Genomic DNA, 57671 nt, shown 5'->3' with positions numbered 1-57671 from the left:
ATTGATGTTCTAACGGTTGTGAGTAGAAACAAAGGTTTTTTTGACAAACTATTCTCACCAGGATTCACAAAAAAAATAGCTTCTAAGAATAAAGTTCCATTATTTGTTTTTCATGAGAAGTAAATAAAAAAGCGAGGAATTTAATTCCTCGCTTTTTTATTTTGACAATTTTATAAATTGATGAAAACACCTAAAGATCCTCTAGAGCCAGCTTCAATATATGCACCAATATTATCGCTGAATAAATATCTAAAACCTAAATGAGCTCCTAAACCAATACCGTCATTAAATCCAATATCAATACCTGGATATAAATCCATATTAGAAGGCATATTTAAAGTTTCACCTAGATGGAAATTAGCACGACCAAAGATGTAAAAGTCATCATGATTTTCTTTTCCACCAAAGTAGAATTCTCCACCACCACCAACGGAGATGATATCTGAAATTCCATAGTCATAAATTGCTGATAAACCTGTTCCATATCCCCACGGAACAAGCCCTACTGATACTTTTTGATCTCCACTTCCTGTATAAGCTTGTGCATTTGCAAAGTTTAATGAAAGTAAAGCAAGTACGGCTGTAAATAATAATTTCTTCATAGTTATAGTATAACGTTTAATTTCTGCCACAATTATTGTGCCCAAGCTTAAAATTGTGTTAAAATTTGATTTAAAAATTTTCGATTAACTTTGTTGCGTGGGAAAAATAGCGATAATAGGAGGTGGTGCAGCAGGATATTTTCTTGCTGCTAACTTAGGAAAAGAGCTTGGAAAGGAGACTGTAATTTTTGAACAAGCGCAAATGCCTTTACAAAAAGTTCGTATTTCTGGAGGTGGAAGATGTAATGTAACGCATGCTTGTTTTGATCCTTTGGATTTAGTAGAATTTTATCCTAGAGGGAAAAAAGAGTTATTAAGTGTGTTTTATCAATTTCAACCAGGCGATACAATGGCTTGGTTTGATGAGCGTAATGTCGAGTTGAAAATAGAGGACGATAATCGTATTTTTCCTGTATCTAATAGTTCAATGTCAATTATTGAATGTCTTCTAAAAGAAACTGAAAAGAATAAAGTTAAAGTCAATTTTTCCGATGGTGTAAAATCAATTACAAAAGTTGAGAATGGATTTGAACTTGAAACATCTTCTGGAATCCATCACTTTGAAAATATTGTTGTCACAACAGGTAGTACACCTAAATTCTGGAAAATCATCAAAAATTTAGGACATAAAATAATCTCTCCAGTTCCATCTTTATTTACATTTAATTGTAAGGATAAGCGTATAGAAGGCTTGATGGGGATTTCTTTCGACCAAGTTGATGTTAAAATAAAATCAGAAAAATTAGAATCAGAAGGGCCATTGCTTATCACCCATTGGGGATTTAGTGGACCTGGAATTTTGCGTTTATCTGCTTGGGGTGCTTTAGCTTTAAATGAAAGAGGTTACAAGTTCGATGTTGAAATAAATTTTATTCAACAATCAAAAGAATTTGTAATTGATTTATTAAATGCGAAAAAATCTCAAGACGCAAAAAAATCTATTTATAAATATAATCCATTTGACTTTCCAAAAAGATTTTGGGTAAGTATACTTCAATATTGTAAGATTAATGAAAATTTAGTTTTCGCAGATCTTTCAAAAAAACAAATTGAACAAATAGCTAAAGAATTAACTGCTGCAGAATACTCGATTAATGGTAAAAGTACTTTTAAAGATGAGTTTGTAACTGCAGGTGGTGTTGATTTGAAGGAGGTAAATTTTCAGACAATGGAATCTAAACTTGTTCCGAACTTATTTTTTGCGGGAGAAGTTTTAAATATAGACGCCATTACAGGAGGTTTTAACTTTCAAGCTTGTTGGTCCGAAGCGTTTATTATATCAAATAAATTAAAAAATATTCATTAATTAGTGTTTTAAGTACTTTATAAGTAGTTATACTTAACTTATTCGTTTAAAGATACATAATAAATTTTATTATGTAAACATAACATTATGAATAAATTATTATATTTTTGTTAATATACATTTAACAAAAAAACTATCAAAAGAATAATATGAAGAAAATTTTCTTAACATTAGCCTTAGCTACGTTATCGTCTTCAGCTTTTGCTGGAGGATACCGTGTAGCATTACAAGGTGTACGACAAGCTGCACTAGGAGGTAATTCAACTACCATTGCTAGAGACGCAAGTGTGGCATTTTATAATCCAGCTGGTTTAGCATTTGTAGATGCAAAATTAAGTATCGCTGCTGGTGTTTTTGGGGTAAAATCTGAAGCAAAATGGCAAGATCCTCAAACTTTAAATCATGCAACTACAGATAATGGTTTATCAACTCCTATTTATTTAGCTGTAAGTTATAAACCAACGGATGATTTAGCAATCGGGTTAAGTGTTACAACTCCTTTTGGAAGTTCATTAACTTGGCCAAACGATTGGGAAAATCGTTCGAATATTACAGAAATTGAATTACAAGCGTTCAATATTCAACCAACTATTGCATACAAATTTACAGATTGGTTTAGTATCGGTGCAGGATTTATATATACTCACGGTTCTGCTACTTTAAATAAAATACAAACTGTGGCTGGAAACGATATAGGATTAGAGTTAGAAGATAAAGATGCACATGGATTAGGTTTTAACATAGGAACTATGTTCAGACCAACTGAAAAATGGAATGTTGCATTAGCTTATCGTTCAAATTCAGAAGCAAATGCTAATTACGGTGCTGTAAGATGGTCTAATGTGCCAACAGGTTTATCAACAAACCCTACTTTCCAAACAACTGAGTGGAAAACATCTTTACCATTACCATCAGAATTTGTTGTAGGTACTTCGTATAAATTATCTCCAAAATTCGAATTATTTGGTGAGGTTTCTTGGCAAAACTGGACAAAATATAAAGATTTAACAATTGTATTACAAAATCCAGAAACTGGATACGAACAAGAATCTGTATCAGTTAAAAATTGGAAGGACAATACAATTTATCGTATTGGAGCTGAATATACTTTCAACGAAATGATTCAAGGTCGTATTGGATATTATCACGATAAATCTCCAGTTCCTAGCCAATTTTGGTCATCAGAAACTCCAAGTACTGACAATAATGCATTTACTGCCGGTTTAGGATTTAATTTCAAAAATGGATTCATGTTAGATCTTTACGGAGGTTATGTAAAAGGAAAAGAACGCTATATTTATAATGTTGACCAAGATTTCCGCGGAGATGTTAAATTAACAGCTTTCAACTTTGGATTAGGTTTAGCATATAATATCAAATAAACTACAGGATTATGAAAAAATTAAACAAAATATTATTAGCTGCATTAGCTGTAACTTTATTTAGTTGTGATGATGATTTTGAAAATCCTGTTGAGGATTTTGTAGTAACATCAGGAACAGCTGATTTTTCTAAATACGTTGCATTAGGTAACTCCTTAACATCTGGTTACACAGATAATGCATTATTTATTTCAGGACAAACAAATTCTTACCCAAATATTTTAGCAGGTTTAATGAAACCAGCAGGGGGTGGAGAATTTAAAACTCCATTCATGCAAGATGAAATTGGTGGATTTACAAATTTACCAGGTTTTGCAGGGAAATTAGAATTACAAGTAATCGACGGGTCTTTAACACCACTTGCTACACAAGGATTAACAGCTTTAGATAACATTTCAGGTGCGGGACCTTACCAAAACATGGGAGTTCCAGGTGCAAAATCTTATCATTTAGTTGCTCCAGGATATGGTAATCCAGCAGGTTTAGCACAAGGTTTAGCTAATCCTTATTTTGCTCGTTTTGCTTCAACTGCAACAACATCTGTTATTGCTGATGCTGTAGCTCAAAATCCAACTTTCTTTTCTTTATGGATTGGAAATAATGATGTGTTAGGATATGCGATCGCTGGAGGAACAGGAGTTGATCAAACAGGAAATACGAATCCAGCAACTTACGGATCATCTGATATTTCAGACGCTAATGTTGTAAAAGGTGCAATTAACTCAGCTTTACAAGCATTAACAGCAAATGGAGCTAAAGGAGTAATTGCTAACATTCCATCGGTAACATCAGTTCCATATTTCACAACAGTGCCTCACGCACCACTTTCACCGGCAAATCCTTCTTTTGGTCCAATGATTCCAACATTGAACGCTACTTATGCAGGATTAAACCAAGTGTTTGATGCGTTAGGAGTACCGGAGCGTAAAATTACTTTCTCTCAATCAGCAGCAAGTGCAGTTGTAATTAAAGATAAAGATTTACCAAACTTACAACCTCAAATTACTGCTGCTTTAACGCCGGTAATTGGAGCAGCTCAAGCTACATTATTTGGTATTACATATGGTCAAGCACGTCAAGCGACAGCTAAAGATAAATTAGTATTACCATCATCTAATTACATCGGAAAAGTTGATACTGAAAGAGTTCAAGCTTTAATGCAAATGGGATTATCTCAAGAGCAAGCGGGACAATTATCTGTAGCTGGAGTTACTTATCCGTTAGAAGATAAATGGGTTTTATCTGAAAATGAAGTTTCTAAAGCTGAAGCTGCAGTTACAAAATACAATGCTGCAATTTTCGAATTATCAAGAACGTATGATTTAGCAATCGTTGATGTTTATTCTCAGATGGCTAAATTATCAACAGTTCAAGGTATTAAATACTACGGAAACACATATACAACTACATTTGTATCTGGTGGTGCATTTTCGTTAGATGGTATTCACTTAACAGGAACTGGATATGCAATTGTTGCTAACATGTTTGCTGATGCTATTAATACAAAATATGGATCTAACCTAAGACATGTATTTCCTGGAAATTACCCAGGTATTAAAATTCCTTAATCATAAGATTTGATATAAAAAAAGCTTCTCTGTTTCAGAGAAGCTTTTTTGTTATGATAGAGTTTGTTTAATCAAATTATTCAGGGCTGTTTGCTAAAAACTCTTCTGCTTTTTCAACTAAATTTTTAGAACCACAAAAGAATGGAACACGTTGGTGTAATTCTGTTGGATTAATATCTAAAATTCTTTGATGTCCGTCAGAAGCTTTACCACCAGCTTGTTCAGCTAAAAAAGCCATCGGATTACATTCATATAATAAACGTAATTTACCTTGTGGATTATTAGTTCCAGATGGATAAATATAAATTCCACCTTTTAACATATTTCGGTGAAAATCTGAACATAAAGATCCGATATATCTAGAAGTGTATGGTCGATTTCCTTCCTCTGCTTGACAATATTTAATGAAATTTTTAACTCCTTGTGGGAATTTAACGTAGTTCCCTTCATTAACAGAGTAAATTTTTCCATCTTCAGGAATACGTAAGTTAGGATGAGATAAATAAAATGTTCCAATTCCTGGGTTTAATGTAAATCCGTTTACTCCATTTCCAGTTGTGTAAACCAACATAGTCGAAGTACCGTAAACAACATATCCCGCGGCAACTTGTTTATTACCTGGTTGTAAAAAATCTTCTAAAGTTACAGGTGTTCCTGGTTCAGATACACGTCTATAAATAGAGAATATTGTACCAACAGAAACATTAACATCAATGTTTGAAGATCCGTCTAAAGGATCAATTAATACAACGTATTTACTATTTACTAAATTTCTATTGTTTTTAATTTCGATGTAATCTTCATTTTCTTCAGAAGCAATTCCACAAACTACTTCACGTTGTGATAGAGTTTCAATAAACGTTTCGTTTGCGAAAACATCTAACTTTTGTTGTTTTTCACCTTGAACGTTTTCATTACCATATTCACCCAATATGTTTACTAATCCTGCTTTGTTAACTTTATAATTAACAATTTTAGTTGCTAATTTGATAGAACTTAATAATCTAGAAAGTTCACCGGTAGAGTAGATAAAATCTTCTTGATTGTCAATAATGAACTCGCCAAGAGTTTGATGTGAATTTTGTGCCATAGTTTTGTTTTGCTCCACAAATATCGTAAATTTTAAACTTAATAATCAATTTCAAACGATTGAAATTGTTGAAAAATATTCATTTAACAATAAGTTAAAAAATACAAGTAGATTTTATCAATTTGGTGGTTTAAAGTTCTCGATTGCTTATATTTGCAGGCTAATTATTAGAAGTGATATAAAATGAAGGTTTTCAAATTCGGAGGTGCATCTGTTAAAGATGCTGATGGAATAAGAAATGTAGCAAATTTGTTACAGACGGTAGGGTATCAGAATACTTGTATGATTGTTTCTGCTATGGGAAAAACAACCAATGCATTAGAGGAAGTTGTCAAACGTTATTTTAATGAAGATGATTATACTCTAACTATCAATGAAATTGAAAAACAACATATAGAAATTGCGAAAGAAGTTTTTGAAGATGCTACTGATGTTTCGACAGAAATTAGTCAATTTTTTAATGATTTAACTTCATTTTTAAGAAGAAATAAATCTCCGAATAGAAGTTATGTTTACGATCAAGTTGTTTGTTGTGGTGAGTTAATCTCAACAAAAATATTATCGATGTATTTAAATTCTATCGGATTAACTAATGAATGGTTAGATGTAAGAGATTATATTAAAACAGATAGTACTTATCGTGAAGGTAAAGTGGATTGGAAATCAACAGAGAATAACATTGCAAAATTACCAACAGTTGGGTTTTATATTACGCAAGGTTTCTTAGGTTCAGATCCAAACTATTTTACAACAACTTTAGGTCGTGAAGGGTCAGATTATTCTGCAGCAATTTTTGCTTATTGTACAAATGCAGAAAGTATGACAATTTGGAAAGATGTACCAGGTGTTTTAAATGCAGATCCACGTTATTTTGAAGATACAGAATTGTTAAATCATATTTCTTATGAGGAAGCAATCGAATTAGCTTATTACGGAGCATCTGTAATTCACCCAAAAACATTACAACCATTACAACAAAAAGAAATTCCATTTTTTGTTAAATCTTTCATTAATCCATTAGAACCAGGAACAGCTGTAAGAAAAGGGCAACCTTTAAATCCTCAAGTTCCATGTTTTATCTTAAAGAATGAACAACATTTAATACGTTTATCATCTAAGGATTTCTCGTTTATCACAGAAGATAAATTAAGTGGATTATTTACCAAATTGTACCAATACCAAATTAAGGTTAATTTAATGCAGAACTCTGCAATTTCATTGTCTTTATGTTTAGAGGATAAGTACAATAATTTAGAGCAATTTATTCAAGATGTAGAAGAAGAGTTTAAAGTTCAGGTGGATGAAAATGTGTTATTATACACAATTCGTCACTTTGACGAAAATTCAGATTCTGTTATCAATAAGGATAAAGAATTATTACGTCAAACAGTTCGTGAGACGTTACAAATCGTTGTTAAAAATTAATGAGTTTAGTTACTACAAATGATATTTATAATGCTACAAGTTTATCTCGATTCGGTATCGTGGGTAAACCTGTTGCATGGTTTTTAAAAAAAGCTACAAGATTAGATAAGCTTAATAATATATACAACCGCGGAAAGCATTTAGAAACGGCTGAGTTTTTATCTTATTTAATTGACGATCTTAATGTGGATTATGAAATCCATGTTGAAGATTTGAAAAGAATTCCAAAGTCTGGACCATTTATTTTAATTTCAAATCATCCATTGGGTGCATTAGATGGAATTATTTTGATGCATATGATGAGTAAAATTCGTCCGGATTTTAGAATCATGGGTAACTTTTTATTGCACAAGATTGTTCCATTACAACAAATGGTTATTCCTGTAAATCCATTCGAATCTCGTCGCGAAGTTTATTCAAGTCTTAATGGGATGCGCGAGGTTTTAAGAACTTTACAAGATAATGGATGTATTGGTATTTTTCCGGCAGGAGAAGTATCGTACCGAAATGAGAACGGGCATATTATAGATAGAGAATGGCAAGATTCAGCTATAAAATTAATCAAGAAAGCTAAAGTTCCTGTAATTCCGATGTTCTTTAGAGCTAAGAATAGCGAAATATTTTACCAAATAGCTAAAATGCATCCAGATTTGCAAACCGCAATGTTGCCTGGTGAAATGGTGAAAAAAAGAACTCGTCCAATTCAGATTCGTGTTGGTAAACCTATTTTGTTAAAACAACAAAACGAATTTTCTGATGTTAATGAATTCAAAGCATTTTTAAGAAAGAAAACTTATATGCTTTCTTCTTATTATAACAAAAAGAAATCGTTTACAGAAGTTTTAAAAAATCCTTCACAATTACATTTGCCTAAAATTTCCTCAAAATCAAAAGTTAAAGATGTTGTACCTGAGACAGATACTCAATTTTTGATAGATGATTTAAATAAGTTAAAGAAAGACGTATCTTCTCTACTTTTCACAAGTAATAATTACGAATGTTATTTTTCTACAGCAGACAAAATTCCAAACGTAATGCGTGAAATTGGGAGATTAAGAGAAATAACTTTCAGAGAAATTGGTGAAGGAACAAACCTTGAGATTGATTTAGATAAATACGATAATCATTATCATCATTTATTTCTTTGGGATAAAGAAGCTAATAAAATTGTAGGTGCTTACCGCATGGCTTTGGGAGCTGAAGTTTATCAAAAATATGGAGTTAAAGGGTTTTATATTAATGAGTTATTTAACTTCGATCCAGAAATTCATCCACTTTTTAGTAAATGTATAGAGATGGGACGTGCTTTTGTTTCTTCAGAATATCAACAAAAGCCAATGCCGCTATTCTTGTTATGGAGAGGAATTATACATGTAACACTTAGAAATTCAGAGCAACAATTTATAATTGGTGGAGTAAGTATTAGTGATCAATTTTCAGATTTCTCAAAATCTTTAATGATTGAGTTTATGAAATCTCATTATTATGATTCTACGGTTGCACAATATGTTCGTCCGAAGAAAGAATATAAAGTAAAATTATCTGAAGAAGATAAGCAGTTTATTTTTGACGAAACGGAAGCAGATTTAAACAAGTTTGATAAATTAATTGATGAATTAGAACCAAACATGCTTAGATTACCAGTGTTAATCAAGAAATATGTAAAACAGAATGCGAAAGTGATTGCATTTAATGTAGATCCAAATTTTAATGATGCAATCGACGGTTTGATGTATATTCGAGTTTCTGATATTCCTGATTCTACTGTTAAACCTGTTTTAGAAGATATCCAAGCTGAATTAGATCGTAAAATACAATCTGGTAAATTTGATGAGAATCAATAAATAAAGATTTTAAATTGATAAATATAAAAAAAGGCGCCTAACCTAGTTAGACGCCTTTTGTATTTTAAGCTTCGCTAAAATTATTGAGCTGGAGCTTCTTCAACTGCTACTGCTGCTGAATCAACTACTGCTGCTGCTGAATCAACTACTGCTGCTGCTGAATCAACAACTACTGCTGCTGAATCAACTACTGCTGCTGCTGAATCAACTACTGCTTCAGTTTCTACTGTTTCAGCTTTCTCTCCACAAGATACTGCTCCTAATGATAAAGTTGCAACTGCAACTAATGCGAAAAATTTTTTCATTTTTTTAAATTTAATCGATTAAACGTTCTGTTAACTTGACAAACCAAAATTAGATTGAAATGTGATTTTTTTTTAGTAATGATGTTGTAATAGTTTTGTAAATTCAATATTATTTTACAAAAGACTTAAATTCAATGTGTTACGATTGTTTTATTCCGAAATTTTAAAATAAAAAAACAGCTCAGAAATGCTTTTGAGCTGTTATAATATTTATTATTTAGACTTTATTTACAAATAGAAGAATCTAATTTATAGTTTTCTATTTTATTTTGAATTAAATCTAATCTTAAATTATGAATACTTCCTACGTGAGAAGTTTTAAATTCTTTATGTGGATTGTAAGTTCCATTTTCTACGGATAAACCAACTTCGCGGTATGCATCACGAAACGGAGTACCATTCTTAATTGCGTCATTAATATTTTCAACAGTATAAATTGGATCATATTTATCTTGTTCCATATATCCGTCTTTAATTTCTAATTCTGGAATAGCAAAAGTTAAAATGTCCAAAATATTTTCAAATTGAAGCATTGGTTCAAATAATATCTCTTTTAAGATTTGATAATCTCTGTGGTATCCACTTGGAAGATTATTAATCGTTAACATAATATCATTTGGTAAAGCCTGAATTCTATTACAATGAGCACGCGTTAATTCGAAAACATCAGGATTCTTTTTATGTGGCATAATAGAAGATCCAGTTGTCATTTCGTTTGGTAATTTTACAAAAGCTAAATCTTGTGAGTTATATAAAACTAAATCGTAAGACATTTTAGATAATGTTCCACAAATCATAGCCAATGCTGTTGCAACTGATTTTTCTGTTTTACCGCGTAGCATTTGTGCACCAACAGAAGAAACTAAAATTTCAGAGAATCCCATTTCTTGCGTCGTTTGCAACCTGTCGATAGGGAAAGATGTACCGAAACCTGCACCAGATCCTAAAGGATTTTGATCTGCAATTTTGTAGGCAGCTTCGAAAAAATATAAATCGGTTAATAAACTTTCAGCGTAAGCAGAAAACCACATGCCGAAACTACTTGGCATTGCAGCTTGAAAATGTGTATAACCTGGTAAAAGTGAATTTTTATACTGATCTGCTTTTTGTAATAGGATATCAATTAAGTTTAAAATCTTTTTATTGATTTCCTTTAAGTATTCTTTTTCGAATAATTGGATAGCTACTAGAACCTGATCATTACGAGAACGAGCAACGTGAATTTTTTTACCGGCATCACCAGTTTTCTCGATTAAGTAAGCTTCTATTTTAGAATGAATATCCTCAAAGTTATCATCAATCTCAAATTTATTCTGCTCAATCAATTCTAAAATTTCATTTAATGCAATTTGTAATGCATCATTTTCTTGGTTTGTAATTAAACCAACTTTAGCCAACATGTTTGCTTGTGCTTTAGAAGCAATTGCATCATGATGTGCTAAATAACTGTCTAGAATTCTGTCTTTTCCGACAGTAAATTTTTCGATTTTATCATTAATGGTAAAACCTTTGTCCCAAAGTTTCATATGCTTAATAATAATTAAGGGCGCTAAATTATAAAAATAATATGTATAAACTTACATAAATATTGAATATATATAAAATTAAACTTATAATTATACAATATTCATGTATATTCTAAAAAAATCGTATAATTGCAAAATTTTTATTTGATTAAGACAAAGCGTTTTGAAGAAAATTAGCTTGTTAGGTCTTTGTTTGATTTGTCTAACTTAACAAAAAATAGGCCTAAAAATTATCAAGTAGATATTTAAAATGGATTTATTTTTCTTAGATAGATTATTTTAATTTAAAATATTAGCAATCTGAAATTTAATCTTTTTTTGTAATTGTTCTAAATTGTTAGAATATAATTAAAATCGATTAAACTTCTATGAAATATTTTTAATAGAAGAGTATTTTTGTAGCATAATAAATAAATATATATTAATTTTTATTGGTTGGGATGGAAAAAGTGGTTGGTTACTTTAGATGTTACAGCCTTTAATTTTCAAAAGATAGCAATTATGAGCCTTTATAAGGAATACATTAACGAAATTGAAGAAAGAAAAGGATTAGGGTTACACCCAAAGCCAATTGATGGAGCTGAATTATTAAGCGAAATTATTGAGCAAATTAAAGATACTAACAATGAATACCGTACGGATTCTGTTAATTTCTTTATCTATAACACATTACCAGGAACTACTCCTGCTGCTGGAGTTAAAGCTAAATTCTTAAAAGAAATTATTTTAGGTGAAGCTACTGTAGCAGAAATCACTCCAACTTTTGCATTTGAGTTATTATCTCATATGAAAGGTGGTCCATCTATCGAAGTTTTATTAGACTTAGCTTTAGGAAACGATGAAGCAATCGCTACTGAAGCTGCTAAAGTTTTAAAAACTCAAGTATTCTTATACGATGCTGATACAGCTCGTTTAGCAAATGCTTACAACGAAGGAAATGCTATTGCTAAAGATATTTTAGAAAGCTACGCTAAAGCTGAATTCTTTACAAAATTACCTGAAGTTCCAGAAGAAATTAAAGTTGTGACTTATATCGCTGCAGAAGGTGATATCTCTACAGATTTATTATCTCCAGGAAATCAAGCACACTCTCGTTCTGACCGTGAATTACACGGGCAATGTATGATGTCTCCAGAGCAACAAAAAGAAATTGTAGCTTTAAAAGAGGCTCATCCAGATGCATCAGTTATGTTAATTGCTGAAAAAGGTACGATGGGTGTTGGTTCTTCTCGTATGTCAGGTGTTAATAACGTGGCTTTATGGACAGGTAAACAAGCTTCTCCATACGTTCCTTTCGTAAATATCGCTCCAATTGTAGCTGGAACAAACGGAATTTCTCCAATTTTCTTAACAACTGTTGACGTTACTGGTGGTATCGGAATCGACTTACAAAACTGGGTGAAGAAAACTGACGCTGAAGGAAATGTAGTTCGTAACGAAGCTGGTGATATTGTTTTAGAAGAAGCATATTCTGTTGCTACTGGAACTGTATTGACAATCAATACAAAAACTAAAAAATTATACAACGATGACGTTGAATTAAAAGATATTTCTAAATCTTTCACTCCTCAAAAATTAGAGTTTATCAAAGCAGGTGGTTCTTACGCTATCGTTTTTGGTAAAAAAATTCAAACTTTTGCTGCTCAAACTTTAGGAATTGAAGCTCCAATTGTTTTTGCACCTGCAAAAGAAATTTCTATTGAAGGACAAGGTTTAACTGCGGTTGAAAAAATCTTCAATAACAACGCTGTTGGTGTTGCAGAAGGTAAAGTTTTACACGCAGGATCTGATGTACGTGTTAAAGTAAACATTGTAGGTTCTCAAGATACTACAGGTTTAATGACTGCTCAAGAATTAGAGGCGATGGCTGCTACAGTTATCTCTCCAGTTGTTGATGGTGCATACCAATCAGGATGTCACACTGCATCTGTTTGGGACAAAAAAGCGCAAGCGAACATCCCTAAATTAATGAAGTTTATGAACGACTTCGGGGTAATCACAGCTCGTGACCCTAAAGGAGTTTATCACTCAATGACAGACGTTATCCACAAAGTATTAAATGATATCACGATTGACGAGTGGGCAATCATTATCGGTGGTGACTCTCACACACGTATGTCTAAAGGTGTTGCTTTTGGTGCCGATTCAGGTACTGTTGCTTTAGCTTTAGCTACTGGAGAAGCTTCTATGCCAATTCCAGAATCTGTTAAAGTTACATTTAAAGGTGCGATGAAAGAACACATGGATTTCCGTGATGTTGTACACGCAACTCAACAACAAATGTTAAAGCAATTTGACGGAGAAAACGTATTCCAAGGTCGTATCATCGAAGTTCATATCGGAACTTTATTAGCGGATCAAGCGTTTACATTCACTGACTGGACTGCTGAAATGAAAGCGAAAGCTTCTATCTGTATTTCTCAAGATGAAACATTAATCCAATCGTTAGAAATTGCAAAATCTCGTATCCAAATCATGATTGATAAAGGAATGGAGAACAAAAACAATGTATTACAAGGATTAATCGATAAAGCGAATAAACGTATCGAAGAAATTAAATCTGGTGTTAAACCAGCTTTACAACCAGATGCTAACGCAAAATACTACGCAGAAGTTGTTATCGATTTAGATATCATCGACGAACCAATGATTGCGGATCCAGATGTAAACAATGCAGATGTTTCTAAGCGTTATACTCACGATGTTATCCGTGACTTATCTTACTACGGTGGTGATAAAACTGTAGATTTAGGATTCGTAGGATCTTGTATGGTTCACAAAGACGATTTAAAAATTGTTTCTCAAATGTTACGTAATGTTGAAGCTCAACAAGGTGAAGTTAAATTCAACGCACCGTTAGTAGTTGCTGCTCCAACTTACAACATCATCGACGAATTAAAAGCTGAAGGTGATTGGGAAATGTTACAAAAATATTCAGGTTTCGAATTTAGCGACTTATTACCTAAATCAGAAGCGCGTACACAATACGAAAACATCATGTACTTAGAGCGTCCTGGTTGTAACTTATGTATGGGTAACCAAGAAAAAGCTGAAAAAGGTGATACAGTAATGGCTACTTCAACTCGTTTATTCCAAGGGCGTGTTGTAGAGGATAGAGATGGTAAAAAAGGTGAATCTTTATTAGCATCAACTCCAGTAGTTGTTTTATCTGCAATTTTAGGACGTATTCCTTCTATTGAAGAGTATAAAGCAGCTGTAGCAGGAATTAACTTAACTAAGTTTACTCCAATTTCTACAAAATAATTAGTTGTATATAAATACAATTAAAAATATATCTAAAAAGGCTAACCAATCGGTTAGCCTTTTTTTTATTGAATAAATTACATTTAATTTCTTTACAATATGGTTTTAACAAATTTTAAGGTTCTGATAAAGAAATTATTGTGTAAATTGTTGTGAATTTATTTAAACTATAACAGATAATCTAAAACAAACACTTATGGCTTTTGATATCGATATGATTAAAGGAGTTTACGCTCGTATGCAAGAGCGTGTAGATGCTGCAAAAGCAATCGTAGGACGTCCTTTAACTTACTCAGAGAAAATTTTATACGCACACTTATTTGATGGTCAACCATCAGAAGCTTACAAAAGAGGTGAGTCTTATGTGGATTTTGCACCAGATCGTGTAGCAATGCAAGATGCAACAGCACAGATGGCATTATTACAATTTATGCAAGCAGGGAAATCAAAAACTGCTGTTCCATCTACTGTTCATTGTGACCACTTAATTCAAGCAAAAGTAGGCGCTAAAGCAGATTTAAACGAAGCAATTAATAAATCATCAGAAGTATTTAATTTCTTAGAATCTGTTTCAAATAAATACGGAATTGGATTCTGGAAACCAGGTGCGGGAATTATTCATCAAGTAGTATTAGAAAATTACGCATTTCCAGGTGGAATGATGATTGGAACCGATTCTCATACACCAAATGCCGGAGGACTAGGTATGGTTGCTATTGGTGTTGGTGGTGCTGATGCAGTTGATGTTATGGCTGGAATGGCTTGGGAATTAAAAATGCCAAAATTAATTGGGGTTAAATTAACAGGTAAACTTTCTGGTTGGGCTTCGCCAAAAGATGTTATTTTAGAAGTTGCAGGTTTATTAACTGTTAAAGGTGGTACCGGTGCTATTGTAGAATATTTTGGTGAAGGTGCCGAATCTTTATCTGCAACAGGAAAAGGTACTATTTGTAATATGGGTGCTGAAATCGGAGCGACAACTTCTATTTTTGCTTATGATGATGCCTCAGAGAGATACTTAAGAGCAACAGATCGTAATGATGTAGCGGATGCGGCAAACGAAATGAAATCTTACTTACGTTCAGATGATGAAGTTTATGCTAATCCAGCGAAATTTTATGATCAATTAATTGAGATTAACTTATCAGAATTAGAACCTCGCTTAAATGGTCCTTTTACGCCAGATTTAATGACTCCAGTTTCTAAAATGAAAGAAACTGCAGCTGCTAATGGTTGGCCGCTAGACGTGGAATGGGGATTAATAGGATCATGTACAAACTCTTCTTACGAAGATTTATCTCGTGCGGCTTCAATTGCTCAACAAGCTATAGAAAAAGGGTTAGGAACAAAAGCATCATTTGGTATCAATCCAGGATCGGAAGTTGTTCGTTACACAGCTGCGCGTGATGGTTTTATCAAAACTTTTGAAGATTTAAATGCTGTAATATTTACAAATGCTTGTGGACCATGTATTGGTCAATGGGATCGTGAAGGTGCTGATAAAGAAGAAAAAAATACAATTGTTCATTCATTTAACCGAAATTTCAAGAAGCGTGCGGATGGTAATCCAAATACATATGCATTTGTAACTTCTCCAGAAATGGTTGCTGCTATTGCGATTGCAGGTCGATTAGATTTTAATCCAATGACTGATAAATTGGTGAATGATAAAGGTGAAGAGGTAATGTTAGATGCGCCTGTTGGTGACGAGTTACCAGTCAAAGGATATGCTTATGAAGATAATGGATATCAAGCGCCTGTGGAAGATGGTTCTACTGTAGAAGTTGCTGTGAATCCAAATTCTGAACGATTACAATTATTGGAAGGATTCAAAGCTTGGAATGGTGAGAATATTACTGGTGCAAAATTGTTGATTAAAGCTTTCGGGAAATGTACGACTGATCATATTTCAATGGCTGGACCATGGTTACGTTTCCGTGGGCATTTAGATAACATTGCTAATAATACTTTAATTGGAGCTGTTAACGCATTTAATCAAGAGGTTAATTCGGTTAAAAATCAGTTAACTGGTGAATATGGACCAGTTCCAGCAACAGCACGTGCTTACAAAGCTGCTGGAGTTCCATCGATTATTGTTGGAGATGAAAATTATGGCGAAGGATCGTCTCGCGAGCATGCGGCAATGCAGCCACGTCATTTAGGTTCTGTAGCGGTATTAGTACGTTCATTTGCTCGTATCCACGAAACGAACTTAAAGAAACAAGGTATGTTAGCTTTAACGTTTGCTGATAAGTCGGATTACGATAAAATTCAAGAAGATGATACAATTAACTTTGTAGATTTAGTTGATTTTGCTCCAGGTAAACCTTTAACATTAGAATTTGTTCATGCTGATGGTACAAAGGATACAATTTTAGCTAATCATACTTATAATGAAGCGCAAATTGAATGGTTTAGAGCAGGTTCAGCTTTAAATTTAATCAAAAGACAAGAAGCTTAGTTGTAGGAATATATAAAAACAAAAGCCGATGCATAGCATCGGCTTTTGTTTTGCCTAAAGTTTAGAGCAAAAAAAAATCTCAACCAAAATGATTGAGATTTTAAGCAGTGGTGCCTCCAGGAATCGAACCAGGGACACAAGGATTTTCAGTCCTTTGCTCTACCAACTGAGCTAAGGCACCGCCTTAATTGTGATGCAAATATAGAACGAAAATTTTAACCTCCAAATCTTTTTAAAACTTTTTTTAAGTGATTTTATTTAAGTAACTGATATTGTGAAAAATAAATTTTTAAAATATTTATTTGTCTCGCAATTTTAGAGGGGAAAATAAATTTAATAGAGTTTTAACGATTCATTTTTGCTCTGATATTTTTCAGTTTAACAACAAATCATCATATTTGTGCTCTAGAATTCTATTATAAGTTCATATGAAATGGATTATTTGTAGTCTTGCTCTTGTTGGAGCAACGACAATACAAGCACAAACAGTATCTGTATCCCCATACTCTTCAATAGGTATCGGTGAGCAATTATTTAATAATAGTGCGGAACAAGGTGCTATGGGTGGAATATCTACTGTACCAACCAACCCTTACGGTCAAAATGCTAATTTTTCGAATCCAGCAGCCAATCAAAATATTCGAATGACGAACTTTAACGCAAGTGTTAGAGCTGAAAATAACGAATTCAAAACTGGACAAGATCAGAAATCAGCGGGTAGTTTTAAATTATCTAATATTTCGTTATCATTCCCAGTAAGTAAGAAAAGTAGTTTAGGTGTCGGATTTCAACCCTTTACAGGTTTAGGTTATAACATTGAAAATTCGTCTGAAAGAGGAGATGTTAAACAATTCTCTACCATGACTGGTAAAGGAGGAATAAACTCTATTCATGCATTTTATAATCATAATATTGCAGAAGGTTTATCTGTCGGATTACGAGCAAATTACTTATTCGGGGAATTATTAACAAACGAAAAAGTAACTGTAGAAGGAGCAAGTTTATTAACGGATTACGATACAAGAACTAATTACAGAGGAATTCAGTTCACTTTAGGAACAATGTACCAAAAGAGAATTGGAAAGACTAATAATTTGTACGTAGGTGCTTATTATACATTAGGAAGTAATCTAAATACAGATTTAAGAGAACTGGTTTCTACTTACACATATTTAGGGACTACTCAAGGTTCATTAGACACAATTTCATTAAACAGAAATTCGTCTTTAGATACTAAATTACCTCATACATTTGCAATCGGAACATCTTATACAAAAGATAATGCATGGTCTATTGCTGTAGAAGGAAAGTTTAATACATGGTCTGATTTTAATAAACCTACATTAAGTTCTCCATCATCAGTTGCAAATAATACTGAATATAAAAATAATGTTCATTTAGCAGTTGGAGGATACTGGATTCCAGATTTTAACAGTTACAAAAGTTACTTTAATCGTGTGATTTATCGTGCAGGAGCGTATTACGAATCAGCACCATACTCGATCTATGGAAACGATATTAATAGATACGGTGTAACGTTAGGTGCTGGATTCCCAATTGGGAAAACAAATGACGGATCAATGGTTAATGTTTCTTTAGAATACGGAAAAAGAGGAACAACAAGTAACGGTTTAATTCAAGAAAATTACCTAGGAATGAAACTAGGATTTGATTTAAACGACATTTGGTTTAGAAAACGTGTAATTGATTAATCATATCAATGATAAAAATAACAATGAATAAAAGTGTAAAAAATAGATTGTGGAATACTTTAAAATCATTTTTAGTAATTCTTCCTCTACTTTTTGCACTTATTTCTTGTGAAAGACAAACACCTGCTTTAACAAAAGGTAAAAAAACAAATTTCCCGAATAGAAGTCTTATAGATGCAAATATCATTTTTAAAGATTCTGGGAAAGTGACAATGAACTTGCGTTCACCTTTAATTGAAGAATATAGCTTGATAGATTCACCATATACAATTTTTAAGAAAGGTTTGGAGTTAGATTTCTATGAAAAAGGAAAAGAAAAACCAGGTTTTTTTAAAGCTGATTGGGGAAAATTAAGTGATGCAACAGGAATTTATGAAGGCCGTGGTAATGTAATAATTGTTACAGACGAAGGCGATTCAGTAAAATCGGAACAATTATTTTGGAATAAAAACAAGAAAATGATTTATTCCACAAAACAAGTCGAACTAATAGGTAAAGACGGGAGCAGAGTAACGGCTAAGAATGGAATTGAAGCTTCAGATGATTTAGAAACATATACTCTTTTCAATAACGAAGGATATATCTTAATGGGTGAGGATCAAAAATTTTAAAAAAATTTACAATAGACCTCATTCTTCTACTTTCTTCTATTTTATTATTCAATGTATTGTCGTATTTTCGCCCCTATTATCGTATATAAATTAACATAAGAATGGCAGTTTTAGGAGAAATTCGTAAAAAAACCTGGTTAATTTTCGTGGTAATCGGAATAGCAATGCTTGCTTTCGTAGCGGGTGATTTATTCGGAGAAAACTCAAAAATTAAACAGTTATTCACAGGAGATCCTAACCAAGTAGGAAGTATCAATGGTGAAAGTATTGGTATTAATGAATATTATTCTGCTCAAGAATCTGTACAAAACATGTTACAGCAACAAGGGCAAAATGTTTCAGCTAACCAATTAGCACAACAAACTTGGTCAAGTTTAGTGAGCCAAAAAGTATTAAAGCAACATGCAGAAAAATTAGGTTTAAAAGTATCTGATGATGAGTTTTGGAGCTATGTAGCACAAAATTTCGGGATGAAATCTCCAGCAGAAGCGCAACAACAAATTGCTCAGTTAGAGCAAGCAGCAGCTGCAGATCCTAACATGATGCAAAACTACAAAGGTTGGTTACAAACATCTGAACAGATTAAATTAGAAATTTTATCTCGTAAATACTTAAGCTACGTAATGGCTGGTACAGCAGTTACAGCTAAAGAAGCAGATTTACAACAAACATACAATGGTTCTAATGCAACGATTGATTATGCTTTTGTAGATTATAAAACATTAGCAAAAAAATTAAACGTTACGATTTCTGATGATGAAATTAATGCGTATACGTCTAAATTTCCAAAACGTTACGAAGCTAATGGATTAGTAAAAGTTGCTTATACATATTTCCCAGCAAAAGCATCTAGCCAAGATGATCAGGTTGCATTAGGAAATATCAAAAAGTATTTATCACAACAAATTAAACATGATGCAGTAAATAATGTGACGGATACAATTGAGGCATTTGGATCAGCGAAAAACGATTCAATCTATGTTTCTTTAAATTCAGATCAACCATTTATTTCTAACTATTTTTCTAGAGAAGATTTAGCAAAATCTAATTTAACGCCAGAAATTTTAGAATTCTTTAAAACTGCACAAGTTGGTCAAGTTGGTGGACCTTATAAAGTAGGAGATACTTATCAAATCTATAAATTCTCTAAATCTAAAGAGGTTAAAGATTCAGTAAATTCTAATACTGTTTACCAAATCGCAAACTTAGTAAAACGTATCGAACCATCTAAAGCGACTACGGATGCAGCATTTAAAAATGCTCGTACTTTCGCTCAAAATGTAGAAAATAAATCATTAAACGATTTTACAGCTGTTGCTAAAAAATCAAATTTTGTTAATGGAACTTCAGAATCAATTGAGCGTTTTGCACCATCAATTGCTCAAGAATTACCAGCAGACCAAACAGATAAAATTTTATCTTGGGCATTTGATAAGAAAACAGCAGAAGGTGCTACAAACTTATTTACTTCAGAAAATGGAGATTATATCGTCGTTCACTTAGTAAATCGTTTTGACAAAGGTTTAGCTGCTCCATCAGTAGTTAGAGAATTTGTAGAGCCAATTTTATTACAAGAGAAAATCTCTAAATTAGTTGATGAAAAAATTGGTACTGGAGGTATCGACGCATTCATTAAACAATTCGGAGGTGCAAAAGCAACAACAGCAGTTAACTTTGGAAACTCAAACATCCAAGGTGTAGGTTTAGAGCCTCGTGTTGTAGGAGCTGCATTTGGTGTTAAACCAAACACATCTTCTAAAGCAATTGCTGGTAATGCAGGTGTATTCTACATTACTCCAAAGTCTCAAAATGTTCCAACAGGACAAAAAGGAAACATGTTATTAGAAAACTTAAATCGTCAATTAAAAGGACAAGTTTCTCAAACATTATTACCTTCATTAATCCAAGCGGCTGATATTAAAGATAACCGCGACAGAATTATTAAATAATTGCTATTTCGATATAGATAAAAAAGCCCGAATCATTTGATTCGGGCTTTTTGTTTTATGCTAATTTGATTGAATTATAATTTAGGAATTGAAGCAATTAATTCTTGCGTGTATGTTGTAGATGGATTGGCATATACAATGTCGGCATCATCTAACTCTTTCATTTCGCCATGTTGCATTACAAGTAATTGATCTGACATATATTTTACGACAGCTAAATCATGAGAAATAAAAATGTATGTAAAACCATATTCCGATTTTAGGTCATTTAAAAGGTTTAAAACTTGTGCTTGCACAGAAACATCTAAAGCAGAAACGGATTCGTCACAGATGATGAATTTAGGCTGTAATGCTAAAGCACGTGCGATTCCTACACGTTGTCTTTGTCCACCAGAAAATTCGTGTGGATATTTGTTTAGATCTGCAGCTGATAAACCTACTTTCTCTAAAAGGGATTTTGAAGTTTCAAGTCGTTCTTTTTTATTCGATCCTATTTTATGTACTTCCATCGGTTCAGTGATAATTTGAGCAATGGTATGGCGCGGATTTAGACTAGAATATGGATCTTGAAAAATGATTTGAATATCACGTCTTAATTTTCTTACTTCCTCTTTCTTTAGTTTTGTAATATCTGTTCCGTTGAAGTAGATTTCACCAGCAGTTGGTTTTTCTAATAACAAAACTGTTCGTGATAAAGTAGTTTTACCAGAACCAGATTCACCCACTAAACCTAAAGTTTCGCCAGGATAAACCTTAAAGGAGATATCATCAACCGCTTTTACATTAGGAATTTCAGACTGACCAAATAATGAAGAAGGATAAAAATATTTCTTTAAATTTTTAACTTCTAAAATTGGAGTTTGATTATAAATTTTTTGATGAAATTTTTCTCTTTTATCAGCTGTATAAATTTCAGACTGATGATTAGCATCTTTCAAGAAATCTTTTACGGTTGGTAATCTTTTGTAGCGTTCTTCTAATCGAGGACGACACGCAATTAACCCTTTTGTATAATTTTCTTTCGGATGATTAAATATTTCGGTAACATTTCCTTGCTCTACAACATCACCTCTAAACATGACTAAAACTTCTTCACAAACATTAGCAATCACACCCAAATCATGAGAAATAAAAATCATGCTCATGTTTTCTTCTTGTTGTAATTCTTTCAAAAGATCCAAAGTAGCCTTTTGTACCGTTACATCTAAAGCAGTTGTTGGCTCATCTGCGATTAATAATTTTGGCTCGCACGCAATTGCCATAGCAATCATCACGCGTTGCTTTTGTCCACCAGATAATTCATGTGGATAAGCTTTATAAACACGTTCAGGATTCGGAAGTTTAACTTTCTCAAATAAACTTATAACCTTAGCTTTAGCGTCAGTTTTAGAAAGTTTTTGATGTAATAAGATAGATTCTTCCACTTGTTCACCACAACGTAAACTAGGATTTAATGAGGTCATAGGTTCTTGGAATATCATAGCGATATCGTTTCCACGAATTTTTCTGATTTCATCAGAGTCTAACTCAAGTAAATTGATGGTAGCACCGTTTTGATGAAACAGAATTTCACTACCGTGATGAATTTTGGCCATAGGAGATAATAATCCCATAATAGCCAAAGAAGTAATTGATTTTCCAGAACCAGATTCTCCGACAATTCCAAGAGTTTCTCCTTGATGTACTTTAAAATTTATATTATTTAAAACTTGTTTATCTCCAAAAGAAACAGATAAGTTTTTAACTTCAATTATCCAAGGTTGCGACTTTGTTGATGCGTTCATATTTAGCAAATATTGACAGCTGAAATTTACTGAAATTTATCGAATGTAGGAGATGAAGGAAAAAATGAATTTTGAATCTAAATTTTTTATAATTTTGTTGAGAATCAAAAATCTAATTTATTTTCAAGAAAAATTCTTAAATTAGAGCTAATGATTCCCAGCCTAAAAAATTTAACGCGCTGGTTTTTAATTTCAACCGATGGATACATACTCCCAGATTTCGACATTGTTTTTAGTTGCTAATCACAATGTCACAGATGAAATTTCAGTAGCAAAACTTTTGCTAACAGTTTTTCTTGTTTTCTTAAATGGTTTTTTCGTGGCAGCCGAATTTGCTATTGTGAAAGTAAGATCTTCTCAGATTGAAGTGAACCAGGATATTAATGCTGGTGTCTCTAATGTTGCCAAACTTATCGTAAACAACTTAGATTCCTATCTTGCTGCAACGCAGTTAGGTATTACTTTAGCCTCACTTGGATTAGGTTGGGTTGGAGAATCTTCATTAATGCCTGTAGTAATAAAATTATTTGAAGTTTTAGGATTAACAGGACCAGAATGGATGTCATTTGCACAAAATTTCTCATTCATTATTGCGTTCATAATCATTACAATTTTACACATTGTATTTGGAGAATTAGCGCCTAAATCATTAGCGATTCAATTCCCTACCAAAACAACATTTACCATTGCGTGGCCTTTACGAATTTTCTATTTCGTGTTCAGACCTGTGATTTGGTTAATGAATGGATTGGCGAATATGATTTTACGTGCAATTGGAATCAAACCAATTCATGGTGGTGATATTCATACAGAAGAAGAGCTTAAAATGATTATTACTGAAAGTTCAGAAGGTGGTGCAATTGAAGAATCAGAACGCGATTTAATTCAGAATGTATTCGAATTTGATGATCGTCGAGTTATTAATATTCAAACATTAAGAAAGAATATTTCAGCCATCAATGTTACAACTTCAGTAAAAGAAGCGATTGACTATGCGATAGAAGAAGGTTATTCTCGATATCCTGTTTACGAAGAATCGTTAGATAACATTATTGGTATTTTATATACAAAAGATTTAATGCGTCAGTTAATGGCAAACCCAAATGAAACGGATGTGAGAGGAATCTTACGTGAACCGATTTTTATTTCGGAAAGTGCAATGATTAAACACGTATTAAAACAATTCCAAAAGAAACGTGTACAAATGGCAATCGTTACGAATGAAGTAGGTGAGGTTGCAGGTATTGTTTCTATGGAAGATATTTTAGAGGAATTAGTTGGTGAAATTCAAGATGAATACGACAACGAAGATCCAATTGTAGAGCGTTTAGATAAAGGAGTTTATTTAGTAAATGCACATAATGCAATATCTGATATTAACCGTCTATTACCATACAAATTCGAAGAATCTGAGCATTATGATACGTTAGCTGGATTAATTTCAGAAGTGTGTTATGATCGTGAATTAGAAGAAGAAGATGTAATTGAATTGAACGAATATACTGGTGTCGTTAAAAAGATGTACCGCAATTCGGTAGAACAAGTTTTACTAACAATTCATGAAGGAATTGAAATTTTAGAAGATCCTACAGAAGATAATGTATAAATCAAAAGCCACTCAATCGAGTGGCTTTTTTATTTTATAAATCTTCTTTACGAACTAAAGGATTTTCATATCTCATTTTTCTAAAAACGTTAATTAATGTAACAACATCTTTTTCGCAATAATCCTTGATGCGTTCTACATTATTATCTTCGTAATATACTTTTGCTACTTGCGAACCATCAATGTCATCTTTTGGAGTTGGAATTTCGAAAATATTTGCCAACAAATCCAAAGATGTAAAATGTTTATAATCGCCAAATTTCCATAATTCCATTGTGTCCAAATGTGGAATTTCCCAAGGTTTTTTCCCGAACATTTGCAAAATCCTCGGAATTTCAATTTGGTTAATCATCATTCGTCTTGCGAGATATGGAAAATCGAATTCTTTCCCGTTATGTGCACATAATAAATGATCTGGTTTGAAAAAATTCTCGATTAACATCGAATTAAAATCCTTTAAAATTTTTTCTTCGTCATGACCATAAAAGCTTTTAATATGGATGTAATTTTCATTCACTACAATTCCACAAGAAATACAAACTATTTTACCAAATTCAGCCATGATTCCTGCACGATCATGATAAAATTCTTCAGGAGAAATTTCATCATTATTGCGCTGAAAAGCTGTTTTCTTTGCCCATAAATCTTTCGTACGATCAGATAATAAATTCCAATCATCTGTTTGCGGAACTGTTTCTATATCTAAGAAAAGTATTTTTTTATATGGAATAGTGTTTAGCATTATCTTATATTTTGATTAATACGCATAGCTTCATCTACCAAGCGGTAAACATCACCATCTTTTATAGCATTAGTTTGTGGTTGATCAAGGTGTTTTTTTCCAGTTCTAACCACGATTAAATTTTGCGAAGGAATTATAATTACACGTTGTCCTAAATGTCCTAACATGGCATAAAATGGAGTTTTATAAGATGGATCCATCCAAATAGAATGGCCATAAATAGGAACTTCATCTTTTTTGAATGCTTTCAGATTAGGTTGAACCATTTTTTGCACAAATGCTGAATCTAATATTTGTTTATTATTCCACTTTCCGTTATTTAAAAGTAATTGACCTAATTTTGCGAAATCACGACCTGTTGTATTAAAACAACAATATGTTTTTTCCATACCATTCGGATTATCTTTCGACCATTGCGCATCGAATTCCATCCCCATTGGTTGCCACAAAACTTCTTGTGCGTACTGTGAAATAGATTTATTTTTTAAAGCACGTTTTAAAACAATTCCTAATAATTGTGTATCACCAGAAAGATATTCAAAATGTCCTCCTGGATTTTTAATAAATTTTCGATTTAGAATTTGTTCTTCAATATTATCACCATAATATGCTTTCGCAGTAGGGTTTAATGGAAGATAATAATCTTCAGACCAATCGTATCCAGATGTCATTGCAGATAAATCGGCAATAGTACATTTTTTACCAAATTCATCGTTTTTAAATTCAGGTAGGAAATCAGTTATTTTTTGATCAAAACTTTTAATATAACCATCTTCAATCGCTTTCCCAATTAGCATTGTCGTAATAGATTTAGCTACCGAAAAAGAATTGGTAATACTAGATTCGTTATATCCTGTGTAATATTTTTCAGTTAATAATTGTCCATCTTTAATTATAATAAATGAAGCAGTTTCGTAATCAATTAATTCTTTTTCAAATGCAGGGTTTATTTGAATTTGATTATACGCCGAATGATTTTGCCAATACTGTGGAGTTCCTGCCAAGATGACATTATTGTCGAAGTCTTTATAATCGTTAATATTTGCTGTTTTTTCTCCTTTTAGATAGGTTAATTGCACACCTCGAATGATGTATGCATTACCCGTAAAATACAGAGCAAGAAGCAGTAAAGCAATAATAATTAAAATCCATTTTATAATCTTCCAGATTGTTTTCATACAAATTTATCTTGTCGAGTTACTAATTTAAACTATTAGTATTAAATTATGTTAATATTTTCTGACTTCGGTCTTATATTTGTAGAAATTGATTTAAATTTAATCAAATTAATAATCTAAAAAATATAAATATTATGGCATTTGAATTACCACAATTACCATATGCATTAGATGCATTAGAGCCTCATATTGACGCTAAAACAATGGAAATCCACCACGGGAAACACCATGCAGCATACACTACAAACTTAAATGCAGCTATCGAAGGAACTGATTTAGCTAACGCTACAATTGAAGAAATTTTAGCAAACGGAACGGGAACTCCAGCTGTACGTAACAATGGTGGAGGTTTTTACAACCACAACTTATTTTGGGAAACATTAGCTCCAAACGCAGGTGGTAACCCAACTGGTGAGTTAGCTGAAGCAATTGACGCTGCTTTCGGATCATTCGACGCATTTAAAGATGAATTTTCTAAAGCTGCTGCAACACGCTTTGGATCAGGATGGGCTTGGTTAGTTGTTGTTGATGGAAAATTAGTTGTTACTTCTACTCCAAATCAAGACAACCCATTAATGCCAGTTGCTGACGTTCAAGGTCAACCAATTTTAGGTTTAGATGTTTGGGAGCACGCTTACTACTTAAACTACCAAAACCGTCGTCCAGACTACATCAACGCTTTCTTTAACGTTGTAAACTGGGCTAAAGTTGCTGAGTTATACGCAGCTGCAAAATAATCTAATAAGATTTATTTAAATATCTCTTAAGACTTGCTTGTATAAGCAAGTCTTTTTTTATTTTTGATGTATGGGAATTATTATTTTAGAAAATATTAAAATCTATTCGAATCACGGGTGTTTAGACGAAGAAGCTCGTATTGGATCTGATTATTTAGTGGATTTAGAAGCTCGTGCAGATTTTTCTAAGGCTTGTGAGTCGGACGAATTAGTGGATGCATTAGATTATGTAACATTAAATAATATTGTAAAGGAAGAAGTTGGAATTCGTTCAAAATTATTAGAACATGTGTGTAAAAGAGTCTTAGATCGTATAGGTCAAGAACTTACAACTGTAACTTATGCGAAGATTAAACTTTCTAAGGTAAATCCTCCTATTGGTGGGCATGTAGAAAAAGTAAGTATTATTTTAGAAAAAGAATATTAGTCTTTGTATTTTTAAAAATATTGCTATATTTGCAAACCAAAATGATGGAAATGGTTCCTTGACCGAGAGGCTAGGTAGCGGTCTGCAAAACCGTCCACAGCGGTTCGAATCCGCTAGGAACCTCCAAATTTTAACCCTCTAATCGAAAGATTAGAGGGTTTTTTGTTTTAATTATTAATAGAATTTAATAATTTTTTTGAATAACTATCTTCTAAATAATTTAATAAAATATTTTCTCCAGAATCTTTACTGTTATTAATATAAAGAATATATACCATTTGAATTTTAAAAAAAGATGATTTTCATATTTTGATAATTTAATATTGAATTTAAATCAATTTATAGTTCTCTGAAATAAATTGTATATTAATGAAAATTAATCACTAATCATGGGCTTATTTAATAATAAGAAATATAAGAATGTTAAGTTAGATCAATTAAGATTCGAAATCGGTAGATGTTATTATAAAAATAGTTATGATTTATTTACGGGAGTTGCAGAATCATTTCATAGTAATGGAAAACTTTTTCAGCAAATAAATTTTGCAAATGGATTAAGACACGGATCTTATAAAGCTTTTCACGATAATGGTCAACTTGAAATTGAATTGAAATATGATAGAGGAGAACCAACTGAAAAATTTAAATCATATTATGAAGATGGTAAATTACGAGAAGAAGGTAGTTATTTGATAAGTAAAAGATCTATATATTATGAATTTGAAAAAAATTTAAGTTTATATTTTCATTCAAATGAAACTCCTACCGGATATTTATATGGTAACTTAAAAAGTTACTATAGAAATGGACAAATTAAATTAGATTTTGAATTTTCTTTTGGTCGTCGTCATGGTATTTGTAAGAAATTTCACGAAAATGGTCAACTTGCAGAAATTGGAGAATTTGATCATGATAATTTTATAGGTGATCATAAAAAATATTCAGAATCAGGTGTGTTATTAACTATAAAATGTTACGAAAATAATACGCTAGTATTTCATAGAGAATTTAATACAAATGGAAAAGTTAAAAGATCTATAAGTTATAAAAACAATTTTTTAGATGGGTATATAAATTTATATGATGATCATGGGAATTTAAAAAATGAAATAGAGTTTTATAATGGAGAACTAGTGCATTATTATAGTAATAATCAAAATCTTTAATACATTAAAAAGGTACTCTATTGAGCAGCTTTCTTTTTTGAGATGTGTTCTGCTATTTATACACACTTGCACGTTTTAAATTCTATTTATTTGGGATTTATAATATTCCACATTAATATTTTATCTTTGCTATAATTTGATGATTCAATTTGAAACAAATGGCAGAAGAAAAACAATATATAGAGAAGGAAGTGAATTATAAAGGACACACCAAGACTTTTAAAGTTGAGGTGATGCCTGTTCCTCCGTTCGATCCAAATTATATTACAGAGGAAGCTTACGAACGATTAAAAAAAGATTATATCGAAGAGGCGAAAAATCGTTTAGCTGACGAAAAAATCCTTTGGGTTTTTGGAATAGAACAAGAATTACAAAAATAAATTACAATAAAGTCGAGATTTTTTCTCGACTTTATTTTTTCTCGACATATTTAGGCGTTTGATTCTGTTATATTTGAGTAGAAATTTTAATTAACGCTTATGACAAATAAAAAAGTAGTTTACATCGATCTTGATGGTGTAATTGTAGATTTAATTGGTGAATTAAACCACGAATTATCAACCTCAACAAAAGTTTATGAAGATCCAACTGATTTAATTGATGATTCTGAAACCATCTTCCTTAATGCAAAGCCAATTCCTCATGCATTAGAATCTATCAACGAACTAGAAAAACATTACGATGTTTACATTCTTTCTACCGCGCCTTGGCACAATATCCACTCTTGGTCACAAAAACGCATTTGGGTAGAAAAATATCTTCCGTCGATGTACAAAAAATTAATTTTAACTCACCACAAAGAACAATTAATAGGTGATTATTTAATTGATGACCGAACAAAGAATGGTGCAGGTGAATTTAAAGGTGAACACATTCACATTTTTACCGATCAATTTCCGACTTGGCAAAGTGTAACTGATTATTTAATTCCTAAAAACTAATGTTAAAAACACTAAAATTATGATTGATATTACAACAAAAACCTATGCAATTAGAGAAATCTTATCAAGCAATGTTGATTGCGAATTTACCTCTGTCGTCGTTACGGTAGATAAAGAGAAAATTTTTGAAGAGGTAAAATCTCTTTTCCCAGCATATAAATTTACTGACGAGATTGATGATGATTTTGAAGAAATTGGTAATGTTAGCGCTTCAGGTCAATTGAATCTTTATTACGATCCTGAATATTATCTTACGCTGAAATTATTTTACAATAAGTTACAAGATATTTACGCTCTGAAATTAAAACAATAAAAAAACCGACTACTTATAGCAATCGGTTAATATATTATTGAGGTTGTTGCCCTTGGGCTTGAATCTCTTCGTATTTTTTTAATTCTTCTTCAGATAATCGATTTTTTAATTCATCAATCACATCATCTAAAATTTTCTGATACGCACCAGTTTGAGTATAGTAGTATTTATAACTGTCCTCGAAAATTTTGTGAGTAGTTTCATGTTGATCAAAAATATACATCGTATTTTTTGCAACATCTAAAACTTGATTTGGTGATTGACTCTGAATTGAATTCATCATTTGTTGACTTGTGTAAATATCAACCAAAATATCACGCATTTCAGATTTACTTAATAAATCATCTGGTTTCTGTGCGTAAGGTTTACTGCACGATACAATGCTAATAAGTATAATAAAAATGTAAGCTATCTTTTTCATAGTTTGCCAAACATGTTTCGTAATCTTAAAGATATAACTCCAAATACAGCTTCGCCTATAATGTCTGAACTAATTTTAGATTCTCCTAAAGTTCTGTCAGTAAAGATAATAGGAACTTCCTGAATTTTAAATTTCTTCACCCAAGATTTGTATTTCATTTCTATCTGAAAGCCATATCCTTTAAATTTAATATCATCTAAACCTAACGTTTCTAAAACTTCAGCTTTATAACCTACAAAACCAGCAGTAGCATCATGTACAGGAAGATTGGTAATGACACGTACATATTTGGAAGCAAAATAAGACAATAAAACTCGTTCCATTGGCCAGTTTACAACATTTACACCATTACTATAACGAGAACCAACAGCAACGTCAGCACCGTTTGCTAATGCATCGTATAAACGAGGTAAATCGTTAGGATTATGCGAGAAATCAGCATCCATTTCAAAAATGTACTTGTAATTATTTTTTAAAGCCCATTTAAAACCATGTACATACGCTCTTCCAAGTCCGTCTTTAGTAGTACGCACTTCCAAGTGTAAACGCCCGTTGCTTTCTGTAAATAATTCACGAACTAAATTACCAGTACCGTCTGGAGAACTGTCATCAACTATTAAAATATCAAAAGTATCATCCACTGCCAAAACTGCTTTGATTATGGCTTGTATATTTTCTTTTTCATTATATGTCGGGATGATGACTAATTTGTCTGACATAAATATCATTTTGAGGGCATAAAGATAGTTATTAGATTGATAGGGTTTTGTATTTTTGGAAAAGATTATGAAAGCGACAGAATTAATTAGTATTGCTAAAAACACACAAACTAACGATTATATCCTGATCATCTTAGTGATTTGTTTATTAATTGTTTGTGCATCAAAGTATTTATTTGCGAAAAACTTTAAAACTTTAAAGAATAAAACGGAGTATTTAAGTTTTACAGATGATAATACAACGTTGTTTAGTTTGATCATCAACATTATGATGATTGTGTTAATTAGCACGCTTTTAGTTGCTCATTTCGATGTTAAGATCCTAGATTACACACTCACATTACCACTAAGAATTGGGCTTTGCTTTGTACTAATTTCTGCTGTAATGCTGATAAAATTATTAATAGAGATGGCTTTTTTCCGAGTTTTCTATCAAGATAATTCGATTTCCTTCTTCATGAAGAGTTCTAGTTATGTGAATGCCAGAAATATATTAATACTGATAGTCAGCTGTTTTCTTTACTTTTATTCTGATTTAGATAGCAATATAATAATGATTTCGTGGTTTATATTATTATGTGTTAATCGTATATGGGAAATCTATTTTAGATATTCAAATCAAATATCAATTAATAAGTCTATTTGGTATTACAATATTTTGTACCTTTGCACCCTAGAAATTTTACCAATAATGGTTTTAGCAAAATTCCTAATTATTGGTAAGGGAATCTAATTATTACTATGAAAGTTAAATCGATATTAGTATCACAACCTAAGCCACAGGTGGAAAATTCTCCTTACTTTGAGATTGAGAAACGCCACAAAATTAAAATTGATTTCCGTCCTTTTATCCAAGTAGTTGGAGTTGACGGTAAAGATGTTAGACAACAAAAGATAGACTTTCAAAGAATTACTGCAGTTATCTTTACAAGTCGTAATGCTATTGATCATTTTTTTAGAGTTGCTGAAGAACTACGAATTCAAGTCCCAGACACAATGAAATATTTCTGTGAGTCGGAAGCTATTGCTTTTTACTTACAAAAGTATATTGTTTACAGAAAGCGTAAAATTTATATTGGAGAGAAATTATTCTCAGACTTAGTTCCTTTATTTAAGAAACATAAAGACGAGAAATTTTTACTTCCAGCAGCAGATGTTATCAAACCAGATGTTCCAAAATTATTAGATAGTTTAAATTTAGATTGGCAATTAGCTACTTTATTTAGAACAGTATCAAGTGATTTATCTGATTTAGAAGATGTTAAATATGATATTTTAGTTTTCTTTACTCCATCAGGAATTATTTCATTATTCGAAAATTTCCCAGATTTCGTACAAGAAAATACAAGAATCGCTGTTTTCGGTAAAAATACTGTAGCCGAGGCGGAAAAGATGGGATTACGTATTGATATTGAGGTTCCGACAAAAGAAACTCCGTCAATGACAATGGCGTTAGATAAATATGTAAAAGAAGTAAATAAATCTAAATAGTTATTTTCTTTTTCTTCCTATCTTTAAATAGTATAAATTTATAGCAAATAACCTATTTACAGATGGACAAAAAATGGCAAATAAAAGAGCAACCTACTGCGAAAGTTGTAGAAAGTATAAGGACCGCATTAAGCGTTTCCGAAACAACTGCTATTTTATTAGCTCAACGTGGAATTATTGATTTTGATAAGGCGAAATCATTTTTCAATCCATCTTTAGAAGATTTACATAACCCTTTTTTAATGAAAGATATGGATGTTGCCGTATCTAGAATTAAATGGGCTATAGATAACGAGGAGAATATCCTTATTTTTGGTGACTACGATGTAGATGGAACGACAGCGGTAACTTTGGTTTACGAATTTCTGTCCTCTATCTACTCGAATGTCACATACTACATACCAGATCGTAACAACGAAGGTTACGGAATTTCTTATCAAAGTATAGAGCACGCAGTTGCAAATAATATTTCTTTAGTAATAGCATTAGATTGTGGGATAAAAGCACATGATCAAATTGAGTATGCAAATACAAAAAATATAGATTATATCATTTGCGATCACCATTTACCAGATAAATCAATCCCAAATGCTTATGCGGTTTTAGACCCAAAGCGTAAAGGTTGTTTGTATCCTTATAAAGAACTTAGTGGTTGTGGTGTTGGTTTTAAATTGGTGCAAGCCTACATCAAACAATTTAATTTATCGGTAGATATTTTAAATCCTTTGTTAGATTTAGTTGCGGTAAGTATTGCAGCTGATATTGTTCCAATTACTGGTGAGAACAGAATATTAGCTTACGCAGGTTTAAAACGATTGAATCAGACTCCTCGTTTAGGGTTTGAACAGATGATTCCGACAAATATCAAAGGAAATGTAAACATCTCGAATGTTGTATTTTCTATTGCTCCAAAAATTAATGCAGCAGGTCGTATCAAACATGGATCCGAAGCTGTTCGTTTTATGTTGAGTAAAAATGAAGAGGATTGTAAAAAATATCTTGCAGATATTAACTCGTTAAATAACGAACGTAAAAAACTAGATATTGATACTACAGAGCAAGCCTTAGATCAATTAAAAGATATCGATCAATCCAAAACATTTTCTACTATTGTTTACCATCCAGAATGGAACAAAGGTGTAATTGGAATTGTCGCATCTCGTCTTGTTGATATGTTTTATAAACCTACATTGGTTTTTACGAAGAATAACGAAGGGGAATTGGTAGCGTCTGCTCGTTCAGTGCAAGAATATGATATGTATAATGCAATTGAAAGAAATTCAGATTTATTAACTCAATTTGGTGGTCATATGGCTGCTGCCGGATTAGCTTTAAAAGAAGAAAATTTCGAAGCGTTTAAGAAAGCATTTGAAGCAACTGTTCGTGAAGAAAGTCAGTCAAAACATTTTACACCAATTATTGAAATTGATAAGGAATTATCGTTTAATGATATTACAAAATCTTTCTTAGAAACGGTGATGCGTATGGCTCCTTTTGGACCAGAAAATATGAATCCTGTATTCTTATCAAAAAATTTAATCGCAACTGATTTTAGATTAGTTGGTAAAGAACATGCTCGTCTTTATGTGCATCAAAAAAATACGCGTTCTACTTTTCCAGCGATTGGTTTCAAATTAGGTAAATTCGGTAAAAAATTACAAGAAGGATGTACTTTTGATATGGTTTATACGATTGGCATGAACTATTGGCAAGGAAAAGGAACTTGGCAATTGAATATTAAGGACATTCGTTTTGATGATTAAAAAAAACTGCATTCAATTTCTTGAATACAGTTTATAATATTTTATTTCTCTTGATTTCCTTCAACAACTAAAACCATTTCGCCTTTTAAATTTCGTTTTTCGGCAATTTCAGCAAGTTCAATTAAAGTACCTCGTATAGTTTCTTCAAACTTTTTCGAAATTTCACGAGATAAGCTCGCTTTTCTTTCATTCCCGAATGTTTCAGCTAAATCTCTTAAAGTTCTTCCGATCTTGTGTGGAGATTCGTAGAAAATCATTGTTTTCTTTTCTTCAATCAAGCTATCTAATTTCGATTTTCTTCCTTTTTTAACTGGAATAAACCCAACAAAAGTAAACTCGTTATTCGGTAAACCAGAAACTACCAACGCAGGCACAAAAGCTGTAGCGCCAGGTAAACACTCGATTGCAATATTATTCGCAACACATTCTTTTGCTAATAAATAACCAGGATCTGAAATTCCAGGCGTTCCGGCATCAGTAATAATCGAAATAGTTTGTCCGTCTTTCAATTGTCTAATGATATCTTCAGTAGCTTGATGCTCGTTGTGCATATGATAACTACGCATTGGTGTTTCAATTTCGTAGTGTTTTAAAAGAATTCCACTGTTACGCGTATCTTCAGCTAAAACAACATCGGACTCTTTTAGAATTTCAACCGCTCTAAAAGTCATGTCCTTTAAATTTCCAATTGGCGTAGGTACTAAATACAATTTTCCACTCATGGGTCAAAGATACGTTGAGAATAGACAACTAGAAAAATCTATTTTAAGATATCTTCTAATTCAGAAAGATCGACGTTATCTAAAGCTTCTTCTAATTGCTCTTTTGTTAAATTTACTTTAGAATCAATTACTAAAACTTTGCGTAATCCATTTACACCAAGAATTAACTGATTGATTTGGTCTTTATCTTCTAAATAAGCGGCATTCAGATTGTTTTTCTTCACTTTCAATTTAACCATCTGCTCGTAATTTTCACCTTTTGTAGCAGCAGTTAAATTTTTCATTACACTATTTTGTTTTGCCTTTCCAGCATCTGTAATTATAAAAACTTTAGCAGAATTTATGTATTCTAAAATTTTTAAATCTGTATTTTTCTTCGCAAGATTAATCGCAAATTTAGGCAAAGGAATTATAGTTGATTGCTTGTCATATTTATCATAAAATTCATTCATGTTCTTTGGAGCAGAACAAGAAGAAATAGTGATTAAAAGCACAAATAGCGTAATAATTTTATTCATAATAACTGATTTTGTATTGATTTCTAAACAATTCTTATTCCAATTTTATAAATAAGATTGTATGAATTTTAGGACAGAATTTTTATCTAATTCCATTTCTGCGTAAAGTTCTTCAATCGTACCATGTGTTATGAAATCATCTGGATAACCGTTCATTTTAAAACTTCCTTTGTAATTGGATTGATTAAGAATTTTTAAAACAGCATCGCCAAAACCTCCATTTAGAATTCCATCTTCATAAGTTGCGATAACATTATATTTTAGAGTTAAAATCTTAATGATTTGCTCGTCTAATGGTTTAATAAAAGGAAAGTCAATTAAACATACTTGTTCCTCAAGATTGTGTTGTTGTATCAACTCTTTTATTTTAGTTGTAAACTGCCCTGTAGCAAGTATTGCGATTGTATTACCTTCAGTTATTTTATTTGCTTTACCAATCTTGATTTTTTCATATTCATTGGTAAATTCGCTTGTTTCGATGCTTTCTTTTGGAAAACGAATAGCAAAAGGTTGTTCAGTAAACTGAGCAGTATATAGAATGTTTTTGAAATCTTTTTCATTGCTTGGTGAAGCAATAATTATATTCGGAATCGAATTTAAATAACTAATATCAAAATAGCCGTGATGCGTTGCACCATCAGAACCAACAATTCCAGCACGATCAATACAAAAAACAACGGGTAGATTTTGTAACGCTACATCGTGTATTACTTGGTCATACGCGCGTTGTAAAAAAGTAGAATATATTGTACAATACGGAACAGTATTTTGTGTTGCCAAACCTGCAGCAAATGTAACAGCATGTTGTTCAGCTATACCTACATCAATTACGCGTTTAGGGAAATGTTCTTGGCATTTTACTAAATTACTTCCAGTAACCATAGCTGGTGTAATTGCAATAATTTTATCGTTTTGATTTAATAAATCAAACATGGTTTCACCAAAAACATCTTGATAGGATTTGCTCTTTTTTACAGAAGTTATTTCACCAGTCTTTTTATCAAATAAACCTGGCGCGTGCCATTTCACTTGATCTAATTCGGCTTTTTCGTATCCTTTACCTTTTATAGTTTTTACATGTAAAACTTTAGGACCTTTGGTTTTGTTCGCAATTTCAAATGCATTTAATAATGAATCAAAATCATGTCCGTCAACCGTTCCAAGAAAATTCAAACCAAAATCTTCAAAAATAGAATGTTCATTGTCAATTAATTGATTGAAATGATTTTTTAAACCACCAACTGAAGGATCTATTCCGATCGAGTTATTATTCAAAATCACTATTACATCCAAATCAGTAGAACCAAGATGATTTAAAGCTTCTAAACTCATTCCAGAAGTTATGGATGCGTCGCCAATAACTGCAATGTGTTTACGGTTAATTCCATTGATTTGATCGGCTGTAGCCATACCAAGAATCGCAGAGATAGAGGTAGATGAATGTCCAGTTCCGAAAACGTCAAATTCGCTTTCTTCACGAGCTGGAAAACCAGAAATACCATTCTTTTGTCGTAACGATTCAAAACGATCACGTCTACCCGTCAATATTTTGTGTGGATAACATTGGTGGCCAACATCCCAAATTAATAAATCATTCGGTGTGTCGAAGTGATAATGTAACGCAATAGTTAACTCAATTACACCTAAACTTGCGCCCAAATGGCCTGGTTTTACACTTAGGGTGTCTAAAATATATTCGCGTAAATCTTCTGCTAAATCAGGCAAATCTGCAAGATTCAGTTTCCTAAGTTCCTTAGGATGATTGATTTTATGGATGACTTTATTCATTATTATCTTACAAAATTACAATTTTCTGAAGAAAACGCCGTATCTTTGTCGGTTACAAAAAATAGATAGATTATGTTCCAAATAGGAAAGACTTTGGTCTCTGAAGAATTGCTTAATGAAGAGTTTGTATGTAACTTGAATAAATGTAAAGGAATTTGTTGTGTAGAAGGTGATGCTGGAGCTCCTCTGGACGAAGATGAGTTATCTATTTTAGATGATATTTACGAAGATGTTAAACCTTATTTAAGACCTGAAGGAATTGAGGTCATTGAAAATGAAGGGAAATATACAATGGATACTGATGGAGATTGGGTTACGCCATTAGTAAACAACAAAGAATGTGCATATTTAGTTTTCGAAGACAATGGATTTTCTAAGTGTGGTATAGAAAAAGCATACGAAGACGGTATCATCGACTACAAAAAACCAATTTCTTGTCACTTATATCCTGTTCGTGTTAAGGAATATTCAAGTTTTACTGCTGTTAACTATCATGTTTGGGATATTTGTTCAGATGCTTGTACATTAGGGAAAGAATTAAAAGTAAACGTTGCTACGTTCGCAAAAGATTCTTTAGTACGAAAATTTGGAGAAGATTGGTATAATGAGTTAATGCTAATTCAAACTGAACTAAACAAACAAAAAAAGTAAAAAAAATTATGGCAATATCTAGAGCTAGAAGATCGACAGATGCGATCGAAAGGTTATATATTTCAATGCGCCACTTATTTCACCGTGGTGTTTATAGAGTATCAGGAAATCCTGGTAAAATTTTAAGAAACTTATTATTCGAATTAGAGCCAGAAATTTACGGTTCTATGACGGATCCAAATAAAGTAGAATTAAGCGGATTAATGTACGTATTAGATCGTTTGCCAGAAGGAATTGTGGAAACTCCATTTATTTCTTTTACAGCAGACGAAGGATACGATCGTTCAATTTTTACACCAATTATTCCTGCGAAAAGACGTCGTTTTTGTTATCGTATCGATGATGATCAGATGAATATCGAAATTTCGAGAGGTCGTTCTGATATTTTTGACGTTTTAACGCATTTAACGTTCTTATACAACGAAGCAGATAAAATTAGAAATCATGCATTTGATAATCAAACCTTAACAAAAAGCAGATTATGGGAGATTATCGAAGAAATTGTTTTAACTAAAAAAGAATTATCTCGAAAAGAACGTGAAGTTGCAATCATGCACTTATCTAGCATCTTAGGACGCACGTTTGAAGAAACTCAAGCAACACACGAATACTTTGGTACAACTGATGATCCAGACAAATTTTTCTCTATCATTTATTGGATGGGAATGACAAGTCAGGCGGATCGTATCGGAGTTAAAAAACGTGAAATTACTTTCACATCAACTTTACGCGAATCTATCGGACATCACGTAATTGGGGAAAAATGGGCGAATGAAATCAAACGTCAATTATTCAAGAATGGATTACAAGATAAAAATATTCATATCATCAGTGCTAATATGCACTCGGTATCGAATATGTTGTATGCTTATGATGGATTAAAACGTAAGTATAAAGCTGATTCTGTTGAAATTTACGAAGATTTAAGTGCTGCAAACAATAAATTATTAAGAGCAGAGTTACTTGATTATGTAAAGAAGCAAGGTTTAATTTACATCAAAGATCAATCAGGAACTAACATCGATGTTCAGATTATTGATTTATCAAAAGTAGATCTTAAAAATACAGCTTTCTCTTACGCAAAAGCAAAAGACAACGAAGTAATTATCGTGATGGATTACGCTTTTGGTGAGCAGGCTTTTGAGGCGATGGATGAGTTATTAAAACCATATAAAAAACCAGAAGCAAACTTTAAAATGAATGTGAAATCTGTGTCTATCATGGGTAAAGCAGGAATTTTAGAAGGAGTTAAAGGTGATATTATGATTGCTACTTCTCACGTATTTGAAGGGACAACTGATAATTATTTCTTTGATAATGAATTAACAGCTGAAGATTTTAAAGATTCAGGTTTAGGAGTTTACGAAGGACCAATGATTTCAGTTTTAGGAACTTCTTTACAGAATAAAGATATTTTAGAATATTTTAAAAACTCATCTTTCCAAGCAGTGGGATTAGAAATGGAAGGAGCGCATTACCATAAAGCAATTCAGGTAGCTTCTAAGATTCGTCACCATATTGATAAAGATGTAAAAGTAATGTATGCTTACTATGCTTCTGATAATCCATTAGAAACTGGAAGTACATTAGCATCAGGTGGTTTAGGATTAACAGGAGTTAAACCAACTTACTTGATTACACAAAAGATTTTAGAGAAAATCATCAAATAATTGTATGAAAAATTTTTCCATTCTTGGGTATGGACACATTGGTAAAGTTCATGAACAAGCAATTAGAGAGACAGAAAACGCGAATTTAATTTCGATTATCGATTTTAATTTACCTTCTGATCTTGATGCAGTAACATATTCTACATTAGAAAGCTTCTTACAGGAAGATACCGAAACTGATGTAGTTGTAATTGCGACACCTAATGGTTTGCACCGCGAACATGCTATCCGTTGCCTAAAGGCTGGAAAAAATGTTTTCATCGAAAAACCAATTTCTTTAAACGTTGCTGATGCTGAAGAAATTTTAGCTGTTGCAAACGAAAAAGGTTTACGTGTTTTCTCATCAATGCAATTACGATTTTCGCCAGTAGTACAATACGTAAAAAAGCTAATGGAAAATAAAGCTTTAGGTAAAATACACATGGTGAATGTACATTGTTATTGGAATCGTAATAGAAATTATTACAAATTAAGAGAATGGCACGGAACGGAAGAGATGGATGGTGGAGTTCTTTTCACTCAATTTTCTCACTTTGTGGATATTATTAATTTTTGGTTTGATGAGGTTAAATGCTTGAATTCAAGAAGTTTTAATTTTTCACATGTTGATGTAACTGAATTTGATGATAGTGGATATGTTGATTTTATCGCAGACGAAGCTGTTGGTCATATAACTTATACAACATCTGTATTTAATAAAAATTTCGAATCAAATATTACAATCATTGCTGAGAAAGGAACGATTAAGATAGGTGATCAATACCTAAATCAAATGCTTTACAGCGATCTTAAAAATGTTTGTTGTTCAAATAAAGTTTCTACAGATCAAAAGAACTTTCATCCAGAAGCAATTTTTGAGGTTTCTGATGCATTAAGCCGTAAAAATGAAAGTATCTTAGATGGTGAGTTTGCGGTTGATTTAGTAAGGTTTATTTCATCAGCTACTCAGTTTGCAAACGAAAATAAATTACATCAAAATAACACTTATGAAATTTCACACTCGTAAATGGGTTAAACCGGAAGATTTAAATCCAAATCGTTCGCTTTTTGGAGGAAGATTATTAGCTTGGATTGACGAGGAAGCTGCACTTTACAGCGTTGTACAATTAGAAAATCCACATGTTGTAACCAAGTACATGTCCGAGATTAATTTTATGGCTTCTGCTAAACAAGGAGACATTGTAGAGATTGGAATAGACGTTGTTAAGTTTGGACGAACTTCTTTAATTTTACGTTGCGAAGTGCGTAATATGATGACCAGAGAAACAATTATTACAGTAGAAAATATTACAATGGTAAATTTGGACGAACATGGTCGACCAATTCCTCACGGAAAAACCAAAGTAGAATATGTAAAAGATCGTTTACAAAATAAAATATAAAATGAAAGCCACTCAATTGAGTGGCTTTTTTATTTAATTTTCACTATCAGTAAAAAGTGCTTTTAATTCGTGAGCTTCGCTTGGTTTCATGCGTTTAGCTAAAACTAAACTAAGTTGTTTTCTACGCAATGCGGCATCAAAACGTTCAATTTCTAATTCTGTTTCCGGAACTAAATCTGGTACTTCGACAGGTTTATTATTCTCATCTAATGCAACAAAAGTATAGATAGCATCATTTGTTTTCATGTAGCATTCTTGCTCGTAATTGTAAACAAATACATCTACATAAACTTCCATCGATGTTTTAAATGCACGCGTCACTTTCGATTCTAATTTTACTGTACTTCCAAGTGGAATTGGTTGACTAAATGAAACGTGATTTACACTTGCTGTTACAACTTGTAAGCTTCCTGAATGCATCTTTGCAGATATTGCAGAAATACGATCCATACGCGCTAAAAGTTCTCCACCAAACATATTATTTAATTGATTAGTTTCATTCGGTAGAACCAAATTTGTCATTACCGCTAATGATTCTTTTGCTGTTTTAGATTTTCCCATAAACCTTTATATTGTAGAACAAAGTTCAATATTCTATTTAAAATTTACTAATTAAAGTTCAATTTCATACTAAAAACGATAATTAGAATTGTATAATAACAAAAAGGGTTACAAATTAGTAACCCTTTTTTATATGATTGTAAAATCTATTAATTATGCTCTCTGATCCATGCATCAGGACGTTGCTTATGCAAGTTGTTTAAGTACTTAGAAGCTTGTTCCATATTATCGAAACTATCAAAAGTTACATAATAAAAACGACCTTTCACATACACGATATTCGCATTTTTATAACCTTCACTTTCTAAGAAACGTAACATTCTTGCAGCATCATCTGCTCTTCTTAAAGAAGCAGCGATTACTTGGAATTTTTTAGGATTAGATTCAATTCGGATAATATCTTCCGATTTTTTATCATTTCCTTTTACTGCAGTATTGTTGTTATCTTCTGTTTTAGTAGTTTTTGCAACATCTTTTGTTGTAGAGTTTGAAGATTTAGAATTTAATGAATTAGCATCAACTTTAGAGTTTCTGATAATTGCTTTAACTTCTTTTTCATCTTCATTTAATTGTTTTTCCTCTACAACTGTAATTTCAAAACGTGATAAAACATTCTGTCCAGTAGAATCGGTTTCAGCTGGTAAAGAAACAGAAGTTCCTGCCTGAACGTATTCTAAAGGATTAGATATTGTAGTAGGTAAATTATGAATAACATCTTCTAACTGATCAATTTTTTCAATTTTAGATGCAGAGTTTAATAAGTTGGGTGCTGCTTCTTGAATTGCTGGTAAAACAATACCACTCCATTGGTGATCTACAAATTTTTGTACCGGTTGAGGTGTATTAAAATAAAAATATCCACCAACGATAATCGGAATAATTGACGCAACGGCTAAAAACGATGACCAATTTCTTTTTGATGAGGGTAACACAGCAGCTACTTCAGGGTTGTTTAAGATTAAATTAGGTTTGATAGAACGTAAACCGTATGCATCTGCCAAGAAGTTTTCGGTAGTATGAGGTTTAAAATTTAAAACTCCATCAGCATCATTGTTTAACGTTCCTATATTTTCTAAAACAATTGTTTCTCCGTTGTTTAAACGATAATTCCAATCGTTTACATCTTCTTCAATTTGTGAAGAAGCATTTTCTATACTAATATTTTCTTCTAAAGCGTACTTTTTTTCAAGAAGTCCATCGCTTGTTGTTAAGGATGAATTAAAAGAAACTGCATTATGTGGAGGAATAATAGTTTGTTCCTCTTGGATAATAGTTGCACTTGTAGGGTGCGAAACAAACGCACCAAATTTCGGAACGATTACACAATCGTGCTGAAACATAAGCTGATTAATATAGTTCTCTAACCTCATAACAACGAATTTAACATTTTTTTTTGATTTAATAAGATAAATAATTAAAAATGTGTGTCTTGAATCTAAATAGTTAATTTAAAGAATGAATTCTGAGCAAAGATACATTTTAGCACTGTCATTTATCAAAGGAATTGGAGATAATCGAATATTTTTTCTCGTTAATTTCTTTGGTAGCGCTAAAGCTGTGTGGGAATCTTCTAAAAATGAATTACTTAATATAAGTGGATTTGGGCCTAAATTAGTAAAAGATATTGGGAATGAAAAGTTTTTAGATTTAGCTGATCTCGAAATTGAATTTTGTAAAATTAATAATATCAATATTTTAACCGTTTTTGATGAGCAATATCCTTCTTTGTTAAAACAATGTCCTGATGCGCCAATTGTATTATTTACAAAAGGAAATTTAACATTCGAAAAGTCAAAGAAAATTGCAATAGTTGGTACACGAAAAATGACTAATTACGGTAAACTGTTTATTGAGGAATTAATTGACGGGATTAAAGATTTTGATGTAACAATTGTAAGTGGTTTAGCGTACGGATGTGATATATATTCTCATATACAAGCTTTAAAATTTAACATACCAACATGGGCTGTTTTAGCTCATCATCTCAATAATATTTATCCTCCACAACACAAAAATGTGGCGATAGAAATGTTAGAAAATGGTGGTTGGATATCAGAACAATCTTCAATAAAAGGAGTTTCTCCCAAATATTTTCTGCAACGAAATAGGATTATAGCAGGTCTTTCAGATGTAACAATTATGGTAGAATCTGGTTCGCATGGCGGAAGTTTAGTCACTGCTAAATTTGCAAATGATTATAATCGTGATGTTTTTGCTTTACCCGGCAAATCAACTGATATGTTAAGTAAAGGTTGTAATTATATGATTAAATCACACCAAGCGTATTTGATAGAATCATCTAAAGACTTAGAATATCATCTTAATCTTAGCGATAATCCTAAAAAATCTAACCAGCTAGAAATGTTTATCGAATTGTCGGAAGAGGAACAAAAAATTGTTGATTTCTTAGTTCAAAATGGTAAAACCCACATCGATGCATTGTCAATAAGTTTAGATTTATTGACTTATGAATTGATGCCCGTTTTGTTAGATTTAGAGCTCAAGAATATTCTTCGACCATTGCCTGGTAAGTATTTTGAGCTTTCTCGATGAGAATTACAATTTTTCAATAAAAATATTGTTATAAATAACAGTATTTTTGTTGATTATGAAGAAGTACCTTTTACTAATATTATGTTTTCCATTATTTTCTCTATTCGGGCAAAATACAAATGGAAGATGGTCTGATTTATTCTCTTATTCAAATGTAAAATACATAGAAGAAGTTCAAGGTATTTTATATTGTGCAACCGAAAACGGAATTTTCCTTTTCGATCCTTCAAACCCAGAAAGAGAATGGGTTAAATATAACAAGACGAATGTATTAAGTAATGTTGGTATTTCTGCAATGAATTACGATGCAGCAACCAATACATTAATCATTGGTTACGATAATGGTTCGATTGATTTATTAATCGATGGCGAATCACAAATTGTTTTGGATATTCCTTGGAATAGTTTTTCTGGCGTTAAAAAAATCAATCACATTTTTATTCAAGGCGATGTAGCGATTATTTCGGGCGGATTCGGTATAGCTTCGTATAGTTTATCTGATCGCGAGTTTTTAGAAACTACATTTTTCTATAATAACGGAAATTACATTGCGGTAAACGAATCTGTAATTTTTAACGATCGTGTGTTCTCGGCTACAGATAACGGAATTTTCTCGTATCAACTTGTAAACGGAACAAACTTTCCTAATTTTTATGCTTGGCAACAAGTAGCAGGAACTCAATCCTTGGGTGGTGTAAAATACATGGAGTTATTTAATAATCAGATGTATTTTGCTTCAAATTCAATGTTGTATAAATTAAATTCAGATACACAATTTTCTCAAGTTCAAGCTTTTTCTAATATCAAAGATTTAAAATCGAATCAAAATATTTTAGCAATTGCTCAGTCTTCACAAGTAAGTTTTATGAATACAAATCAGAGTGTAGTTACACATTCAGAAGATTTTTATCAAACAACAGAAGGAGGTGTTCAGATGCAAAAAATGCCATTAAATACAGGAATTTTTTACAATAATAAATACTTCGGAGGAACTACAAATTTTGGTTTAATTGATTTTGATTTATCATACTTAGAAAACGCAGAAGGTTATAAGCCAGATGGTCCTTATAATAATTTATCTTACTCATTAGCGGTTAGCAAACAAAAAGTATGGATCGCTCCAGGTGGAATGAGTGATTTTAATGAACCAACGTTTAATGGAGATGGTTTTTATTATTTTGATAAATTTAAATGGAACCATTTTAAAAGTTCAGAATTATTAAACGCAAAAGATTTTATTAAAATATCAGTCAATCCAAAAGATGACAATAATTTTGTCGCAATTCCATTTGCCGAAGTTCCTCAATGGGGAAGTCAAACAAGAATCGGTATTTTCGAATTCAATCAAAATGGTGAAACTTTTGATTTTAATCACATCACATCACCTTTTGTTTGGTCATATCGTATGGGCGGTGGTTCTTTTGATAAAGACGGAGATTTATATGTAAGTAGTTCTTTTTTAGATGAACCTTCTGGTTGGGAAACTAACCATTATTATCAAAGAAAAGGTCAATCTTGGCGACGTGTAAGATCTAATAAAAATAGACCTTCTACAGCTTTATCGCCAGAAATATCATCTAATTATATTTGGTTCCCAAATGCCAGAACAGGTGGATTAACTGTTTTGGATAAGAATATGACTGAAGTTGTTACGCTTACAAAATCAAACGCTAATTTATATGAAGATGCAGTTTTAACAGTTGCAATTGATCAAAATAATAATGCTTGGATTGGAACTTTATTAGGTTTAACGGTTTTAAATAATGCGGATTCTTCTATTGAATCTGGCAATTACAGAACTGAACCTGTTGTTATTATACAAGATGGTATTCCTGAAGCTTTGTTAACTTCTACGCGTATCAATGATATAAAAGTAGATAAAGCAAACAGAAAATGGATTGCGACAAATGCAGCAGGTGTTTACTATGTATCGGATAATGGGGAACAAACAATTTATAATTTCACTTCAAAAAATTCAGCTTTACCATCTGATACAGTTTATGATATTGAAATTGATGATTCAAACGGAAAAGTTTATTTTGCAACAGAAAAAGGTGTTGTAGTTTTTAACGGTGATGTACAAGATGTAGGAGATAGTTTTAATCAAGTAATTGCATATCCAAATCCAGTTCGTCCTGGTTTTAAAGGAAATGTAATTATTAAAAATATTCCGAATAGAGCATCTGTGAAAATTACTGATATTACAGGAAATTTATTGTACGAAGCCAAAGCAAATGGTGGAATTGTAGAGTGGAATACAAAAAATAGTAAAGGAATTGATGTTGCATCTGGAGTTTATATTGTTTTGATGACAAATGCAGACGGAACACAAACAAAAACTATTAAAATCGCAGTAGTGAGATAATGAAAGTGATCGAAACAAAAGCAATTGTTTTATCAAGTTTAAAATATGGAGATACAAGCTTAATTGTTCGTTGTTATACCGAACAATTAGGCTTGAAATCTTTTATAGCCAAAGGTGTTTTTTCTAAAAAGAAACGCAATACAGCGCTATATTTTCCATTAAATGAAATTGATATTGCGTATTCTCCAAAATCGAACGAACAACAATTGGTATTTTTGAAATCTGCGCAAGCGGCTTATTACTATGAATCGTTGCATTTCCATCCGGTGAAATCAGCCATAGTTTTCTTCTTGGCTGAACTTTTAAATCTGATTTTAAAAGCGGAAGAACATAACAACGATTTGTATCAATTCATCAAACAAAGTTTGATTTTATTTGATGAAAAGAAAGAAGATTTTGCAGATTTCCATTTAGTTTTTTTAATGAATTTGACGCATTTTTTAGGATTTTATCCAAATGATGACAACGAAAAAGCAATTTATTTTGATTTAGAAAATGGCTTTTTTACCGAAAGTAATTCTTCAATCAATATGTTGAATTCGATCGAAACTGAATTATTTAAAAAACTTTTAAATACGCCTTTCGATTTAACAACGAAGAATCATTTCAATCAACAACAGCGTGGTTTATTGCTAGAAATTTTGGTGAAGTATTATCAAATACATACCAACAATTTTAAGAAACCGAATTCATTACAAGTTTTACACGAATTGTTTAGTTGATAAATTAATTAACACTATGATAAATGAAAAATTAAAGGATTTAGCGAAGAAATTTGAAGCTGAACTGTCACATCAAGATATAAAAGTTTCAGGTATTGTCGGAAGATATGTTCGGATTTCAATTTATAGGTTAAAAATTCCTTACAAAGGATATGAAATTCAGGTGAAATTTGAACTGGGTAACCATAATATTTGTGAAATTAAAACTGCTTTAAATCAAAAATATATTCCTGATTTTGAAATAACTTCAAGAAATCATTTTATAAATTTATTTTTAGGTAAGAAAAATATGTTGATTGTAAAATCAGATGATACTAATTATGAGGAATTTCTTTTACAGTCAACTTTAAATTCAGGATTAGAATCTATAGCAAAAGAAAACTCATTCGAGCCAAACATATATGCTATCAAAGAAAGAAATATTCAACATTTAAATGCTGAATATTCTTTACAACTCAAAGATAAAATTGGATCACTTGAAGCAACTATCAAGTTTTATAAATTAATAATTGATAATCTATAAAATCACATCAAAAATTTCTAACAAAACATTAAAACTTAGAATAAATAAAACTCCATATATTTGCTATACTTTAAAGAATACAACATGAAATTCAATACAAAAGCTATACACGGTGGTCAACACCATGATCCATCTACAGGAGCGGTTATGACTCCAATTTACCAAACATCAACATTTGCACAACGTTCTCCTGGAGACTACAAAGGATACGAATATTCTCGTGGAGCAAATCCTACGCGTTCAGCTTTAGAAAATGCTTTAGCATCAATCGAAGGTGGAGTTGCAGGTTTTGCATTTGGTTCTGGTTTAGCAGCAATCGATGGTGTTTTAAAATTATTCAAACCTGGTGATGAAATCATCGCAATGGATGATTTATACGGAGGATCTTACCGTTTATTTACACGTGTTTATGAGAAATTCGGATTAAAATTCCATTTCGTAGATATGACAGATGTGGATGCTACAGTAGCTTTAATTAACGATAATACAAAAATGGTTTGGATTGAAACACCAACAAATCCATTAATGAAGGTTGTTGATATTAAAGCAATCAACGATGCAGCGAAAGCAAAAAAAGCAGACGTTTTAGTTGCGGTTGATAACACATTTGCTTCTCCATATTTACAACGTCCGATCGAATTAGGAGCGGATATCGTGATGCACTCGGCTACTAAATATTTAGGAGGTCACTCGGATTTAGTTGCTGGAGCTATTATCGTTAATTCTGATCAATTAGCGACTGATGTTCACTTCAATTTATTTGCAACTGGTGGAATTTTAGGACCACAAGATTCGTACTTAGTTTTACGTGGAATCAAAACGTTAGCAGTTCGTATGGATCGTCACTGTTCTAATGGAATGAAGGTAGCTCGTTTCTTAGAAGCGCATCCAAAAGTTGCTCACACATATTACCCAGGTTTAGAGAATCATCCACAACACGAAATTGCGAAAAAGCAAATGAAAGATTTCGGTGGAATGGTAACATTTACGTTAACTTCTGGTAAAAAAGAAGATGCTTTCAAATTATTAGAAAACTTAAAAGTTTTCACGTTAGCTGAATCTTTAGGTGGAGTTGAGTCTTTAGCGAATCACCCAGCTACAATGACTCACGCGTCTATTCCAGCTGAAAAACGTGCTGAAATTGGTATTACAGATGACTTAATTCGTTTATCTGTTGGTATCGAAGACATCGACGATTTATTAGCAGATTTAGAACAAGTTTTAAATTTAATCTAATCGATTAATTACAATTTTTCTTCAATCCCGAATCATTTGATTTGGGATTTTTTTATGAAATTATAGTAATATTAATTTAAAGTTTGTTCAAAAATCTAAAAAACAATTAATTTTGATAGTATGGGAATTATAGAAAATATTGGTGGAATTATCATTCTGATTGTATTTGTTTTAATCTTTAGATTATTCATAAAACGTTATGATAAAATTTTTAAAAATTCAGAAAAAATAGAAGATTTAGAACGACAAAATAATCAGTTGTTAGAAGAAATTAGAGAAATTAAAGAACTGTTGAAAAATAAATATTAGATGAGGTTTCTAATTTTATTTTTACTTTCAATATTCACATTTGCACAAACCAATGATACCATTAACCTGAATGAATTTCAGTTGATGGATTATTCTAAATACAAGCAATTTAGACCAAAATATGAAAAGGTTATTCGATTAACGGATCATACAACGTATGGAATTAAAGTGTTTTCTACATTGCATTTGCCTGATGAAGATGAAATTGAAATTGTCGCAATTGAAATTCTATTCGAATCCAAAATCAAGAAGAAAAATTATTGCAACGAATACTATTATTTCAAACCAATTATTCTAGAAAATAAGAATTTTAATATGAGTTTGATTGATGATAAATGGTTTGAAGTGAATAAAGATTATGCAGGAAAATATATCTTTCCAGTTCATTTGAAAATAAATCTAAAACAAGTTCAAAACTTCTTGATTGGATATGAAACGCATTACGAAAATCCGTTTTGTCCAGAAGGAAATGGGTATTTCGATTTGATTGAAACTAAATCAACTTCCACTTTGTTTTATGGTGTAAACGAACAATTATTGGAACAAAATTCTTTAAAAAATCACGCGATTAATTATCGTTTGTATTATAGATAGATTCTTCAATTCAATTTGCTTTCGCTTATTTTTGAATAACTTATTAGATCATAAAATGGCCTATAAATCTATGACGTGAAGAAAATAAATTGAGTGTAGGAATAGAACGAATTAGTGAACGATAGTGAATCATTTAATTCATTCCCGAAATGAAATTTATTTTTAGTCAAATAGATTTAAAGCCTTGATTTTTTTGATTCGTTTTTTCATCAAGAAAAAAATGAATATTAAGCTTAAATAAATACATTTATGAAAATAAAATTGTATTGTTAAATGTCTGATTTTCCGATAAGTTGAGAGTGGTAAGCTATCAAATTAAATTACTTCCAAAGTAATTGTAACTCGACTTGATATTCTCCTTGATAAGGCTTTTTATCCGTAGGTTTTTCAGAAATAGAGAAATTATAATTTCCTTTCGCAGGTAAGTCGAAAATTAAGGTTTTACCAAAAGGTCCACCTTTAATTGAATCAACAGGTCCTTTGATATGATTGATTCGAATATTCGCTAACGTATCGGCCGCAGAAAGTTTAATCGCAACCTTTTTTGCAGTATCAGAATTGAATACAAAAGTATTCGTTTGACCAGCTTTTTTAGTTACTGTTTGTTTAGCTTTAGCATACGTAATTTTTAAAGTATCTCGTGTATTATCTTTGCTAAAAGGAACAATTTTATCTACATTCGAAATAGCTTTTTCAATCTTCTTTTGTTGCTGAACTTTAGCTACTTGTTTCGCAGGTTTTGTTTCAGTTTCATCTTGATCATCACGAATTTTTTCTTCAACTTTAATCTTTAACAAATTAGCATAGGCAGAATCCACACCTTTTTTAGCAGGGTAAATTTTGGGCGTAGCATTTTGTTCACAACTTGTTAGTGTAAAAGATGTAAAAAGCGATAAGACGATAAATTGAAAAATTTTCATGCGATAGATTGAATTGTAAATGTAGTTAATTACCTTTTTTTCTGGAAAAAAGATTTCATGATTTCGCCACATTCATCTTCTAATAATCCAGAAATTACTTCAGTTTTTGGATGTAGTTCACCAATCTTAGCTTTAAAACCACGTTTTGGATCAGAAGCGCCATAAACAACCTTAGAAATTTGGCTCCAATACAAAGCTCCACCGCACATGACGCAAGGTTCTAAAGTAACATAAAGTGTACAATTTTGTAAGTATTTCCCACCTAAATAATTAGCAGCAGATGTTATGGCTTGCATTTCGGCATGTGCCGTAACGTCAATCAATGTTTCAGTTAAATTATGCGCTTTAGCAATAATTTTATTGTTACTTACGATTACAGCTCCGACCGGAATTTCATCGCGTTCATAAGCATTTGCGGCTTCATTTAAAGCAATTCGCATAAAATATTCGTCTGAAAATAATTCTGCCATTTAGTTAAATTTTAAACAAAGGTAAAGAAATTCATATCATCAATAATTAGAAACTAATAAACACTTACATTTGTTTCTATAAACAGAAATAAATCTGTTTAAAGTCTTAAAATGAATCAAACAAAGTATATATTTTCTGCGGTTACAGCCTATTTTATTTGGGGATTTTTTAGTTTTGGATTAAAACCAATAGCGCATTATCCTTCGTTAGATATTTTGTTTTATCGTTTGTTTATCAGCGTATTCTTTTTGTTAATTATCAATATTGTATTTAGAAGAAATAAGATTGTATCGGATTGGAATTTATTTAAATCTTTAGCTAAAAAAGAACAGAAAAAATTATTGAGTTTAATAGTTGGTGGCTCAATTATTTTAATGGCAAATTGGTTAGTTTTTATAATCGTAATGAATCATGTGAGTGTTCAAGCAGCATCTCTATCATATTTAGTTTGTCCCATTATTACAACTGTTTTAGCATTTTTTATATTGAAAGATAAACTAACAAAGGTAAAATGGTTTGCAGTTGGTATCAGTATTTTAGCGTGTGGAATATTATCTATTGGGCATTTTACGGATTTAATGTATAGTCTTTTCGTTGCAATTGCATTTGCTTGTTACATATTAATTCAGAGAAGTTTAAACCGTTTTGATAGTTTTAATTTATTAATGATTCAGCTTTCGGTTGTTGCAGTTTTAATGCTGCCTATGGTTTTCCTATATGCAAGTCCAATTCCTACAGAAACAATATTCTATCAATGTATCATGGCGGTTGTAATTTTGTTCACAATTATCCCAATGTTCTTAAATAATTTCGCATTAAAAGGCATCAATTCATCAACGGTTGGAATTTTAATTTATCTAAATCCAATTATGAATTTTGTGTTAGCAATTGTTTATTACAAAGAGAAAGTTACCACGCTACAAATTTCTGGATATGCATTAATTTTAATTGCGATTTTAGTTTTTAATTCTCAAATAATATTTAAAAATAGAAGCATAAAAAAATCCGAAGGCTAGCCTTCGGATTTTTCATTTTTTTAAACTTATTTATTAATTATAAGCAATGAAATTTGGTCCAATTCCTGTTGAAAATTGTCCTAATAAATTGCCTGCTAAGCTGTAATATTTAACTTCTCCGTTTGATGCAAAATCTTTAGCATCTCCAATATAAATTGCTCCATTATGGATGTTGAATGCATAGATATAAGTAGCATCAAATGCGAATAAAGCATTTTGTGGTAACGTATTATCTTGTAATGCTAAACGATAAACTTGGTTGTTTAAAGTATAAAAGATTTGATTATTTTCTTCAACTAAAAAACGAGGATTTTGACCATCAGCAAAATTAATAGTTTGTGTAACAGAGTTTGTATTTAAGTTAATTTTAACCAATTTTCCAGCAGATGGAGTTCCACCCCAAGTAATTCCAGAACATAAAACATAAACAATTCCATTTTCTTCAACCATAGCAGAAGGTACATCACCAACTGTAATGTTTTCTAAAGTGTTTGTAGCTAAATTGTAGATAGAAACAGAATTTCCATTGCTCCAACCACCAGAGTGCGCTATAACAAGTTTATTATTTTCGATTAAAATTTGATCAGGACCTTCTTTTACGTCAATTTTTTTCTCAAAAGCTAAATCAGAACGTCTAAAAACTGAAATAAAATCGTCATCTGGATTAGTAGAATCTCCCCAGTTTGTAACATATATTTTATTGTCGTCTGCGGCGATATAACGCGGATTATTTAAGTTTGCTGTAATTGTACCTTTTGATTCGAAAGTTGTAGCATGAACAACTTCTATTTTATTAGATAAATTCACTACTATATATCCGTCGTTATCTTCGAAAAGAATACTAGTTGCAACATTACCTAAATTTAATGTTGGATTAACAGTTTTAAATAAATTCTGAGTTGCAGCTCCATTTTTAAAGAAAGTAACTTCAGCATTATTGCTACCCATTGCACCCTCATTTAGTACAAAAATTCCGTCTTTGTAAGATCCATTTTGTTCGATAGGGTTGTTATTATCATCATCTGATGAACATGATTGTAAAGTAAAACTCGTCGCAAGTAAAGCAAAAAGTAAAGTTTTGATATTTTTCATGTGTTTATAGTTTTATGTTTAATGAAATTAGATAATTGATTCCTGGCATCCATCGATTGGCAACACTTTGATATTGCTGATCGAATAGATTATTAATATTAAAATTTGCTCCAAAATTGGAGTTGATTTGATAGCCTAATCCTAAATTAGTAGTCCAATAACTAGGAATTGTTGCTTGATTATCGGTTTGGATAAAAACTTTGTCTACCCAACGATTTTGCATAAATACATTCCAAGATTTATAATTGTAATTAACATTAAAATTGAACTGATGTTTCGGAACGTAAATCAATGTTTTATCAGTTTCCTGATTAATCGATTCAGTGTATGAATATAGAGTTCTGAATGAAAGATTATTCCATTTATAATCAGCTATTATTTCTGATCCATAAGTTTTTACATGATTTTGATTCACTGGTCGCCAAAACGAACTTCCAGAAGTAGGAATCCATTGGATCATATCTTTTATATCATTGTAAAAAAGATTCGTTTGAATTTTTAGATTTTTAAAATTAAAATCATTTCCTAATTCAAATTGAAGAGCGTTTTCTGCTTTTAAATCGGGATTACCACCAGTTTCCCAAAATAAATCATTGAAAGTTGGAACACGATAATTCTTTGAAAAATTGAATCGAATTTCGTAGAAATCCATAGGTTTATAATTGGCTCCGAAAGCGTAGATTAAAGGAACATTGTAAACCGATGAAAAATCCTGACGAATACTAGCTTCGTATTGTATTTTATCGGAAATAATATGTTTATAAATTAATCCAAAACCTGTGGTATTTCGGTCAGATGCACTAAGATTTGTTCCGTTACCTTTGCTGTAAATATTTTCAGCAAAACCACTAATAGTTTGGTTTGGCTTCAATTTATAATTCAGATAATATTTTGCAATCCAGTTATTGACTTCTAAATCTTGTGTTGTAGACGAATTTATATTCGGATAATATTGATTTGATTCGTGTAAGTAAGAAATTTTTAAATCTGAATTCCAACGATTTTTATTCAAAATCCATTGTCCCATTACACGATAATCCTGATTTTCGTACATCGTAGGAGTTTCGTAAATATCAGTTAAACTGAATTCACGCTTACCAAAATTAAATTGTGTAAATAATCGGATTTCGTGGTCAGTTAATTTAGTACCAATATTAGCATCAATGGTATTAAAATAGTATTTACCGTTTCGATTTCTTTCTAAATAATTTTCAATTTCATAATCATTATCGGACTGAAATCTGGCGTAGCCAATATTTGTAGCAATATTGTTTTTAGCATAATGTAAACGATAATTCAGGTTGTAAGAATCAAAACTTCCATACCCTAAATCTATGTTTTGAGTTAGTTGATCGTTGTACTTTAAATGATCTAATAAATGCACTGCGCCACCAATACTACCTGTACCATAAGCAATACTTCCTCCGCCTGGTTTTACAAGAATTTCATCATAGGATTTTGAATTGATCGTATTAAAATCAGTTTGTCCGTTGATGGATGAATTAATATTAATCCCATTCCAAACAACTGCGGTTTGCGATGCTGTTGTTCCACGAAATGACGGTGAAGAAACCATTCCAACTCCATTTTCTTTAAAATAGATTGGTGATTCAAATTGCAGCAAATTACTCAACGAAGGTTGATTCTTTTTAAGAATACTATCATTAAGAATAATTTGCGATTGACTTTTATAATGATGATTTAAAAAAGGATCATTTATTAAAACTTCATCCAATTGTACAGCATCATTTTGTCCAAGCGCATAGCCAGAAATTAAGGCAACTAAAATGAATTGTTTTTTCATAATTATTTTACACCTTTTCTCCCGAAAGTGATTAAAATTTAAGGTTTATTTATGGCAGGTTTCCTGACTTGTTTTATTCTTTTTGGCCTTCCCATTTTTGTTAAAAAAACAGTGGCAAGAAGTGAAAAGAACTTTTATAAAACTTTACAGTTGCGGGGACAGTTTTGGATTTACACCAAATTCCCTTTTAACTCCTTTAGAGCACCATATGAGTCCAAAGGTAGATAAAATTTTGGATAATGAGCTATGATGTATTGAATTATGAATGAAATAAACAAGGTTTAAACATGAAAAATATCGTTGCTTTAGTCTATTTCAGATATAAATCAAATATTTCCTAACTTTTTTATTACATTTGCTTTAGGAAAAAATATAGTAACGAAATCAAAACACAATGGCTATAAAAACTTTTAGAGAAGTAATTGCCGAGGCAATGAGTGAGGAAATGCGTCGCGATGAATCTGTTTACTTAATGGGAGAGGAGGTTGCTGAATACAACGGTGCCTATAAAGCTTCTAAAGGTATGTTAGATGAATTCGGACCTAAACGTGTTATTGATACTCCAATTGCAGAATCTGGTTTTACAGGAATTGCAGTGGGTTCTACTTTAACAGGATGTCGTCCAATCGTAGAGTATATGACATTCAACTTTTCATTAGTTGCAATCGACCAAATCGTAAATAACGCAGCAAAAATATTACAAATGTCTGGTGGACAATGGAATTGCCCTATCGTATTCCGTGGACCAACAGCATCAGCAGGACAATTAGGTGCTACGCACTCTCAGGCTTTTGAAAATTGGTATGCAAATGTACCAGGTTTAAAAGTTGTTGTTCCTTCAAACCCATACGATGCAAAAGGATTATTAAAATCTGCAATTCGTGATAACGATCCAGTAATTTTTATGGAATCGGAGCAGATGTATGGTGATAAAATGGAAATTCCAGAAGAAGAATACTTAATTCCAATCGGTAAAGCAGATATCAAACGTGAAGGTAAAGATGTAACAATCGTATCTTTTGGTAAGATTATGAAACAAGCTTTAATGGCTGCTGAAGAGTTAGCTAAAGAAGGAATTGAAGCAGAAGTAATCGATATTCGTACAGTTCGTCCGATGGATTATGATACTATTATCGCTTCTGTTAAGAAAACAAATCGTTTAGTAATTTTAGAAGAAGCTTGGCCATTTGCTTCAGTTTCTACAGAAATTGCTTACATGGTACAACAAAAAGCATTTGATTATTTAGATGCTCCAGTAAAACGTATCACAACAAAAGATACTTCTGCGCCTTACGCACCAAACTTATTCCAAGAATGGTTCCCTCAAGCAAAAGAAGTTGTTTCAGCTGTTAAGGCAGTTATGTACAAATCTTAATAAAACATTATTTTTATCATAAATAATATTCAAGTCTAGCATAAATTTTGCTAGACTTTCTTATTTAAACTTTTTAACAAAAATGTCAAATAAAGGACTCTTTACCGCATTCTTAACAATACTCTCTATTGTAAGTTTTGCCCAAGTTAAGATTCAAGGGAAAGTCTTAGATGCAGTTTCAGGTAAACCAATTTCGTATGCAGATATACGATTACCAGAACTAAAAGTAGGAACAACAACTAATTCGGATGGTTCGTTTTATATCGAATCGGTTACCACGACTAATAAATTATCGATCACAAAATCAGGTTATGTAAATTATGATTATGAAATCGTAGATTTTATTGATTTTAGTTTTATTGCCGAATTAGATCCTAAAACAGAAGATCAATCGGATGATTTTATAGATGATTCTGGTGATGGAATTACGCTTCAAAGTGCAACTATAACTGGGAAGAAAAAGCAACGTCTTAAAAAGAAAGAAAATCCTGCATATGCGATTTTAAGAGAAGTTTGGGCAAGAAGAAAAACGAATGGATTAAAAATGGTGCCTCAATATTCGTATAACGAATATGAGAAACTTCAATTCGATATCAGTAACATTGATTCTTCTTTCATGAAGAAAAAAATCTTCAAAGGATTTGAGTTTGTTTTTGAGAAAATTGATACTTCTTCAATTAACGGAAAAACTTATTTACCAGCTTTCTTAAACGAATCTATTTATAAAGTTGAGGGAATTAATAATCCTAAATCCCAAGAAAGGAAAGAATTAAAAGCAAATAAAACTTCAGGTTTTGAGAATAATGAAGTAGTTGCTGCGACGGTAAAAAATTTGTTCAAAGACATTAATATTTATGATAATCGATTAAACTTTATAAACATAAAATTTGTTTCGCCAATTGCAACAGATGGTTTTGCAGTTTATGATTATGAGTTAAAAGACACCATTAATATTGACGGAATAGAAACTTACAGAATTAAGTATTTTCCTCGTCGTGAAGGTGAATTAACTTTCAAAGGAGATATGTACATCTCAAAAGATTCCTATGCAGTAAAATCTATTGAT

The 57671-nt window shown here is 31.7% G+C and carries 53 protein-coding genes, 2 tRNA genes, 1 riboswitch and 1 other annotated feature (2 of these 57 cut by a window edge); of the genes, 36 read left to right on the top strand and 19 right to left on the bottom strand.

What is annotated here, in order from left to right:
• Positions 1-123: the final stretch of a universal stress protein gene (locus J9309_RS04310; RefSeq protein WP_230477317.1), read on the top strand. 708 nt of this gene lie to the left of the window's left edge; 123 of the gene's 831 nt are visible here — the last part of the coding sequence; its start codon lies off the left edge, out of view; its stop codon occupies positions 121-123.
• Between the two features lie 47 nt (positions 124-170).
• Here J9309_RS04310 and J9309_RS04305 read toward each other — a convergent pair whose 3' ends face one another.
• Positions 171-602: a DUF6646 family protein gene (locus J9309_RS04305; RefSeq protein ID WP_230477316.1), complete on the bottom strand. Its 432-nt coding sequence runs from the start codon at positions 600-602 to the stop codon at positions 171-173.
• A 97-nt stretch (positions 603-699) separates the two neighbouring features.
• Between J9309_RS04305 and J9309_RS04300 the strand changes: the two genes are divergently transcribed.
• The 3 genes from J9309_RS04300 to J9309_RS04290 all read left to right on the top strand — a co-directional run bounded on the left by J9309_RS04300 (position 700) and on the right by J9309_RS04290 (position 4858).
• Positions 700-1908, top strand: a complete 1209-nt coding sequence (locus tag J9309_RS04300; protein WP_230477315.1) for a BaiN/RdsA family NAD(P)/FAD-dependent oxidoreductase — start codon at positions 700-702, stop codon at positions 1906-1908.
• A gap of 149 nt (positions 1909-2057) precedes the next feature.
• The gene (locus J9309_RS04295) at positions 2058-3290 is read left to right on the top strand and encodes an OmpP1/FadL family transporter (RefSeq protein WP_230477314.1); all 1233 of its coding nucleotides are present in this window, start codon (positions 2058-2060) and stop codon (positions 3288-3290) included.
• Between the two features lie 11 nt (positions 3291-3301).
• On the top strand, positions 3302-4858 hold the full coding sequence (locus J9309_RS04290) for an SGNH/GDSL hydrolase family protein (RefSeq protein ID WP_230477307.1): 1557 nt from the start codon (positions 3302-3304) through the stop codon (positions 4856-4858).
• Positions 4792-4917 (top strand) — a sequence feature (ribosomal protein L10 leader region). (Overlaps the previous gene by 67 nt.)
• 17 nt (positions 4918-4934) lie before the next feature.
• Here J9309_RS04290 and fbp read toward each other — a convergent pair.
• Entirely contained in the window at positions 4935-5948 is a 1014-nt protein-coding gene (fbp, locus tag J9309_RS04285; protein ID WP_230477300.1) for a class 1 fructose-bisphosphatase, read from the bottom strand.
• Between the two features lie 183 nt (positions 5949-6131).
• Here fbp and J9309_RS04280 point away from each other — a divergent pair, with 183 nt between their 5' ends.
• Positions 6132-7373 (top strand): aspartate kinase, encoded by a 1242-nt coding sequence (locus J9309_RS04280; RefSeq protein ID WP_230477298.1) that lies wholly within the window; start codon positions 6132-6134, stop codon positions 7371-7373.
• The gene (locus tag J9309_RS04275; RefSeq protein ID WP_230477297.1) at positions 7373-9217 is read left to right on the top strand and encodes a GNAT family N-acyltransferase; all 1845 of its coding nucleotides are present in this window, start codon (positions 7373-7375) and stop codon (positions 9215-9217) included. Before J9309_RS04280 ends, J9309_RS04275 begins: the two co-directional genes overlap by 1 nt.
• A gap of 80 nt (positions 9218-9297) precedes the next feature.
• Here the strand turns inward: J9309_RS04275 and J9309_RS04270 are convergent, their stop codons facing one another.
• Together J9309_RS04270 and argH are read right to left on the bottom strand one after the other, a co-directional pair.
• Entirely contained in the window at positions 9298-9522 is a 225-nt protein-coding gene (locus J9309_RS04270; protein WP_230477295.1) for a hypothetical protein, read from the bottom strand.
• A gap of 224 nt (positions 9523-9746) precedes the next feature.
• Complete coding sequence (gene argH / locus J9309_RS04265) at positions 9747-11048, bottom strand: argininosuccinate lyase (RefSeq protein WP_230477288.1); 1302 nt, start codon at positions 11046-11048, stop codon at positions 9747-9749.
• 501 nt (positions 11049-11549) lie between these two features.
• Between argH and J9309_RS04260 the strand changes: the two genes are divergently transcribed.
• Both J9309_RS04260 and J9309_RS04255 read left to right on the top strand, forming a co-directional pair.
• Positions 11550-14312, top strand: a complete 2763-nt coding sequence (locus J9309_RS04260; protein WP_230477286.1) for a bifunctional aconitate hydratase 2/2-methylisocitrate dehydratase — start codon at positions 11550-11552, stop codon at positions 14310-14312.
• 196 nt (positions 14313-14508) lie between these two features.
• On the top strand, positions 14509-16773 hold the full coding sequence (locus J9309_RS04255; RefSeq protein WP_230477284.1) for an aconitate hydratase: 2265 nt from the start codon (positions 14509-14511) through the stop codon (positions 16771-16773).
• 108 nt (positions 16774-16881) lie between these two features.
• On the opposite strand, the gene J9309_RS04250 is transcribed toward J9309_RS04255, so the two are convergent.
• A tRNA-Phe gene (locus J9309_RS04250) sits at positions 16882-16954 on the bottom strand.
• Positions 16955-17201: 247 nt separating this feature from the next.
• Here J9309_RS04250 and J9309_RS04245 point away from each other — a divergent pair.
• The 3 genes from J9309_RS04245 (at position 17202) to J9309_RS04235 (ending at position 21045) form a co-directional block, all read left to right on the top strand.
• Positions 17202-18485 carry an outer membrane protein transport protein gene (locus tag J9309_RS04245; RefSeq protein ID WP_230477283.1) on the top strand — a complete coding sequence of 428 codons (1284 nt, stop codon included), beginning with the start codon at positions 17202-17204 and terminating at the stop codon, positions 18483-18485.
• 23 nt (positions 18486-18508) lie between these two features.
• Entirely contained in the window at positions 18509-19096 is a 588-nt protein-coding gene (gene lptC, locus J9309_RS04240; protein ID WP_230477281.1) for an LPS export ABC transporter periplasmic protein LptC, read from the top strand.
• Between the two features lie 101 nt (positions 19097-19197).
• Positions 19198-21045: a SurA N-terminal domain-containing protein gene (locus tag J9309_RS04235; protein ID WP_230477279.1), complete on the top strand. Its 1848-nt coding sequence runs from the start codon at positions 19198-19200 to the stop codon at positions 21043-21045.
• Positions 21046-21119: 74 nt separating this feature from the next.
• Here J9309_RS04235 and J9309_RS04230 read toward each other — a convergent pair whose 3' ends face one another.
• Entirely contained in the window at positions 21120-22829 is a 1710-nt protein-coding gene (locus J9309_RS04230; RefSeq protein ID WP_230477277.1) for an ABC transporter ATP-binding protein, read from the bottom strand.
• 199 nt (positions 22830-23028) lie between these two features.
• Here J9309_RS04230 and J9309_RS04225 point away from each other — a divergent pair, with 199 nt between their 5' ends.
• The gene (locus tag J9309_RS04225; RefSeq protein ID WP_230477275.1) at positions 23029-24435 is read left to right on the top strand and encodes a hemolysin family protein; all 1407 of its coding nucleotides are present in this window, start codon (positions 23029-23031) and stop codon (positions 24433-24435) included.
• 34 nt (positions 24436-24469) lie between these two features.
• Here J9309_RS04225 and J9309_RS04220 read toward each other — a convergent pair whose 3' ends face one another.
• Together J9309_RS04220 and J9309_RS04215 are read right to left on the bottom strand one after the other, a co-directional pair.
• Positions 24470-25177 (bottom strand): 3'-5' exonuclease, encoded by a 708-nt coding sequence (locus J9309_RS04220; RefSeq protein WP_230477273.1) that lies wholly within the window; start codon positions 25175-25177, stop codon positions 24470-24472.
• Positions 25177-26355, bottom strand: a complete 1179-nt coding sequence (locus tag J9309_RS04215; protein ID WP_230477271.1) for a serine hydrolase domain-containing protein — start codon at positions 26353-26355, stop codon at positions 25177-25179. The genes J9309_RS04220 and J9309_RS04215 overlap by 1 nt, the downstream gene beginning before the upstream one ends.
• 134 nt (positions 26356-26489) lie before the next feature.
• Here J9309_RS04215 and J9309_RS04210 point away from each other — a divergent pair, with 134 nt between their 5' ends.
• From J9309_RS04210 to J9309_RS04180, 7 genes are all read left to right on the top strand, one after another.
• Positions 26490-27092, top strand: coding sequence for a superoxide dismutase (locus tag J9309_RS04210; RefSeq protein WP_121934405.1), 603 nt, complete (start codon positions 26490-26492; stop codon positions 27090-27092).
• Positions 27093-27162: 70 nt separating this feature from the next.
• Positions 27163-27519, top strand: a complete 357-nt coding sequence (folB, locus tag J9309_RS04205) for a dihydroneopterin aldolase (protein WP_230477269.1) — start codon at positions 27163-27165, stop codon at positions 27517-27519.
• Positions 27520-27571: 52 nt separating this feature from the next.
• Positions 27572-27645 (top strand) — tRNA-Cys (locus J9309_RS04200).
• Positions 27646-27908: 263 nt separating this feature from the next.
• Positions 27909-28685, top strand: a complete 777-nt coding sequence (locus J9309_RS04195; RefSeq protein ID WP_230477263.1) for a toxin-antitoxin system YwqK family antitoxin — start codon at positions 27909-27911, stop codon at positions 28683-28685.
• 158 nt (positions 28686-28843) lie between these two features.
• A complete protein-coding gene (locus tag J9309_RS04190) occupies positions 28844-29065 on the top strand; it encodes a hypothetical protein (RefSeq protein WP_230477256.1) in 222 nt (73 codons plus the stop codon).
• Between the two features lie 99 nt (positions 29066-29164).
• Entirely contained in the window at positions 29165-29626 is a 462-nt protein-coding gene (locus tag J9309_RS04185; RefSeq protein WP_230477255.1) for a 5' nucleotidase, NT5C type, read from the top strand.
• A 19-nt stretch (positions 29627-29645) separates the two neighbouring features.
• Positions 29646-29939, top strand: coding sequence for a hypothetical protein (locus J9309_RS04180; protein WP_230477253.1), 294 nt, complete (start codon positions 29646-29648; stop codon positions 29937-29939).
• Between the two features lie 34 nt (positions 29940-29973).
• Here J9309_RS04180 and J9309_RS04175 read toward each other — a convergent pair whose 3' ends face one another.
• Both J9309_RS04175 and J9309_RS04170 read right to left on the bottom strand, forming a co-directional pair.
• Positions 29974-30360 (bottom strand): DUF4296 domain-containing protein, encoded by a 387-nt coding sequence (locus J9309_RS04175; RefSeq protein ID WP_230477251.1) that lies wholly within the window; start codon positions 30358-30360, stop codon positions 29974-29976.
• On the bottom strand, positions 30357-31079 hold the full coding sequence (locus tag J9309_RS04170; protein ID WP_230477249.1) for a polyprenol monophosphomannose synthase: 723 nt from the start codon (positions 31077-31079) through the stop codon (positions 30357-30359). The genes J9309_RS04175 and J9309_RS04170 overlap by 4 nt, the downstream gene beginning before the upstream one ends.
• A gap of 67 nt (positions 31080-31146) precedes the next feature.
• Between J9309_RS04170 and J9309_RS13630 the strand changes: the two genes are divergently transcribed.
• From J9309_RS13630 to recJ, 3 genes are all read left to right on the top strand, one after another.
• Positions 31147-31812, top strand: coding sequence for a DUF4271 domain-containing protein (locus tag J9309_RS13630; RefSeq protein WP_394369290.1), 666 nt, complete (start codon positions 31147-31149; stop codon positions 31810-31812).
• Between the two features lie 8 nt (positions 31813-31820).
• Positions 31821-32570 carry a uroporphyrinogen-III synthase gene (locus J9309_RS04165; RefSeq protein ID WP_230477248.1) on the top strand — a complete coding sequence of 250 codons (750 nt, stop codon included), beginning with the start codon at positions 31821-31823 and terminating at the stop codon, positions 32568-32570.
• 62 nt (positions 32571-32632) lie between these two features.
• Complete coding sequence (recJ, locus tag J9309_RS04160) at positions 32633-34333, top strand: single-stranded-DNA-specific exonuclease RecJ (RefSeq protein ID WP_230477246.1); 1701 nt, start codon at positions 32633-32635, stop codon at positions 34331-34333.
• A 41-nt stretch (positions 34334-34374) separates the two neighbouring features.
• Here the strand turns inward: recJ and rsmI are convergent, their stop codons facing one another.
• The 3 genes from rsmI to J9309_RS04145 are packed head-to-tail and all read right to left on the bottom strand — an operon-like array spanning position 34375 to position 37361.
• Positions 34375-35055, bottom strand: coding sequence for a 16S rRNA (cytidine(1402)-2'-O)-methyltransferase (gene rsmI, locus J9309_RS04155; protein ID WP_230477245.1), 681 nt, complete (start codon positions 35053-35055; stop codon positions 34375-34377).
• Between the two features lie 38 nt (positions 35056-35093).
• Positions 35094-35573 (bottom strand): DUF4252 domain-containing protein, encoded by a 480-nt coding sequence (locus J9309_RS04150; protein WP_230477243.1) that lies wholly within the window; start codon positions 35571-35573, stop codon positions 35094-35096.
• Positions 35574-35618: 45 nt separating this feature from the next.
• A complete protein-coding gene (locus tag J9309_RS04145; protein ID WP_230477242.1) occupies positions 35619-37361 on the bottom strand; it encodes a 1-deoxy-D-xylulose-5-phosphate synthase in 1743 nt (580 codons plus the stop codon).
• Positions 37362-37433: 72 nt separating this feature from the next.
• Here J9309_RS04145 and J9309_RS04140 point away from each other — a divergent pair, with 72 nt between their 5' ends.
• From J9309_RS04140 to J9309_RS04125, 4 genes are read left to right on the top strand one after another with little or no spacing between them, the layout of a single operon-like run.
• Positions 37434-38012, top strand: a complete 579-nt coding sequence (locus J9309_RS04140) for a DUF3109 family protein (RefSeq protein WP_230477241.1) — start codon at positions 37434-37436, stop codon at positions 38010-38012.
• Positions 38013-38020: 8 nt separating this feature from the next.
• Positions 38021-39682 (top strand): DUF6909 family protein, encoded by a 1662-nt coding sequence (locus J9309_RS04135; RefSeq protein WP_230477240.1) that lies wholly within the window; start codon positions 38021-38023, stop codon positions 39680-39682.
• 4 nt (positions 39683-39686) lie between these two features.
• Entirely contained in the window at positions 39687-40688 is a 1002-nt protein-coding gene (locus J9309_RS04130; RefSeq protein ID WP_230477239.1) for a Gfo/Idh/MocA family protein, read from the top strand.
• The gene (locus tag J9309_RS04125) at positions 40669-41064 is read left to right on the top strand and encodes an acyl-CoA thioesterase (protein ID WP_230477238.1); all 396 of its coding nucleotides are present in this window, start codon (positions 40669-40671) and stop codon (positions 41062-41064) included. The genes J9309_RS04130 and J9309_RS04125 overlap by 20 nt, the downstream gene beginning before the upstream one ends.
• Positions 41065-41097: 33 nt before the next feature.
• Here J9309_RS04125 and J9309_RS04120 read toward each other — a convergent pair whose 3' ends face one another.
• Together J9309_RS04120 and J9309_RS04115 are read right to left on the bottom strand one after the other, a co-directional pair.
• Entirely contained in the window at positions 41098-41625 is a 528-nt protein-coding gene (locus tag J9309_RS04120) for an acyl-CoA thioesterase (protein ID WP_230477237.1), read from the bottom strand.
• A gap of 149 nt (positions 41626-41774) precedes the next feature.
• Positions 41775-42995 carry an HU domain-containing protein gene (locus tag J9309_RS04115; RefSeq protein ID WP_230477236.1) on the bottom strand — a complete coding sequence of 407 codons (1221 nt, stop codon included), beginning with the start codon at positions 42993-42995 and terminating at the stop codon, positions 41775-41777.
• 85 nt (positions 42996-43080) lie between these two features.
• Here J9309_RS04115 and dprA point away from each other — a divergent pair, with 85 nt between their 5' ends.
• The 7 genes from dprA to J9309_RS04080 all read left to right on the top strand — a co-directional run bounded on the left by dprA (position 43081) and on the right by J9309_RS04080 (position 49927).
• Positions 43081-44178 (top strand): DNA-processing protein DprA, encoded by a 1098-nt coding sequence (gene dprA, locus J9309_RS04110; RefSeq protein ID WP_230477235.1) that lies wholly within the window; start codon positions 43081-43083, stop codon positions 44176-44178.
• 55 nt (positions 44179-44233) lie between these two features.
• On the top strand, positions 44234-46543 hold the full coding sequence (gene porZ / locus J9309_RS04105) for a type IX secretion system anionic LPS delivery protein PorZ (RefSeq protein ID WP_230477234.1): 2310 nt from the start codon (positions 44234-44236) through the stop codon (positions 46541-46543).
• A complete protein-coding gene (gene recO / locus J9309_RS04100) occupies positions 46543-47265 on the top strand; it encodes a DNA repair protein RecO (protein ID WP_230477233.1) in 723 nt (240 codons plus the stop codon). Before porZ ends, recO begins: the two co-directional genes overlap by 1 nt.
• A gap of 16 nt (positions 47266-47281) precedes the next feature.
• Positions 47282-47788 (top strand): hypothetical protein, encoded by a 507-nt coding sequence (locus J9309_RS04095; protein ID WP_230477232.1) that lies wholly within the window; start codon positions 47282-47284, stop codon positions 47786-47788.
• Positions 47789-47872: 84 nt separating this feature from the next.
• Entirely contained in the window at positions 47873-49024 is a 1152-nt protein-coding gene (locus J9309_RS04090) for a cystathionine gamma-synthase (protein ID WP_230477231.1), read from the top strand.
• A gap of 120 nt (positions 49025-49144) precedes the next feature.
• Positions 49145-49333, top strand: coding sequence for a hypothetical protein (locus J9309_RS04085; RefSeq protein ID WP_230477230.1), 189 nt, complete (start codon positions 49145-49147; stop codon positions 49331-49333).
• Complete coding sequence (locus tag J9309_RS04080) at positions 49334-49927, top strand: hypothetical protein (RefSeq protein ID WP_230477229.1); 594 nt, start codon at positions 49334-49336, stop codon at positions 49925-49927.
• Between the two features lie 320 nt (positions 49928-50247).
• On the opposite strand, the gene J9309_RS04075 is transcribed toward J9309_RS04080, so the two are convergent.
• Together J9309_RS04075 and J9309_RS04070 are read right to left on the bottom strand one after the other, a co-directional pair.
• Positions 50248-50847 carry a hypothetical protein gene (locus J9309_RS04075; RefSeq protein WP_230477228.1) on the bottom strand — a complete coding sequence of 200 codons (600 nt, stop codon included), beginning with the start codon at positions 50845-50847 and terminating at the stop codon, positions 50248-50250.
• 29 nt (positions 50848-50876) lie between these two features.
• Positions 50877-51317 (bottom strand): nucleoside deaminase, encoded by a 441-nt coding sequence (locus tag J9309_RS04070; protein WP_230477227.1) that lies wholly within the window; start codon positions 51315-51317, stop codon positions 50877-50879.
• A 111-nt stretch (positions 51318-51428) separates the two neighbouring features.
• Between J9309_RS04070 and J9309_RS04065 the strand changes: the two genes are divergently transcribed.
• Positions 51429-52334 carry an EamA family transporter gene (locus tag J9309_RS04065; RefSeq protein ID WP_230477226.1) on the top strand — a complete coding sequence of 302 codons (906 nt, stop codon included), beginning with the start codon at positions 51429-51431 and terminating at the stop codon, positions 52332-52334.
• Positions 52335-52367: 33 nt separating this feature from the next.
• Here J9309_RS04065 and J9309_RS04060 read toward each other — a convergent pair whose 3' ends face one another.
• Together J9309_RS04060 and J9309_RS04055 are read right to left on the bottom strand one after the other, a co-directional pair.
• On the bottom strand, positions 52368-53426 hold the full coding sequence (locus J9309_RS04060; RefSeq protein WP_230477225.1) for a YncE family protein: 1059 nt from the start codon (positions 53424-53426) through the stop codon (positions 52368-52370).
• A 4-nt stretch (positions 53427-53430) separates the two neighbouring features.
• Positions 53431-55230, bottom strand: a complete 1800-nt coding sequence (locus J9309_RS04055) for a TonB-dependent receptor plug domain-containing protein (RefSeq protein WP_230477224.1) — start codon at positions 55228-55230, stop codon at positions 53431-53433.
• Between the two features lie 36 nt (positions 55231-55266).
• Positions 55267-55454, bottom strand: a riboswitch (cobalamin riboswitch).
• Between the two features lie 170 nt (positions 55455-55624).
• On the opposite strand from J9309_RS04055, the gene J9309_RS04050 reads away from it, so the two are divergent.
• Both J9309_RS04050 and J9309_RS04045 read left to right on the top strand, forming a co-directional pair.
• The gene (locus tag J9309_RS04050; RefSeq protein ID WP_230477223.1) at positions 55625-56605 is read left to right on the top strand and encodes a pyruvate dehydrogenase complex E1 component subunit beta; all 981 of its coding nucleotides are present in this window, start codon (positions 55625-55627) and stop codon (positions 56603-56605) included.
• Between the two features lie 82 nt (positions 56606-56687).
• Positions 56688-57671, top strand: partial view of a DUF5686 family protein gene (locus J9309_RS04045; protein ID WP_230477222.1) — the start only. It continues 1572 nt past the right edge of the window; 984 of the gene's 2556 nt are visible here — the first part of the coding sequence; it begins with the start codon at positions 56688-56690; its stop codon lies off the right edge, out of view.

Origin of the sequence: Faecalibacter bovis (assembly GCF_017948305.1) — a bacterium.
GTDB classification, from domain to species: domain Bacteria; phylum Bacteroidota; class Bacteroidia; order Flavobacteriales; family Weeksellaceae; genus Empedobacter; species Empedobacter bovis.
This window is presented reverse-complemented; position numbering and strand designations above follow the sequence as displayed.

Coding starts and splice junctions, on each gene's coding strand:
- J9309_RS04305 (WP_230477316.1), bottom strand. CDS start 602: ATGAAGAAATTATTATTTACAGCCGTACTTGCTTTACTTTCATTAAAC.
- J9309_RS04295 (WP_230477314.1), top strand. CDS start 2,058: ATGAAGAAAATTTTCTTAACATTAGCCTTAGCTACGTTATCGTCTTCA.
- J9309_RS04290 (WP_230477307.1), top strand. CDS start 3,302: ATGAAAAAATTAAACAAAATATTATTAGCTGCATTAGCTGTAACTTTA.
- fbp (WP_230477300.1), bottom strand. CDS start 5,948: ATGGCACAAAATTCACATCAAACTCTTGGCGAGTTCATTATTGACAAT.
- J9309_RS04280 (WP_230477298.1), top strand. CDS start 6,132: ATGAAGGTTTTCAAATTCGGAGGTGCATCTGTTAAAGATGCTGATGGA.
- J9309_RS04275 (WP_230477297.1), top strand. CDS start 7,373: ATGAGTTTAGTTACTACAAATGATATTTATAATGCTACAAGTTTATCT.
- J9309_RS04270 (WP_230477295.1), bottom strand. CDS start 9,522: ATGAAAAAATTTTTCGCATTAGTTGCAGTTGCAACTTTATCATTAGGA.
- argH (WP_230477288.1), bottom strand. CDS start 11,048: ATGAAACTTTGGGACAAAGGTTTTACCATTAATGATAAAATCGAAAAA.
- J9309_RS04260 (WP_230477286.1), top strand. CDS start 11,550: ATGAGCCTTTATAAGGAATACATTAACGAAATTGAAGAAAGAAAAGGA.
- J9309_RS04255 (WP_230477284.1), top strand. CDS start 14,509: ATGGCTTTTGATATCGATATGATTAAAGGAGTTTACGCTCGTATGCAA.
- J9309_RS04245 (WP_230477283.1), top strand. CDS start 17,202: ATGAAATGGATTATTTGTAGTCTTGCTCTTGTTGGAGCAACGACAATA.
- lptC (WP_230477281.1), top strand. CDS start 18,509: ATGAATAAAAGTGTAAAAAATAGATTGTGGAATACTTTAAAATCATTT.
- J9309_RS04235 (WP_230477279.1), top strand. CDS start 19,198: ATGGCAGTTTTAGGAGAAATTCGTAAAAAAACCTGGTTAATTTTCGTG.
- J9309_RS04230 (WP_230477277.1), bottom strand. CDS start 22,829: ATGAACGCATCAACAAAGTCGCAACCTTGGATAATTGAAGTTAAAAAC.
- J9309_RS04225 (WP_230477275.1), top strand. CDS start 23,029: ATGGATACATACTCCCAGATTTCGACATTGTTTTTAGTTGCTAATCAC.
- J9309_RS04220 (WP_230477273.1), bottom strand. CDS start 25,177: ATGCTAAACACTATTCCATATAAAAAAATACTTTTCTTAGATATAGAA.
- J9309_RS04215 (WP_230477271.1), bottom strand. CDS start 26,355: ATGAAAACAATCTGGAAGATTATAAAATGGATTTTAATTATTATTGCT.
- J9309_RS04210 (WP_121934405.1), top strand. CDS start 26,490: ATGGCATTTGAATTACCACAATTACCATATGCATTAGATGCATTAGAG.
- folB (WP_230477269.1), top strand. CDS start 27,163: ATGGGAATTATTATTTTAGAAAATATTAAAATCTATTCGAATCACGGG.
- J9309_RS04195 (WP_230477263.1), top strand. CDS start 27,909: ATGGGCTTATTTAATAATAAGAAATATAAGAATGTTAAGTTAGATCAA.
- J9309_RS04190 (WP_230477256.1), top strand. CDS start 28,844: ATGGCAGAAGAAAAACAATATATAGAGAAGGAAGTGAATTATAAAGGA.
- J9309_RS04185 (WP_230477255.1), top strand. CDS start 29,165: ATGACAAATAAAAAAGTAGTTTACATCGATCTTGATGGTGTAATTGTA.
- J9309_RS04180 (WP_230477253.1), top strand. CDS start 29,646: ATGATTGATATTACAACAAAAACCTATGCAATTAGAGAAATCTTATCA.
- J9309_RS04175 (WP_230477251.1), bottom strand. CDS start 30,360: ATGAAAAAGATAGCTTACATTTTTATTATACTTATTAGCATTGTATCG.
- J9309_RS04170 (WP_230477249.1), bottom strand. CDS start 31,079: ATGTCAGACAAATTAGTCATCATCCCGACATATAATGAAAAAGAAAAT.
- J9309_RS13630 (WP_394369290.1), top strand. CDS start 31,147: ATGAAAGCGACAGAATTAATTAGTATTGCTAAAAACACACAAACTAAC.
- J9309_RS04165 (WP_230477248.1), top strand. CDS start 31,821: ATGAAAGTTAAATCGATATTAGTATCACAACCTAAGCCACAGGTGGAA.
- recJ (WP_230477246.1), top strand. CDS start 32,633: ATGGACAAAAAATGGCAAATAAAAGAGCAACCTACTGCGAAAGTTGTA.
- rsmI (WP_230477245.1), bottom strand. CDS start 35,055: ATGAGTGGAAAATTGTATTTAGTACCTACGCCAATTGGAAATTTAAAG.
- J9309_RS04150 (WP_230477243.1), bottom strand. CDS start 35,573: ATGAATAAAATTATTACGCTATTTGTGCTTTTAATCACTATTTCTTCT.
- J9309_RS04145 (WP_230477242.1), bottom strand. CDS start 37,361: ATGAATAAAGTCATCCATAAAATCAATCATCCTAAGGAACTTAGGAAA.
- J9309_RS04140 (WP_230477241.1), top strand. CDS start 37,434: ATGTTCCAAATAGGAAAGACTTTGGTCTCTGAAGAATTGCTTAATGAA.
- J9309_RS04135 (WP_230477240.1), top strand. CDS start 38,021: ATGGCAATATCTAGAGCTAGAAGATCGACAGATGCGATCGAAAGGTTA.
- J9309_RS04130 (WP_230477239.1), top strand. CDS start 39,687: ATGAAAAATTTTTCCATTCTTGGGTATGGACACATTGGTAAAGTTCAT.
- J9309_RS04125 (WP_230477238.1), top strand. CDS start 40,669: ATGAAATTTCACACTCGTAAATGGGTTAAACCGGAAGATTTAAATCCA.
- J9309_RS04120 (WP_230477237.1), bottom strand. CDS start 41,625: ATGGGAAAATCTAAAACAGCAAAAGAATCATTAGCGGTAATGACAAAT.
- J9309_RS04115 (WP_230477236.1), bottom strand. CDS start 42,995: ATGAGGTTAGAGAACTATATTAATCAGCTTATGTTTCAGCACGATTGT.
- dprA (WP_230477235.1), top strand. CDS start 43,081: ATGAATTCTGAGCAAAGATACATTTTAGCACTGTCATTTATCAAAGGA.
- porZ (WP_230477234.1), top strand. CDS start 44,234: ATGAAGAAGTACCTTTTACTAATATTATGTTTTCCATTATTTTCTCTA.
- recO (WP_230477233.1), top strand. CDS start 46,543: ATGAAAGTGATCGAAACAAAAGCAATTGTTTTATCAAGTTTAAAATAT.
- J9309_RS04095 (WP_230477232.1), top strand. CDS start 47,282: ATGATAAATGAAAAATTAAAGGATTTAGCGAAGAAATTTGAAGCTGAA.
- J9309_RS04090 (WP_230477231.1), top strand. CDS start 47,873: ATGAAATTCAATACAAAAGCTATACACGGTGGTCAACACCATGATCCA.
- J9309_RS04085 (WP_230477230.1), top strand. CDS start 49,145: ATGGGAATTATAGAAAATATTGGTGGAATTATCATTCTGATTGTATTT.
- J9309_RS04080 (WP_230477229.1), top strand. CDS start 49,334: ATGAGGTTTCTAATTTTATTTTTACTTTCAATATTCACATTTGCACAA.
- J9309_RS04075 (WP_230477228.1), bottom strand. CDS start 50,847: ATGAAAATTTTTCAATTTATCGTCTTATCGCTTTTTACATCTTTTACA.
- J9309_RS04070 (WP_230477227.1), bottom strand. CDS start 51,317: ATGGCAGAATTATTTTCAGACGAATATTTTATGCGAATTGCTTTAAAT.
- J9309_RS04065 (WP_230477226.1), top strand. CDS start 51,429: ATGAATCAAACAAAGTATATATTTTCTGCGGTTACAGCCTATTTTATT.
- J9309_RS04060 (WP_230477225.1), bottom strand. CDS start 53,426: ATGAAAAATATCAAAACTTTACTTTTTGCTTTACTTGCGACGAGTTTT.
- J9309_RS04055 (WP_230477224.1), bottom strand. CDS start 55,230: ATGAAAAAACAATTCATTTTAGTTGCCTTAATTTCTGGCTATGCGCTT.
- J9309_RS04050 (WP_230477223.1), top strand. CDS start 55,625: ATGGCTATAAAAACTTTTAGAGAAGTAATTGCCGAGGCAATGAGTGAG.